The organism is Aeromonas sp. 602658 (assembly GCF_049173005.1).
Classification (GTDB): domain Bacteria; phylum Pseudomonadota; class Gammaproteobacteria; order Enterobacterales; family Aeromonadaceae; genus Aeromonas; species Aeromonas veronii_A.
The window spans coordinates 1-50,173 of the sequence record NZ_JAAKRF010000025.1 but is presented as its reverse complement, the minus strand read 5'-3'; the positions used below and the strand labels follow the sequence as shown (position 1 = coordinate 50,173).

The following is a 50,173-nucleotide window of genomic DNA, read 5'->3' as shown; positions in this document are numbered from 1 at the left end:
CCGATGCGGTACATAGGGGGTTCTGAGTAGAGAAATGCTAGTTGAAAATGTGTAAACCTATTTCAGGACTAGACAAATAGGTCCGTCATCACTCTTATCGGATCAGGCTCCCTGCTCCGGGCGGGCGTCCGGGATCAGCGGATCGGCTTTGCGGCGGCGCAGCAGGCGTACCAGCGGGGGCAGGGTGATTACTACGATAGCCAGCACCAGCAGGGTCTGGCTGATGCCGCTGCTCCACAGGATGGCGGTGTCGCCATTGCTGATGGAGAGGGCGCGGCGCAGGTTCTGCTCCAGCATTTCACCCAGCACGAAGCCCAGAATGAGCGGTGACATGGGGAAGTGCATCTTGCGCAGCAGGTAGCCAAAGACCCCGAGGGCCACCATCTGCAGCAGATCGAAGGTGGTGCTGTGCACCGCATAGACCCCCACCGCCGAGACGCTGGCGATGGCGGGCACCAGAAACCAGAGCGGGATGGAGAGCATGCGGGTGAAAATGCCCACCATGGGGATGTTCATCACCAGCAGCATGACGTTGGCCAGCAAGAGGGCGGCGATCAGTCCCCACACCACATCGGGCTGTTCGGTGAACATGGTGGGGCCCGGGGTGATGTTATAGAGGGTCAGCGCCCCCATCATCACTGCTGTGGTACCCGACCCCGGCACTCCCAGTGTCAGCATGGGGATAAAGGAGCCGCAGGCTGAGGCGTTGTTGGCCGCCTCCGGCGCGGCCACGCCGCGAATGTCCCCCTCGCCGAATTTGGCATTGGGCCCCGCCAGTCGCTTCTCGGTCATGTAGGTGATGGCACTGGCGATGGTGGCACCGGCGCCGGGTAGAATGCCGACGAAGAAGCCGATGGTGGATGAGCGCAACATGGTGCCGGTGCAATGGACCAGCTCCTTGAAGTTGAACAGCATCCGCCCGGTGGTGCGCACCAGCTTGCCGCCACCGCTGGTGTGCTCCAGCATCAGCAGGATCTCGCTCACCGAGAAGAGGCCGATCACCACCACGATAAACTGCACCCCGTCAGAGAGGTGAACGCTGTCGAAGGTGAAGCGATAGACGCCGGTGTTGGCATCCACCCCGACGGTGGCGAACCCCAGCCCAATCAGCGCCGCCATAAAGGATTTGAGCGGGTTCTGGCTCATCATGCTGCCAAGGCAGGCGATGGCGAACACCATCAGGGCGAAATATTCCGCCGGGCCGAAGGCGAGGGACCAGCGCGCCAGCGCCGGGGCGAACAGAATGATCCCGCCGATGGCGAGCATGGAGCCAACAAAGGAGCTGACCGCCGAGATAGAGAGGGCCACTCCCGCCTTGCCCTGCTGGGCCATGGGGTAGCCATCCAGCGCGGTCATGATGGCGGCGGCATCCCCCGGCACGTTGAGCAGGATCGAGGAGATCCGCCCGCCATACTCGCAACCGATATAGACGGTGGCGAGCAGAATGAGCGCCGATTCGGGGGGCAGTTTCAGGGCAAAAGCCAGCGGCAACAGGATGGCGACCCCGTTGATGGGGCCAAGGCCTGGCAGCAGGCCGACCACGGTGCCGACAAAGCAGCCGATCAGGGCAATCACCAGATTCTCCGGGGTGAGTGCCACCGCAAAGCCCTGGGATAGGTACATCCAGGTATCCATATTGACTCCTTAAGAGAACCAGACGCCGAGGGGCAGGGTGACATCCAGCAGCCGGTCGAAGGCGAGATAGAGCACCAGACCGCCGACGACGCCGGAGAGCAGGGCGGCTTTGGTCGAGGCGCCAAACAGGCGCCCCAGTACAAAGGTGAGCAGGGTGGTGGCCAGCGGAAAGCCCAGCCACTCGAAGCTGGCACTGTACCCGGCCAGCGCCACCACCATAATGGCGAGGTGGCGCAGGGTACGTAGCGGCGGCCAGCTGACGGTGTCCGGCTGGCGGCGCAGCAGCAACAGGGCGCAGAGCGCCATCAGACCGATGATGCCGAGCGGGAAGGGGCGCGGCCCCAGCGGCTCATAGCTGTATTCGCTCTGGATCTGCCAGGCGATGGCGGCGCCTGCCAGACAGAGCAGCAGCCAGATGGCGGCAAAGATGCGATCGCTCATGGCTGCGGCTCCTATTTGGCCAGACCGAAGGCTTTGGCCTGTTCGCGATATTGCGCCACCTGCTCCTTGACGTAGCTGTCGAGGGCCTCGCCGGTGAGGTCAAACTCGAACAGGCCGCGCAGATCCCGCTGCGCCTTGAAGGTGTCGGTCTTCACCAACTGATCGAAGGTCTGCTTCCACCACTGGTATTCGCTGTCGCTCACCTTGGGGCCGACATAGAAGCCGCGGATCACCGGCCACACCAGGTCATAACCCTGCTCCTTGGCGGTGGGGATGGTGGCCAGCTTGCCGGGTAGCCGCTCGGCAGAGAACACCGCCAGCACCCGCAGTTTGTCGCCGCCGATATAGGGCACCATCTCGCTCAGATCGCCGGAGACCGCCTGCACATGGTTGCCAAGCAGCGCGGTGACCGGCTCGCCACCCCCCTCAAAGGCGACGTAGCGCATCTTGTGGGGGTCAACCCCGGCCTGTTTGGCCAGCAGCGCCGTCTTCATCCAGTCCTGACTGCCGATGGAGGCACCCGCGCCGATCACCACGCTGTTGGGATCGCGTTCCATGGCGCTCACCAGCTCCTTGAGGTTCTGATAGGGGGCATCGTGGCGCACCGCGATCATGCCGTAATCGGTGCCCACCGCCGCCAGCCAGCGCACATCATCCACCCCGTAACGGCCAAATTTGCCCTGGGAAAGGTTGAGCAAGGAGCCGCCGGAGAAGGCGACCACAGTCCCCGCTTCGGCAGGGCGCTGGGCCACGATGGCGTTGTAGGCCACGGCGCCGACCCCGCCCGGCATGTAGGTGACCCGCATCGGCTTGTCGATGGTGCCGGTCTCCTGCAGGCTCACCTGCAGCAACTTGCAGGTGAGATCGAAGCCACCGCCCGGTTTGGCTGGTGCGATGCATTCGGTACGGCTCGGGGTCGTGGCACTTTCGGCCGCCTGCAGTGGCAGGGCGCCGAGCAGGGTCAGCAGGGCGAGGGCATGACGTGTGCGTTGCTTCATGGTTGTGTGCTCCATCTTGTCGTTGTTTTTCCTGGGTGTGACTCCGTCGATAGACGAAGTGATGCGAAATTGTTAAAACAACAACCTTTCATTCACCTTTCAATCGCTGACCAAGAGCCGGGAGTGTGACCTTGATCTCACCTTCTCCTGTACTGGCAGTGACGAAGGGATGCAGTTGAAGCAGTGCGGCTGAATGCCGTGGTTAGGAACAAGGGGAGAGGGATGCGCTTGCTGTTGGCGGAAGATAATCACGAACTGGCCCACTGGCTGTCGCGGGCACTCACCAGTGCCGGTTTCGCGGTGGATTGGGTGGCTGACGGGGCTCAGGCTGACCACCTGCTGCGCCACGAACAGTACTCGCTGGCGGTGCTCGATATCGAGATGCCCAAGCTCGACGGGCTGGCGGTACTCGGCCGGTTGCGCAGTAGGGGGCAGGGGGTGCCGGTGCTGCTGCTCACCGCCCGCGGCGCGGTGGAGGAGCGGATCTGCGGCCTCAATGCCGGAGCCGATGACTATCTGGCCAAGCCGTTCGATCTGGGGGAGCTGGATGCCCGGCTGCGAGCCCTGCTGCGGCGCAGCGAAAGTGGCGGTACCGAGTTGCGGCTGGGTCGGCTGACCCTGCATCCCGATGGCTATTTTCTGCTGGCCGATGCCCGCCTTGCCCTGACTCCGCGCGAACTGGCGCTGCTGACCGCGCTGATGTACCGCCACGGGCGGCCCGTCGCCAAGGGGCAGCTGTTCGAGCAGGTGTTCAACCTCGATGACGAGGTAGGGCTCGACAGCATCGATCTCTATATCCACCGGCTGCGCAAAAAGCTGGTAGGCAGCGGGGTGGTGATCACCACTTTGCGCGGGCTGGGCTATCTGCTGGAAGCTGCGCCGGAGGCCTCTCATTAGTCGCTCCCTGCTCCATCAACTGCTGCTGTTTCTGGGGGGCCCCCTGCTGATCCTTTGGGCTGCCTCGGCCTGGTACAGCTACTACGGCGCGCTGGCGGCGGCCACCTCGGCCTATGATCGCACCCTGCTCGCCTCGGCCCGCACCGTTGCCGAGCGGCTGACGGCAGCCGAAGGCAGCCTCAGGGTGGATGTGCCCTACGTGGTGCTCGACAGCTTCGAGCGCAACATGCGCGATCGCCTCTTCTATCAGGTGCGCGGCATCGACGATAGGGTCATCTCCGGCTTTGACGACTTGCCCCCCATGCCGGACGGTACGCCACTGACCGACCGCTATCCGGCGCTCGCCTACTTCTATGACGGGCTCTATCAGGAGGCGCCGATCCGCGCCGTGATGCTGCTGCAACCGGTGGGTGAGGGGGGCGTCAACGGCATGGCCCGCATCACGGTGGCGGAAACCCTGCTCGGCCGCCAGCAACTGGCGGAGCAATTGCTCTGGTCGGCCCTGCTGACCCAAGGGGCACTGGTGGTGCTCACCCTGCTGCTCGCTTATCTGTTGCTCAAGCGGCTGCTCACCCCGATGCGCCGCCTGTCGCGGGAGATCCTGCGCCGCGATGCCGCCAATCTTGCCGCCTTACCCGACCTGCTCCCCTGGCAGGAGACCCGGCCGCTGGTGCAGGCGTTCAACCGCCAGCTGGCCCGATTGCGTCAGCTGGTGGCCCGGCAGGAGCGTTTCAGTGCCGATGCCGCCCACCAGCTGCGCACGCCGCTCACCATTTTGAAAACCCAGGTTGAGGTGGCGCGCGGTAGCGGCGATCCGGCCCTGATGAGCGAAAGTCTCGATGCCATGGCCGTGCGGCTCGATCACACCATCGCCCTGACCGAACGGTTACTGCTGCTGGCCAGACTCAAATCAGACGAGTGCTCCGGGCTGCGCCAGCGGGAGCCCATCGAGTTGACGGCGCTGGTACAGCAGGCCTGTCTGTCACGGTTGGCGCAGGCCCGCAGCAAGGGGATCGATCTCGGGTACGAGGGGGAGGAGTCCGCCATCATGGTGGCGGGGGAGCCGCTGCTGCTGGGGGAGCTCTGTGCCAACCTGCTCGACAACGCCATCAAATACACCCCACCCCACGGCACCGTGACGGCGCGGGTGGTGCGAAGCAACGGGCAGATCTGGCTGGAGGTGGAGGATAGCGGCCCCGGCATAGCCCCCGAGCTGGCGGAGCGAGTCTGGCAGCCGTTCCAGCGCCTCGAGCAGGGGAGTGAACAGCCGGGAGCGGGGCTGGGTCTGGCGCTGGTACGCGATATCGCCCACTACCACCACGGCGAAGTGGTGTTGCTGCCAGCCACCCAGCTGGGGGGCTTGCTGGTGAGGCTGATCTTGCCGCTGGCAACATCGTGAGGGCGATAAAAAAGAGAGGGCACCTCGCGGTGCCCTGTTTATCTACACATAGATGGCGTTGGGGGTCAGCTGCGGATCTTGTTGAAGACAAACAGGACGATAAGGGCGCCCACGGTCGCCAGCGCGATGCTCGGGATATTGAAACCGGTCACCGAGCCCAGCCCCAGCAGGGTACCCACATAGCCGCCGACCATGGCGCCGACAATCCCCAACAGGGCGGTCATGAAGAAGCCACCGCCATCGCGGCCCGGCATGATCCACTTCGCCAGAATACCCACCAACAATCCCAATACGATCCAGCTGATAAAGCCCATGGATTAATCCTCTCTGTGTGTTTGAGCCCGCATTATAGGCAGGGATGCCGGGATGCGAAGGGCCGGATGGTGCTGGCTGGTCACAAGCTGTCGGACGGCGGCCAGTGCTGGTCGGGCTGCACAGTCCGCTTATGAGCGGCTGAATGGCGGTATGTGCGCCGCCAAACAGGCGGGGGATGGCTCACGTAAAGGCCAAGATGAGAAAAGCCCCGCGAGCGGGGCCGGGTTTGTGACGGGGTTGCACCCTCACTTCTTGAGGTATTTTCTGATCGCCTTGCCTGAGGTGCCTACTGCTTTGACCGCCCGTTTCAGCTGGACCTCGGTGCACTCGAACATTTTGATCCACTGCTTCATCTCATAGGGATCGTTGACATTGATCTTCTTGGCATCGAACGGGTGAGCGACCGCATTGCTGTCAGGCATACAAACCTCAACTTGTTGAAATACTGGCGAGAAAGACGCTTCTGCCTGAGCGCCATCATCCTCTCAATTGGCAAGGGGCAAGGTGACGAGGTTCACACAACCCGGGGACTGAGGGAGGAGTGCAGGTTTACTTTGCTGATCTGTGAGCGATCACCACTTATCCCACCCTCTTCACATCATCAACAACGGGGCCAGAGGCCGGATAAACAACAAGCGCCCTGCCGGGCGCTTGTTGTGGTTATCGTGATGACCGGATTCAGGGTGTTGGGCAGGCGCTTGGCGAGCCGCTGTTGCGGGGCCAGAGGGTGGATCCGTCGCTTTCGGAGAGCGGCAGGAATGTGACACCTTCGCTCATGTTGGCTGGGGGCAGGTCATCCTCCAGCACATACATCCCCATCGGCAGGCTGCCATAACGCTGGTTGGCCTGCACCTGAGCGACCGCGAGGCTGGAGTAACGCAGGCCAAGCAGATCGAAGTGATTGCGCCAGTCCCATCCGGTGAGCCGACTGAGTGCAACCAGCATAAAGTCATTGCCCGGTATGTCGCGCACCCGTTTGCCGCCATAGACCGCATGCCCCGAGTAGGGGAACAGGCTAAAGCCGAGCCTATCCTTGCTGGCATTCCACTGCGCTTCACTGTCGGCTGCCGCGCCGAAGATCCGTGAATGCTGATAGAGCAGGGTGAAGATAGTGAAGCCATCGTTCAGTCGGGTGCCATCAGTCAGGAGCATACGGTGGGCGCGTAATGCCATCTGGATATAAAACGCCATGCGATAGCCGTTGTGGACGGCGTAGGCATTGCTCTTCCAGGGGGCTTCGTAGCGACTCTCGCCGGTATCGAGCACCTTGCAGTTGGCCCCGAGCACGACGCGGTTGCCACTCCTGTCCCGTACCTGCGCCGCATCAGACATGAACACATAGAAGAGATCCTTGTGATTCATGTGCCCATCCTTGATGGGCGCCGTGTTGCCATCCCTCAGATAATGGGCGCGCCACTTCACCACATAAGGGAAGATGTTGTTGGAGTTTTCCCCCGCCCGGCTGCCATAGCCACTCCAGTTGTCGGCATCGCCTGCCGCAGCGTACTGCACGTTCAACCGGTTGGTCTGCAGGTTGTGGCCCAGTTCGTGATTGTCGAGCCAGCCGGTCGGGCTGATGCTGCCGGAAGAGTCCCACGGGTTGCCACTGCAACCGCTGCCGCAATGGGCATTCTGGTCATAGTTGGCATGCTGGATGATGGTGCGGGTATGAATCGACTCATCGAGACAACCCTCCCCCAGCAGTGCCACGCAGGCGTTTTTAACATCCGCAGGCAGCGACTCATCGAGCCCCTTGCCCTGAATTTTCAGGCCCGCTAGGGTGTAGACGCCATTGATGTGATCCCGGGCGATGCTGTCGAGCAGGGCATTGGTGTCGGGGATGACGCCACCCACCGCCTTGGTGAAGCGATCCCGGCGCAGATGCTGTTCGGCGCCATCGGCCCGCAGATCGATATGGGGCAGCTCGGTCTGTTCCAGCCGCTCGTTGAACTCGCGTATCTGCTGCTCATCACTGAAATCCATGATGGCCGGATGACGGGTGACGCCCGTGGCGCTCACCTGGACGGCCAGCGATGCTGCCCCCCCTTCCAGATAGAGGTAGATAGGGCCGCCATAAGGAGAAGTGAAGGTGACACTGCCCCCCTTGGCCAAGATCAGTCGTCCGGTGGTCAGCTCCAGCGGGGCTCGATAGATCTTCTGCTCATAGGCGCGATTGGTGTTGGGCCTGTGGTAGTTGAGTCGGACGGTAGCGGACACATCGGCGTTATCGGTGCGTCTCAGGGTGATGGTTTGTCCCGGCAGGGCATACCAACCGGTGGTAGTCCACTGCCCGCTGTAGGGAACCGAAATGCGCCGACTGTCGGTGAGCGTCGCGGGATAGGCGTAGTGAGCTGCTTGTCCCTTCACCACCTTGTTGCGATCGGTGACGTACTCCCCCAGATCGGGCTGGGCCGGGGTACGGGTGCGGGCATAGCTCACCAGCCAGTCGGCAAACATCGCCTGCTGCCAGGATTGATGTTCACCCCAGGCAATGGGGTAGTCGATGGCGGCACGGTATTTGTCGGCCAGCAGCAGGGTGGCGGGCAACAGTATCACGCCGTCACGGGCAAAGGGACTGCTCCCGGTCTTGTCGAGGGTGATGGCCGCGTTTCTCAGCCAGTCGGCCCCCAGCTTGAACTGCTGGTTGAAGCTCTCCGAGCCACCGCAATTGATAAAGTTGCCGCCGCAGCTATCGAGCCACTGGGTCGTGAAGTTGCGATCCAGAAGGTTGCCAAGCAGGGTATCGACCGCCATCAGCTGGGCGTCGGGTGCCATGATGGTGTTCACTGCAAGATCGCTGGCTCTGAGTTTTGACCAGTAGTTGCCCCAGGTAACCAGCCCCATATCGAGATAGAGGGGGCTTAGCTGCGGGCTGGCATCGCGCCGATAGTTGGAGAGCAGCAGCGGGATCCCGGCCGCTTTGGCCTTGGCGATCCCCTGTGCGATCCCCTGATACCCCAGCCCCTGGCGGTCGATATCGCTGATCACGATAAGCTCCGGCGCCATGGTGTCTATGCAGTCACTCAACGCCTGATAATCGCAGGCATTGGCCGGGTTGATGCTGTGCTTGTCGGGATAGATCGCCTTGAGCCAGTCACGCACGCCTTCGTTATGGGGAAAATACCAGCTATCGGTGCGGCTTGGCATCTGGGCGGTGAGGATGCGCAGGCCATCGCTATCCTTGCCCCGGGTCAGCCAGCCAATCAGCCCCTTGAGCAGCGCCTCGCTCTGCGCTGTGCGGTCAACGGAAAACAGGTTCGCCCCCATGGCGGCCTGACGGTAATCGGCTTGCTCGGAGACCATCACCAGCCCCCGGATCTCGCTCTCCCCCTTGCCATTAATGTTGGATGGGAGCAGGGTCACCGTGCTCTCCGGCTGGAAGCTGGAAAAGGTGATGGAGTCGTGGCTCGGGTTCCAGCTGATCTGTGCCATTCCCTGATAGAGGCTACGAACCAGCTCGGTGCGGTGCGCTTCACTGTCGGCAATCGTCGCACGGGCATGGGCGATCAGGGATTGCTCGCTGGCAAGGGTATGATCTTCCCGGGCAATCGCATTGGCGGCATCGCTGATAAAGCGGGCCGAGATCTGACAATCGGCGCGCATGGGGGCTGTGGTGTAGGTATTACCCGTCAGGGTGCCCTCACATCCTGCGATCTGTGTCAGTACGAAGCCACTCTCGGGCTGCACGGTGAAACGGCCCTGTTCACCGGCGTTCAGACGCAGGGCGTCGGGGCTGAGTGCGCCCCCCTGAGAAGCTTGGGTGGTGGCGTTGAAATAGACGGCGGCACTCTCCTGCGTGAAGCTGGCCGAGATCTGGCAATCGCTGCTCATGGGGCCAGTGGTATAGGTGAGGCCGTCCAGGGTGCCATCACATCCGCTTATCTCGGTCAGGAGGTAATCGCTGTCAGCCTGTACCGAGAAGCGCCCCTGTTCACCCGCCGCCAACCGCAGGCTGGTGGGGTTCAACTGTCCGCCCGCGCTGCTCTGGCTGGATGCCTCGAAATAGTTGGGGGTGACAGGGGGGCGGATAGGGGTCTCTTCCTGTTCGCCATCACCGCCGCCACAGCCTGTGATCAACAGCGCCAGTAAGGGGGTGAGAACCGTCTTTTTCATTGTTTGATACGTTCCTTGTGTTACGACGGGTGGGAGGAGTCGGTAGTCTAATGAGCGGTTTCGTTTATTTCAACGCTGATTGAATGGTTAATTATCTTTATTTTCAGCACCTTGCATGCTTTTTGGTCGATTGCTGCCCTTGCTGGCGCAGCAGAACCGGTACAGATGGGCCGAACAGCCCATAGGCATACCCGAACTCGCCGTTCTACGTCGGTTCACCGGGTTTACAGGGGGGGCGCCGGGCCGCAGGTTTTACCTGCAACCCGCGCAGGGGGGATGTCAGACGGATGGCTGAGCGGCGGGGTCGATCGTTGCCAGCGCCCGCATCTCCAGCCGCTGCTCGCCGGGGCGACAGACCAGCACCGAGCCTTGCTCGAACCAGTCCCCCAGCACGATGCGCCGCGCGGGCTGGCCATCGAGGATGAAGTCGTGGATGGCGGGTCTGTGGGTGTGGCCGTGGATCATCATCCGGCAGTCGTGGGCGCGCAGGGTGTCGTCCACCGCTGCGGGCGTCACATCCATGATGATCTGGCTCTTGTGGGCATTTTCCATCTGGCTTTGGCCACGCATCTTGCAGGCGATGGCCTGACGGCGGGCGAGCGGCAGCCGTAAAAAGAGCCAGCGCAGCCACTTGAGCTGGGTGATGCGGCGAAACTTCTGATACCCCTCATCCAGGGTGCAGAGCAGATCGCCGTGGCTTAGCACCACCCGCTCCCCATAGAGGTCGATAACGCAAGGGTCACCCAGCAGAGTCATCCCTGCGCGCTTGGCAAACTGTTGCCCCAGCAGAAAGTCACGGTTGCCGTGGATAAAGTAGATGGGCACGTTCTGCTGGCTCAGGGCCAAGAAGGCGTCGGCCATCTGTTGATGAAGCGGATTGGGGTCATCGTCGCCAATCCAGAATTCGAAGAGATCCCCCAGCACATAGAGGGCATCGGCGCCGGGGGCGTCGTGCTCGAGAAAGCGCACCAGTGCCGCGGTCATATCGGGCCGCTGGGCAGAGAGGTGAATGTCACTGATAAAAAGGGTGCTCATGATGTGGGGGTCGGGCTCTCGGTCGAAACAGGGCAAACGGGGGTGGCAGAGATAGTAGAAACAACTGGGGACGAATAGTGCGCTGCGGGCGCCATCTCGCCAGTTGAGGTATGGATATCGTCACGGGATGGCGGCTGCCATGACAGCTCGGCCAGATTGCATCCCTCCAGCGTCAGCAGCGCTTCATAAGGATCGCCCGCCAACCCCAGCAACCGGCACATGGCCGCTTCCCCTTTTAGTCCCTCTTCAAGGCGCAGACGCAGCACTTCGCGGTAAAAAGCATCGCCAAAGCGTTGTAGCAAAGCCGCCATCAGGGTGAGGTGGCGCCAGCCATTCTGCGTCTCGATGGGGGCGGCGGTGACATACAGCTCCAGCGGCCAGCTGGCGATGCAGTTATCGCAACCACTATCGGTACTGTGCTGGTCGAGGCAGGAAAAGGTGCGCTCCAGCAGCCAGACATTGTCGCCCTTGGGGCTCGCCTGCCAGCCTTGAGCTTCGAGCGTTGCGGCAAACGCCGCCGGATCAGGATGCTGGCAGAGAATATCGAGATCACTGCCGGGCCGATCCAGCCCGATGGCCAGCGTGCTCACCAGCGCCAGATCGGCGCACTGCGCAGCCAGCTCATCCCACAAACCGGCGGTGAGCAGGGCATGGGCCGAGCGCTGGCGTTCGTTGCCGTGGGCCAGATAGTCGAGGCGGCGCCAGTTTGGGCTGGCAGTGGGGGAGGCAGATGGAAAAACTGCGGCCGGGGCCGCAGTTTTGTCAGTGCCGAGTCGGCAGAGATCAGTCAGCAAGGGTCACCTTGGTGATCACTACGTCTTCTACCGGCACGTCCTGGTGGATGCGGCCGTAGTTACCGGTCTTGACGCCCTTGATCTTGTTGACCACGTCCATACCGGCAGTCACTTCACCGAATACGCAGTAGCCGAAGCCCTGGGTGGTGGCGGATTTGAAGTCGAGGAAGTCGTTGTTGTTCACGTTGATGAAGAACTGGGCGCTGGCAGAGTGCGGCTCCATGGTGCGGGCCATGGCGATGGTGCCGATCTTGTTGGAGAGACCATTGGCCGCTTCGTTCTTGATGGGAGCGCGGGTGTCTTTCTCTTCAAAGCCCGGGGCATAGCCGCCGCCCTGGATCATGAAGCCGTCGATGACGCGGTGGAAAATGGTGTTGTCGTAGTGACCGTCACGGCAGTATTGCAGGAAGTTGGCCACGGTTTCCGGGGCTTTTTCAGCGTTCAGGGTGAGGGTAATGTCGCCGTGATTGGTGTGCAGAGTGACCATGATATGTCCTTTCATTTGATGCGGACGACGAAGTGCCCGCAGGTGTATGGCATAAAGTGGTGGCAATTCTAGCCCATCAGGGGCTGGCGGCATAGTCTCTCAGGCGCCGTAACCGTGCTGGCAGGCGGGATTGGCCACGTTTTCTGCCTCGTTTTCTGCCCCTGAACGGGGTATTATGACCAACCATTTTACTCACAGGCAGTGGTTAGAAGATGCTGAAGATATACAACACACTCACTCGTCAAAAAGAAGAATTCAAACCTATCCACCCGGGCAAGGTGGGCATGTATGTGTGTGGTGTCACCATCTACGATCACTGTCATATCGGCCACGGCCGCACCTTCGTCGCCTTTGATGTGGTCGCTCGCTACCTGCGTTACGCCGGTTATGACCTCACCTACGTGCGCAACATCACCGACGTGGATGACAAGATCATCAAGCGCGCCGCTGAAACCCGCGTCACCTGCGACGAGCTGACCGAGCGTCTGATTGGCGACATGCACGCCGACTTCGACGCCCTCGGCATGGTGCGCCCGGATATCGAGCCGCGCGCCACCCAGCACATCGAAGAGATCATCGAGCTGGTGCAATCCCTGCTGGAAAAAGAGCACGCCTATGTGGCGGGCAACGGCGATGTGATGTTTATCGTCGAATCCTACGCCGACTACGGCAAGCTCTCCGGGCAGGATCTGGAGCAGCTGCAAGCCGGTGCCCGCGTTGACGTGGTCGATGCCAAGCGCAACCCGCTCGACTTCGTGCTGTGGAAGATGTCCAAACCGGGCGAACCGACCTGGGAAAGCCCCTGGGGCCCGGGCCGTCCTGGCTGGCACATCGAGTGCTCCGCCATGAACTCCAAGCACCTTGGCAACCACTTCGACATCCACGGCGGCGGCTCCGATCTGCAGTTCCCGCACCACGAGAACGAGATCGCCCAGTCCTGCTGCGCCCACGGTGGCGACTACGTCAACACCTGGATGCACAGCGGCATGGTGATGGTGGATAAAGAGAAGATGTCCAAATCCCTTGGCAACTTCTTCACCATCCGCGACGTGCTGGCCCACTACGACGCCGAAACCGTCCGTTACTTCCTGATGTCTGGCCACTACCGCAGCCAGCTCAACTACTCGGAAGATAACCTCAAGCAAGCCCGCGCCGCGCTGGAGCGGATGTACACCGCCCTGCGCGATCTGCCGGTAGCCGCGGCTGCCGGTGGCGACGAGCAGGTGGCTCGCTTCAAGGAGGCCATGGACGATGACTTCAACACCCCGGAAGCCTACTCCGCCCTGTTCGATCTGGTGCGCGAGATCAACCGCCAGAAGGGTGAAGACATGGCCGTTGCCGCCGCGCTGGGCGCCCGTCTGCGCGAGCTGGGCGCCGTGCTCGGCATCCTGCAGCAAGACCCCGAGGCTTTCTTGAAGGGTGATGAAGCGGACGAAGAAGTTGCCGAGATCGAGCGCCTGATCGCCGAGCGCAATCAGGCCCGCGCCGACAAGAACTGGGCTGCTGCCGATGCCGCCCGCAACCGTCTCACCGAGATGGGCATAGTGCTGGAAGATAGCGCTGGCAAGACCAGCTGGCGCCGGGCCTAAGGCCGGTTGGCCTTGTTGGCGTCTGGTGCCAACAGGTTGAGCCAATAAAAAAAACCGCAGCCCTTGGGCTGCGGTTTTTTTGTGGGCGTGAAGTAATGACACCAGTTCAGTATAAATTTATTATTGTTGATTCTCTATTTGAGAAAGTTTTTTATGTTGTGCCTCAAGGGCTTTGTCCACAACAGAGTATAAATTAACCATCATTGCCAGCGAGGATAAGTCACTCTCTGCGAGAACCTTGGAACACATGAATTTTGCATAATTTTCTTTCTTATTATCATCAACTTCGAACGGTTCGACTATACCTGCTGCATCTACGCTCCAAGATTTAAACCAGTTAGGATTCTCTTGGTTGCACTCTTTAATCCATTCATCTGGAAATATTCCCTCCATGGGGTAACCCATCCTAACTGACACGAAGTCTATGTTCGGTTGAAACTCTCCACGCCCACTGAAAAATCTTTGTAATTCCTTGCGTGCACGAACCCCAGCATCATCTCCATCAAATACTGTTACCGCAGCAACTTCTTTTCTAACATGATCATAAACGGCGCGTAAGAAGCCAACCAAACCACTTACCCCATCTTTTTCAATAAGAACGGCGTTAGAAAGATAGGGTAAGTTTATACCTGATAATGAGATAATGTGGTTTAAGGTTTCACGTATTACATATGCATCCCATTTACCCTCTAGCAATACATTGTTATCACCTAAGCTATAGTAATCACTGAATCTAAGGCCAAGAGATTTTTTGAGTGCATTGCAAGCCTCGTCGTACTTCACATGCCGTTTTATGCTTGTTGCTGAATCTTTTAATATGAAGCTATGTATGCCTGCTGGCTCGCGTGGTAAAAATTGCATTGAGTGCGTACTTATTACAGCCATGCTGTGATTTGCGAGCATTGCAAGCATGTATTTGCAATTTTTTTGCTAATTCTGGATGCATATAACTCTCAGGTTCTTCTATTAGCCAGAATGGTATTTTACCTTCATCTCTTATTCTCTCATCCACCCAGTTGAGACTAGCGTAAAATATTGCTGCCTGAAGACCTCTCCCTTTCTGTGTATAATTTGTCTTAACTGTATCTGTAACAGAAATGCTGAATTCACCTACGATATTTCTTAGATCGTCGCCAGGAACTTCAAGCTGCACAGTTGATTCAGATATGCCTGATTTTTTCAATGTTTGACTTATCGAGCTTCCAATATTCCTTAGTTCATCTTTTAGGTTTTCTATTGCTAAAGATAGTATGCTTGATGCTTTTTCACTAACTCTTGGAGCTAGCAGTTGACTGTACAAGTCAACGATGCTCTTTTCACTTGGTATATATATCACATTATGCTTATCGACTAACTCTGTGACTAGAGATCTTAGAACTCTAGAATAGTCATTCTTTCGATCATTTGGTCTTTTTATATTAGCAAAGAAGCTATAGACTGGAGTGTTCGTTGCTGTGAAATACAAGTAAAGTGTTACTATATTGCCATCTCGCTGTGTTCCATGCAGTTCATGTAAGCGATCAAATTTCTCCCAAAACCAGATTTCCTCTGGTTGGATCTCGAAAGTTCCAATAACAGATGTCTGCTTTGTTGGTCGATCTACCGGAAGGTCTCTTTCCCTGTCATATGAAAATTTGTTATCGTATCCGCTAAATAAAAGTGCAATTGCACGTAATGTATTTGTTTTTCCTGAATTATTTGGTCCAATTAAAGTGGTGGATGTGTCAAAAATAATATGTTGCTCATCCTTTATGCTTCGATAGTTAGATATGCGCACATCAAGTAATTTCATTAATTTCTTCTCTGTTTTTATTTTTAGTGGATTGGGTGACGTAGAGCCAAGAAAATTTCAGCTTCCTTTTATTCCAAGAGGAAGCTTTGGGCCGTAGGTTAGATTAGCGAAGCGTAATCTGACGTTCGGGGGGTTAAGGTGTTATCACAGTTTGATAGCTCACTATTGAGCATGCATTATAAGACGACTTACTGAAAGAACGGGGGCGTTAGCTGTCCTCGTGCCGTCGGACAAACGGGTGAGTCGAGGGAACTTGACGCAGGAGGGCGAACACGTGGCAGCGAAACACCATCAGCGATTTTCAACTGTCCAATACTCACCATTGTTATATGGTTCACCTTCTTTATCACATCGAGTAACTTTGTTTTTTCCATTGCCCATATCGAGCTCAAGCCAAGGTAATGTAAAGTTTTTAAACATAAAATAGGCTGGTTCTTCTATGTTTATCTTTTGTGGCTTTTTAGGACTGCAAATTATGAAGTGAGGCCTTACATTTGGCCATGTGTTTTCGTTACCAAAAATAGCCTTAAATCGTTTGTTTTTACTATCTAGCTGACCATTGCTAAAGTAGCTATCGCCTTTAGCTTCAATCATCACTATATGGGTTTTATTTTCGGGATCAATGAAGGCAAGGAGAAAGTCTACATCCTCTTGAGTGCCTGATATTTGCAAATCAACCTTTTTATTATTATCGATGAAGTTTCGTGGAAATATTTTTTCACCATGATCTTGGGTGAGAAACAAGCTGGCATAGATCCAGTCAAGGTGATAATCCATGGCCGCAAAGTATTCTCTGGGAATTTTGACTTCTATTAGCTTTGATATTTCATCAAGCTGTTTGTCATCCATGCGAAATTCTGGGTTTCCCAGCATTTGACCAATTAGGTAAAACCGCTCTTTTCGGTTAAAGGATTTCAAATTATCAATTAGGCTGTTGCTCATATCAATCTCGAAAATGTATCTTGTCTGATAGGAAATAATGCAATGGAAATCGGTGTATATCGTAGGGTGTAATGAACGAAGTGAATTACACTTCTATCTCAGATTGGCATGAATCCTGTGTCTGATATTTTCCTCGGGGCTACGGGTCGGGTGTTGCCCCCTGTTGTTCGCCGAGGTGAGGGCACAAGGTCAGGAGCGCCGTCATGGACGACGGCGCAGACGCAGGCGGTACAGGGATGTACCGTCTGCGTCGTTCCGCCAGACCTTTTGCCTGAACTGAGGGAACCCGATGCAGGAGGGCGAACAAGTGGGGGTGGCCTTTCTTTTGGTGACTTTTCTTTGGCCACGCAAAGAAAAGTCACTCGCCAAGCCGCGTAGCGGCGGCGAAATCCCATCGAGGACGGAGTCCTCGCGTTCTGCATGGCGAAGCCATGCCAAATACCTTGTTGCAGGGCAGAGACGTTACCTACCCCCTCACCCTAACCCTCTCCCACAAGGGGAGAGGGGACGGTTACCGAGATGGCGGACTGTTTTATGCACCTTTATTAAACTATTGAATTAATTCCTGAATGTATGCTTTATATACTTGTGCGGAATTATCAAAATCATCCATGTTGCTCTCATGCATATTAATAGTGCCGGAGTCACTACCGTAAGTTTTGTATCGTTTTACTGTGACAGTTAATTCGGATTCTATGTCTGGTTGTGTAAGGGTTATGGCTACACCATGATTTTCGATGTTTTTATATGACATGTAAACATCGATATAAAATTCACCTGATATCATTAACCCACCAGTTTTTACGCCATTCTTAAGCTGATTATTACTTAGATTGAATTCTTTGCATAAATCTTGGTATAGTTTGTCGAGTTTACTTTCTGCAAAAGATTCCTTGGCACCGAAAATTCTTTTTGCTGACTTTGGAAATCGAAGGCGAGTATTTTTCTCTATAGAGAAAATAAGAAGTGCTTTATCCTCTTCACTTATCTTGTTATTTGATATTGCGTTGTTGAATAAATTAATTAGTTCTTTCTCAGAGAAGACATTGTTTTCAATTTTTGTTATTAAGTTTGATATTTGCATGTTGTTATAAACCATAGTATTAAAAATATGAGAGTAATAGCTTTAAATGCACTCTACATTTTTATCTTTCATAAGTCCTCCCGGCTAGGGCATAACCTTCTCCTTCTGCATGACGAAGCCATGCCAATTAGACGGCGATATTTCGTCAAGCAATGACGTTACCGACCCCTCACCCTAGCCCTCTCCCGCAAGGGGAGAGGGGACGGTTACCGCGGACGATTACGCTTCGCTAATCGACCCTACGCTAAAGTGGCTACCGCCCCTGACTGTCGCTACCAGATTGCGCCGTTGACCATTGATCTCGGAAAAGGGGTCAACAGACGCCCGTCGCCATATTACGGAGCCAGAGTGGTCTTATCTATGGTTTTGATGAGCTAACTATCAGAAAAGAGTGATTTTTTGCGCTGGCACAAACTTTTATTAATTAGTGATTAGTTGATGATTGTCGGGGCTTGGCAGTGGCAGGGCTGTGGGGTGACGCCGCGAGAGGAGTGCAAACGGTAAAAAAAGAGTGAAGCGCAAACGGTAAAGAAGGAGAGCGAAAACGGTAAAAAGCGAAGGGGCCCGCGGTGGGCCCCTTGTTGTTGGCGCTCGACGCCGCTATTTGGTGGCGGGGGTAGGGAAGTATTTGCTGTGCAGCAGCGGGTATTCGCTGCTCGCCAGCACCTGGGTCAAGCCGGTCTGGAACTCCTTGACCAGCTCGTCGCTCACCGGATGGCTGAAGGCGAAGCAGAACTGCTCCGAGCTCAGCACCCACTGCTCCTTGAAGCGGGCGGGATCGAGTTTTTGTTCGACGATCAGCTGCTCCATGGTGGTCTTGTTGGTGGAGACCAGATCGACCCGGCCGGAGGTGAGCATCTTGAGCGCCTGTGCCAGCCGGTTGGCGGCCATCAGTTTGGTTTCGTCAAAGCCGTTGTTGAGCAGCAGTTGCTCCCCCACATCGGCTCGCACCGCCCCGATATTGAATGCCTTGGCATCGTCGAGCTTGGTGATGGTGATATTGCGATCGGCCAGCCCCACCAGCACGATCTCGGCATATCCGATGGGGCAGGCCCACTTGAACAGGGGATCCCGCGCCTGGGTGCGGGCGGTGGAGAAGAGCACCGCATTGGGTTTTTGGGTCAGCAGGTAGTAACCGCGCGCCCACGGCATGATGGTGATGGGCTGCGCCGGGGTATTGGTCTTTTTCCACACCAGTTGCAGCAGCTCGACTGCGAGGCCGGTGGGGGCACCGCTGGCATCGGCGTAGTTGTAGGGTTTGTACTCTTCGGTGATGTAGTGCAGTTTGCCGAGCTCAGGACTCGCCTGTGCGAGGGTGGCCAGCAGCGCCCCGGCCAATCCAATCCATGGTTTCATTTTTGCCATCCTGATCAAGGGAATATCTGCTCAAGTGTGACCAAGCTGGCCGATTTCGCCAAGGCGACGGAGCATGTTTGGCAAAAAAGCGCGAGGGGCGGCCGCCATCCCGCGCCCTATGTCGGCGGCGATCAGGGCGTTAGCGCAGCGGCAGGTACTTGGCTTGCAGGGCCGAGAAATCCGCCGAAGCGACGACCTGGGTCAGCGCCTGCTGAAAGAGGGCGACCTCGCTGTCGGGCACCTGACGGCTGAAGGCATAGCAGAGCGGTCTGGCATCCAGCACGAAGGCGACATGAAAGTCATCCGGCTTGAAGCCAAGCTGCTGCAGGGTTTGATAGCCCGCCAGCTTGTTGGTCGCAAAGAGATCGGCGCGACCTGAAGTGAGCATTTTGGCCGCTTGGGTGAGGCGGTTGGCCAGCATCAGCTGGCGTTCATTGATACCGCGTTCGAGCAGCAGCTGTTTGGAGACGGTGGAGCGCACCACGCCGACCTTGTAGCGGCTGATCTCGGCCTCCGAGCCTAGGGTAATGTTGTCCGCCTTGCGCCCCAGCAGCACAAACTCCGAGTGATCGATGGGGCAGGCCCACTTGAAGAGCGCTTCCCGCTGCGGGGTACGGGCGGTTGCAAACAGCACCACATTGGGTTTTTGTTGCAGCAGGTTGTAGCCTCGGGCCCAGGGCAGAATGCGGATTGGCTGGGGCGACACGCCGCGCGCTTTCCAGATAAGCTGCATCAGCTCTACCGACAATCCGGTTGGCATCCCTTGCTGGTCGCTGAAATTAAACGGGGGAGAGATTTCGCTCAGATACTCGAGCTTGCCCGGATCGGCCTGCGCGAAGGTGGCCCACAAGAGCAGTAGCAGATGAGGTAGGTGCCATGTCCGCACGGGAAAGATCCTTCACAATCAACTATGTAGCCCAGTTTGACTGCTTGCGGCGGGAATAGCTAGCCACCTCTATTGCATCTTTCATCAATAAAATGGGCAGCGAACTGCTGCCCAGCGGGTGAGTGAGTGCTCAGCGTACCGGCAGGTATTTGGCCTGCAATTTGCGAAACTCCTCCGAGGCGAGGGCGCGGGTCAGGCCCTGCTGAAAGAGGGTGATCTCGCTGTCGGGCACCTGACGGCTGAATGCGTAGCAGAGTTGCTCGGCGCTCAGCACCATGGCCACATTGAAGTCGTCGCTGCTCAGCTTCAGTTCGCGGATGGCGTCATATCCCGCCAGCTTGCTGGTGGCGAGCAGGTCTGCGCGGCCGGAGAGCAACATCTTCAACCCCTGCGACAGGCGATTGGCGGGGATGATGTTGTTGTCATCCATGCCGTTGTTGAGCAGCAGCTGTTCGGCGGCATCCGAGCGCACCGCGCTGATCTTGTACTGGCTCATCTGTTCGAAGGCGGTCAGGGTGATGTTCTGCGCTTTGCGGCCCAGCAGTATGTACTCCGAGTAGCCGATGGGGCAGACCCACTTGAAGAGATCCTCCCGCGCCTGGGTGCGGGCGGTAGAGAAGAGCACCACGTTGGGCTTCTGGGTTAGCAAGTAATAACCTCGCGCCCAGGGCAGGATGCGCACCGGCTGGGGTGTCACGCCGCTGTGTTGCCAGATCATCTGCAACAGATCGACCGCAAGGCCGGTGGGCTGGCCTTGCGGATCGCTGTAGTTGTAGGGGGGGTACTCTTCGGTGAGGTACTCGAGCTTGCCCAGATCAGCCCGGGCCGTCGAGGCCCAGCAGAGCAGCAACAGATGACAGATCAGCCATATCCTCATTGGGAACATCCTTAGCGATCAACCTTCCCTTGAGTGTGACCATGAACAGAGTAAATAGCCACTCACTGCCGTTACCAGCGGGCGCGGATCTGCCCTATGGGTTGGTAGGCCTCGTCCCGCAGTCCCACCAGCAGGGTCTTGCCATCGGCTTGCAACCGGAACTCGCCGTAGCGGGCCGTTTCGTACTGCTCCCCCGTGCCCTCTTCAAAGAAGTAGGCATCGGGGCCGATCTGCCACTGCCGCTCGTTCTGGTGCACCTGCAATAGCCGCTCATCGCTGGCGAGCCGATCCGGTTTGCCATCGGCCACCAGACTGGCCACCTGATGGGCATCGAGGCGGATCACCAGGGTATCGCTGCCCTTGTCTTGATTAGCACGGGTGTCGCGGCTGGTCAGCTCGCGGGTAATTTCATAGTTGAGCCGCATGTAATCCCCCTGCATCAGGGAACGGGGATCGACCGGAGCGAGCCGCAGCAGCACCACTTCGCCGCTGCTCATGGCGTGCTCATAGCGCCAGACGGTGGCATTGATGCCCGCCAGGATGGCGAGGCCGCTCAGCAACAGGGCGAGTTGTCGGGTGACAGGTTTCATGAGTCGCTCCTTGCCGCGAAGGTGGTGAGCAGCTGGCGGGCCCCCAGCAGCAGGATGCCGGAGCCCAGCAGCAGCCAGGATTTGGTCATCAGGGTGAGCCCCAGATCGTAGTAATAGAGCGAGCCATAACCGAGCAGCAGCAGGGCCGAGAGGGTCATCAGCCCCAGACTGCCGGCATAGAAGCCGAGGAGCAGCACCAGTGCGCCTGCCCCCATGCCGGGGATGATGGCGCTGATCAGCACCAGCGGCAGGCCAAACAGCAGGGGGAGCTTGAGTTTCACCATCACCGCCAGCAGCAGGGCGGCGCAGATCAGCGGATTGAGCCAGAGCGGCAGGCGGGACAGCCCCAGCTCGTCCAGCACGCTGCTGCCGCCATCCCAGAGCGGATGGTGCAGGCGGCCCAGCACCAGCAGGGAGAGGGCCAGCCCCAGCGTGATGGAGTGGTAGAGTTGGTGACGGGCGGGATCCCTATCTGCCCGCAGCCAGCAGAAGGTGATGGCCGCCATCACCAGCGGCAGCGCCAGCAGTTGCAGCCCGAGGCAAGCGAGGCCAAGGGTGAGCAGCAGGGCCGCCGCCACGCTGTGAAACAGCCGCACCAGCCAGTGATCGAACAGCACGGCGATGGCAAGGGAGAGCAGGCACAGACCGAACCAGAGCAGGGCGTGATGGAGATCCAGCTGATCGAGCAGGCCATAGAGCAGCCAGGCATCGGCCGCCAGGGTGAGGGCCAGCACGAACTGATCCCAGAGATCGCCGCTTTGGCTGCGATTGAGGGCGTAGGCCCCCGCCAGCAGCACGGCCCCCAGCAGCAGGGCGCTGTTGGCCTCGCGGGTCAGTTGCTCGAAGGTGAGAAACAGGAAAAAGAGCAGGAACAGGGCGGCAATCCAGCCCACCAGCCCGAGCAGAAAGCGGCTCGACCAGTGGGGTTGGGTATCACGGGGCTGATCCCCTTCCACCAGATTGGCCTGTTGCAGTGCTTGCCAAAGGGTCAGATCACTCATAAGACCTCCGTTGTTGTTGCAGCCAGCGGGCGGCTGTGACCGAAAGGCCGATGGCAATCAGGCTCAGCAGCAAGAAGCCGTTGATGTCGGGCTCCATCCACTTGCCCAGCGCCGCGAGGATGACGGCAATCAGGCTGAGGCACCCCATGGCGAGTCCGGCGATAAATCTGTGATGCCAGAGAGCATAGGCCGCAGCGAGCCAGCCAAGCCAGAGCGGCCACACCAGCGGGGAGGCGGCATCAAACAGCGCCAGCAGGGTGAGCAGGGTAGCCCCCAGACCTGCGGCCAGACCCGCCAGCCAGCTTGGCATCAGGCGCCAGCTGGCAGGTGCCAGCAGAAGCAGACCCCAGAGGGCGGCGTTGAGCAGGGTCAGGCACCAGCCCAATCCCTCTTCATCGAAGGTAAAGAAGAACGTGAACAGGCCGAGCCGCCAGTAGAGCACCAGCGCCAGCTGGCCGAGCAGCCAGCTCAAGGTCCAGAGCAGCGGGCTTTGGCCAAATGCCGCCAGTGGCACCAGCATCAGCGCCCAGGTGGCGAACAGCTGCCAGGGATCGGCACCGGTCTGGTAGGTCTGACCCACCAGCGCCAGCAGGGCGCCGATATTGAGGGCGATGGCGAGCAGCAGCGCCTGACGGGGGGGATCCCCCAGCGGTTTGCGCCACAGCAGAAGCAGCATGGCGAGCAGCGGCACCTCCAGCAGGGCGAGGCGGGAGACCCGGCCCAGCTCTTGCCAGTTGAAGGCGACGAAGAAAATAAGGCCAGCCCCGATGCAGAGGGCACCGAGCCAGAGCAACAGCCGGTCAAACAGCCACTGCCAGCGCGCCGGATGGGGGGGAAGATCGGCGAGGGTCAGGGCGTCCACCAGCTTCTCTGGCGCCAGCCGTCCCTGTTTGACCCATTCGAGAAGCGTCTCTCTTGATACGTTGTGCATGGGGGACTCCGCGAGGTTTGCCCCATTATGGCATGAGGCACCCGCAACCGTGCACTGTCCCTTGGCTCTGCGGATGGTGGTTGCGACAGCGGGTTACGCAATAGACACAGCAGTAAACAAAAAGCCCTCCACAGGGGAGGGCTTGAGCAGCGGAAAGGCGATCAGGCAAAGATCAGTGTGCTCACCCCAAGGCCGACGAAGAGGATGGCGCAGGCGATGCGGATCCCCTTGAGCGGCAACTTGTCCGCCCCCAGCTTGCCGATCAGCACCACAGGCACGTTGGCCAGCATCATGCCGAGGGTGGTTCCGGTAATAACCTGCACCAGCGAGTCATACTTGGCGGCCAGCAGCACGGTGGCGATCTGGGTCTTGTCACCGATCTCGGCAATAAAGAAGAGCACGAAGGTGGCCATAAAGGGGCCGTATTTATCCAGCGGGCTCTCCTCGTCATCCATCTTGTCCGGCACCAAAATCCAGATAGCCATGGCGATAAAGGCGATGGCGACCAGCCAGGTCATTATCTTGGGATCGAGCCAGCGGCTGATGAACTCACCAATCCAGGCGGCGCCCGCATGGTTGAGCAGGGTAGCCGCCAGCATGCCGGCGATGATGGGCCAGGGCTTGCGAAAACGGCAGATGAGCAGCAACGCCAACAGCTGGGTTTTATCGCCGATTTCGGCAATGGCGACGCTGAGGGTTGAGGTTAACAAGGCTTCCATAAAAATGACCGGGGGACGGAATTGTTATAAACCAAAGACAAGCCTGCGCCATCCGTCCCCGGTATTGGCACTGGCCCGTCAAAGGTCTTGTCAAATCCATGGCTGGCATGGATCACCCTGACCATGGTGATTTGGCACCAAGTATGTTGATCAGGGTCGCAAACCGGTATTCATGCAATGGATGGCACCGGCGTGCGAGACTACTCCCCCTCGATGGGAGCGGGCATTCTAGGGAAAAACCGCATGAGTGACAAGGGGATCAGCCACCCACCAGCTTGACGCTGAAACCGGCTTTCTCCAGCTCGGTTTTGATCAGGTCCCGTTTATCCCCCTGGATCTCGATCACTCCCTCCTTGATACCGCCTCCGGTGCCGCACTTTTTCTTGAGCAGGGTGGCCAGGGATTTTTGCTGATCGGCGGGTACGCCATGAATGGTGATCACCCCGGCGCCCTTGCGCCCTTTGGTCTCGCGGCGAATGCGCACGGTGCCGTCAGTGGGGAAGGGGGAGGCGGATTGGGGAGCGCTCTGCTCCTTGATCATGCCGCCATCTGTGCTGTAAACGAGGCGGCTGTTGTTGTCGTGATTCATGGCATTACTTTATGGGTTAGCTAAGCGGAGTTTGATTTTACTCAAATAAAAGTTGAAGACACAGCTTATAATGCCCAAGTAAAAGAGAATTATTATTGTTTAACTTCAGGAGTCAGTCATGGTACTCACGCAGTTGTCACCGGGACAGAGTGCTCGCATCAAGAATATGAATCAGCTCGCCCGGCCGCTGCGCCGCAAACTGATGGTGATGGGCCTGTTGCCCCAGACTGAAGTCATTTATCTGCGCTCCGCCCCCCTGGGGGACCCGCTCCAGATCCAGTGCCAGGGGATCTGTCTCTCCATGCAAAAGAGTCTGGCCCAGCAAATAGAAGTCGAGCCGGTATAACCCCCTGTTCGGCTACCGCTTCGGTCAAGAAAGTCACCGGGAGCGGTTCAGAGACAAGAAGTCGAACCTGCAAAGCAGCTTGCCACTCGCACGCGGTGGGTTCAGAAGAAAATAGAGGTAGAGCTGGTATGAATTATTCCCTGGTAACGGTAGGTAACCCCAATAGCGGTAAGACCTCCCTGTTCAACGCCCTGACCGGCGCCCGCCAGCAGGTAGGCAACTGGAGTGGCGTCACCGTAGACAAGAAGATGGGTGAGTTCAGCGCGGGTGAGCATCACTTCAAGCTGATGGATCTGCCCGGCATCTATAGCCTGGCGGGTCAGGATGGCAGTCTGGACGAGCAGATCGCCAGCCGCTTTGCCCAGGGCCAACAACCCGACCTGCTGCTCAACGTCATCGACGCCGCCAATCTGGAGCGCTCCCTCTACCTCACGCTGCAACTGCGCGAACTGGGCCTGCCCATGGTGGTGGTGCTCAACAAGCTGGATATCCTGCAAAAGCGCCGCATCGTCATCGACGATAGCAAGCTCGGCAAATCCCTCGGTTGCCCTGTAGTGGCCCTCTCTGCCCACAACAGCAAGCAGGTTGCCGCCTTCAAGCAGCAGATCCGGCAGTTTATCGGTCAGCCGCAAGCAGCCTTGCAACTCGATTACGGCCAAGAGCTTGAAACCGATCTGGCGGAGCTGGAGACCCTGCTCGCCCCGCATCACCTCACTACCCGTGGCCGCGCCCTGCGCCTGCTGGAAGAGGATGCGGTGATGCAGGAGACCCTGCTGCCCGGTCAGCAGGCGGCCGCCGCCAATGTGGTAGCTCGCGCTCATCAAGGGCAGGATATCGACCTGCAACTGGCAGATATCCGCTACGGCCATATCCACCAGTGGGTACAACAGGCTCGCCAGCAGAAGGGCAAGCTCACCGAGGCCCAGAGTGAGTGGCTGGATCGGGTGCTGCTCAATCGCTGGATTGGCATCCCCTTCTTCCTGTTTGTCATGTACCTGATGTTCATGTTCGCCATCAAGGTGGGCAGTGCCTTTATCGACTTCTTCGACATCATGGGCGGCGCCCTGTTTGTCGATGGGGTGCACCACCTGCTGGGGCTGATCAATGCCCCCGAATGGTTGGGCGCCATTCTGGCTGACGGCTTCGGGGTTGGTTTGCAGACCGTGGCCACCTTTATTCCGGTGATTGGTTGCCTCTATCTGTTCCTCGCGGTACTGGAGAGCTCCGGCTATCTGGCCCGCGCCGCCTTCGTGGTGGATGCCCTGATGCGCCGCCTCGGCCTGCCGGGCAAGGCGTTCGTGCCGATGCTGATGGGCTTTGGCTGTACCGTCCCCTCGGTGATGGCGACCCGTACCCTCAACTCCGAGCGGGAGCGGCTGATGACCTCCGCCATGGCCCCCTTCATGTCGTGCGGTGCCCGTCTGCCGGTTTACGCCCTGTTTGCGGTGGCCTTCTTCCCTGAATCAGGCCAGAACCTGGTGTTCGGTCTCTACCTCATCGGTATTCTGGTGGCGGTGCTCACTGGCCTGCTGCTGCGCAATACCCTGCTGCCGGGCAAGAGCGACTCCATGGTGATGGAGATGCCGGATTACGAGTGGCCGCGTCCTGTCAACGTTGCCATCAAGACCTGGCAGAAGCTCAAATCCTTCGTCTTTGGCGCCGGTAAAACCATCGTGCTGGTGGTTGCCGTGCTGAGCGTGCTTAACTCCCTGGGTACCGATGGCAGCTTTGGCCATCAGGAGCAGGAGAGCTCGGTCCTGAGCAAGATCAGCCAGGCGGTGACCCCGGTGCTGCACCCCATAGGTGTACGCGATGACAACTGGCAGGCTACGGTCGGTATCGTCACCGGTATCTTCGCCAAAGAGGCGGTGGTCGGTACCCTCAACAGCCTCTACGCCGGTGGTGGCGCAGATGAAGAGGAGGCGAGCGAGTTCTCGCTGGTGGCCAGCTTCCATGAGGCGATCGATGCCGTGGCAGCCAATCTGGCGGAGATCAACCCGAGCGACCCTATGGGGCTTGATGTTGGCAACCTCGACGACCAGAAAGCTGCCGCCGAGGCGCAGGAAGTGGATGTCTCCACCTACGGCAACATGCAGACCCACTTCGATGGGGCGGCTGGTGCCTTTGCCTACCTCTTGTTCGTGCTGCTCTACATGCCTTGCGCCGCCGCCATGGGTGCCCTGGTGCGGGAAACCGGTCGCCAGTGGGCCCTCTTTACCGCGGCCTGGTGCAACTATATGGCCTTTATGTGCGCGACCCTCTTCTATCAGGTCGCCACCTTCGCCGCTCATCCGGAGCAGAGCCTGTTCTGGATCGTCAGCTATGGCCTCTCTCTGGTACTGCTCTGGTGGGCCGGTCGCCGTCACGGTGACATCGTCGCCCGCAAGGTGGTGACCTTATGATCCTGCGCGAGCTGGGGGATTACCTCGCCGCGCAGCAGAAGGTGAGCCGGCGTGATCTGGCTCGCCACTTCCACACCTCGGAAGATGCGGTGGAGGCCATGCTCGGCGTCTGGATGCGCAAGGGGCGGGTCATCAAGCGCGAGAGTCGGGTCTGTGGTGGCAGTTGCTGCGGCAAGAGCGAGGAGGTGATGTTCGAGTGGTGTGACGCGGGCCAGATTGGCATCAAGATCCGCTAAACGACTACCAGACCTCATCACCAAACATCGAACAATAAAAAACGGCAGGCCCTGCTTTAAATGAGGGTCTGCCGTTTTTATTGCTGAAAACAGGCGAGATCAGGCGCTCTGGCGAGCCTCGCTCAGCAGTGCCAGCGCCGGTTGGGCGTTGTCCGGCATCAGCCGGTAGGCCTTGTGGTGTTTGACCAGGGTGGCTTTCTTGTTGCCCTGGCTCAGCAGCAGGCCGTGCTTGAAGGCCGCCTCGGCCAGCACCTTCTCGTCACCGCGAACATAGAGGGTGAGGGGTTTGACAAGCTCACCGTCCTCGATATGGCCTTCATATTCGCTATGGCTTACCACCAGACTCGCCTGACCGCCCGATTGCAGGCGCAGCTTGGCGTCCACCTCGCTCTCGGTCAGCACCAGCCAGCCTGCCGCTGAGAGCTCCTCCAGCAGGGCAGCCAGCTTGGCCCCCAGTTGTTGCGGGTTGGTCATGGCGCACTGGTATTGGAAGGCGATGCGCGCAAGCAATCCCTTGAGATCGGCACCCGCGCCCAGGGTGCGGCCAAGCTGCACCCAAGCTTTCAAATCTTCCATCACCAGACGGGAGAAGCGCTTCTCCTTGAGGGAGTCGGCCATCCAGGTGCAGAGAAAGTGGCTCTCTTGGGCTGGAGTGCGCTTGCCCGCCTTTTGTTCGGCGGTGCGGGCCAGTTCGGCCAGGCTCTGGGTGGCCATCTCGAGCAGGGCCTGATTGTAGGTCGGAGAGGTCATAAGCAATCCTTCAGTTGACCACCAGGGGTCAACACCGATGACAGAGATGGCAAAGGCGCCAGTGGCGCCTTTGCGGTTCAATAGAGCAACTGCCCGCCTTATTTCGGCTGACGGGGCTTCTTGGCGGCGGCCAGACGCTTGAGGCGCTGACCCTGCAGCTTGGCTTCGGCCATCACCTGGGCTACGGCGTTATCTTCACGCTGCGGCCGCTTGCCGAAGCGGCGACGCTCCTGCAAATGCTTGATCAACTCGTCACGGCTGCTCACCTCATAGCCCGGCACCATGATGCGGCGGATCTTCTGGCCGATCAGGGCCTCGATCTCCAGCAGGGTACGCTCCTCTTCACGGCTGACGAAGGAGATGGCCATGCCGCGCTTGCCGGCACGACCGGTACGGCCGATACGGTGCACGTAATCTTCCGCCAGGAACGGCAGATCATAGTTGACCACATATTCCAGGCTCGGAATGTCCAGACCACGGGCGGCCACTTCGGTGGCCACCAGTACCCGTACCTTGCCTTCCATGAATTCGCGCAGGGCGCGGCGACGGTTGCCCTGGGCCTTCTCGCCATGGACCACGGCGGACTTGATGCCGTCGAGGTTCAGCTCCTCGACCAGCACATCACAGCTTTCGCGGGTACTGGCGAACACCAGCACCTGCTGCCAGTTCTGTTTGCCAATCAGCTCTGAGAGCAGCTCGCGCTTGCGCTTCTGCTCGACCGGATAGACGGTGTGGCTGACGGTGTCGGCGGTGGAGTTCTGCTTGTTGACGCTGACGATCTGCGGGCGATCCAGCATCAGGTTGGCCAGCTTCTTCACCGCGTCGGAGAAGGTGGCGGAGAAGAGCAGGTTCTGACGGGTCTTGTTGACCGCTTGCAGGATCTTTTGCACATCGGCACTGAAGCCCATGTCGAGGATGCGATCCGCTTCATCCATCACCAGACACTCGACGCCGGAGAGGCTGAGGTTGCAGGCGGTGAGGTGCTCCAGCAGACGGCCCGGGGTGGCCACAATGATGTGTGCGCCCGCTTTGAGCTTCTTGGCCTGCACGTCCTGCTTGCCACCACCGACGATGGTGATGGTGGTGATATCGAGATACTTGGCGAAGTCATTGATGTTGCTCGCCACCTGAGCCGCCAGCTCGCGGGTCGGGGTCAGGATCAGCACACGGGCGTTGGAAGGCTGGACCGGAGCCGGATTGTCTACCAGACGTTGCAAGATGGGCAGGGCGAAGGCGGCGGTCTTGCCGGTACCGGTCTGGGCGCTGGCCAGCACATCGCGGCCACGGCGAATGGCCGGGATCGCCTGTTGCTGCACAGGGGTCATCTCCTGATAACCGCAATCTGAGACAGCACGCAAAATCTCGGGGGCAAAATCGAACGATTCAAATCTCATAATGGGTTCCTGTGTTCCAGCTGGGCTGTGTTTGGCTTGGTTAGCTCGGCATGAGCGAGACGGAGGTTGTAACCACCGACGGCTGCGCCTGACATCAAGTCAGAGAGTGAGCCGGAAAATGGCGGGCGCGAAGTGTAACAGATAGACGTCACAAATTCTGCCTCAAATGGTTGTCCTTTTCTCATCCTTTGTGGTGTGAGTGGCGGTTGAAAGCAATCATTTGACTCCCAAATGCCAAGCTTGGAGGTGTGGGCTAACGGTTTTGGGCAAGGACGAAAGGGATATCGATGGAACTGGAACAGTTAAAACGCCAGCTGGAGCAGCTTGGCGAGCGCAATGACAGCATGCAGCAGGCTCGACACCGCAAGCTGCTCAATATCACCCGCGACACGGGGGAGTTGCTGTCAGTATTGGTGCAGACCCGTGGGGCGCAGGCGGTGCTGGAGATTGGCACCTCCAATGGTTACTCCACACTCTGGCTGGCAGAAGCGGTGCGTCGGCTGGAGGGGCACGTGACCACCATTGAGCTGGATGAGGATAAGCGCGTGCTGGCCCATGACAACTTTCAGAGGGCAGGGCTGGCCCCCTGGGTAACCTTGCTGGCAGGGGATGCAGGCGAGCTGTTACCGACCTTGCCGCAAGGCGGCTATCAGCTCATCTTCCTCGATTCGGATCGTCAGCACTACCGGGCATGGTGGCCGCAGATCCGCCGCCTGCTGGCACCCCGTGGCCTGCTGGTGGTCGATAACGCCATCTCCCATCGCAGCGAGATGGTGGAGTGGATGAACGAGGTCGGGCAGGATCCGGCCTTTGCCACCTCGCTGGTGCCGGTCGGCAAGGGGGAGTGGCTGGTGGTGCGTTTGTAACAAGGTGATGGCCTGGATTTGGTATCGGGCTGGCAGTGTATGTTTATTCATCATGAATAAACAGTGTGTCCCGCAATCAGTAGCGAATGGCGGGACTGCTTTTTCGTTATTCATTATTTCACTTAACATCTTCATATTTCATGGTTTGGTAACGGGAACCTTCGCGTTATTTTTTGCTGGTGCCGCCAAGTGCAATCGTTTATTGACTGTCATCGTATATGTGGCGTGAGCCGATTAAATGGTGCTGGTAGCAGTAGGATTCAAAATAATAATTGCATGGTAATCCGGATTATCGTTGGCAAGCGTGCTGGATGTTTACAAATATAACGAGGTGAATAATGAAAAAACTGCACTCCCTGTTTTTGCTGGCAGCCCTTCCACTGGCTTTGATGACATCGGCGCAAGCCGAGTCCAGCCTCGCCGCTATCCAGAGTGCCGGTGCGATCAAAATCGGCACTGAAGGCGCCTATCCTCCGTTCACCTATCACGACAAGAGCGGCAAGCTGGTCGGCTTTGATGTGGAGATTGGCGAGCTGATTGCAAAAGGCCTTGGGGTGAAGCCGGAGTTTGTCGAAGGCAAGTGGGATGGTCTCATCGCCGGGGTGGATGCCAAGCGCTACGATCTGGTGCTCAACGAAGTGGCCATCACCCCGGAGCGGCTGAAAAAGTATGATTTTTCAGATCCCTACATCACCTCCAAAGCGGTGATCGTGGTGCACAGCGATAATCACAGCATCAACAGCTTTGCGGATCTGAAGGGTAAGAAATCATCCCAGTCCCTGACTAGCAACTTTGCTCAGCTGGCGAAATCCTCGGGCGCCGAGGTGGTCGCCACCGAGGGCTTCAACCAGTCACTACAGCTGGTACTGACCGGGCGAGTGGATGCCACCATCAATGACAGCCTCTCGTTCCTCGACTTCAAGAAACAGAAACCGGATGCCAAATTGAGGGTGGCGGCGAACGAGGCGAAGGGGGATCAATCGGCAGTGTTGCTCGCCAAGGGACAGCCGGAATTGCTGGCCGCTATCAATCAGGCACTGCGCACTGCCAAACAGGATGGTAGCTACCAGAAAATATCTCTTAAGTATTTTGGTACTGATGTCTCGCAATAATATTGCCGGAAAATAATAACTAGCGAGGTAATTAACGTGCCAGCCTGGTTGCAGTTAATGATCGACTCTTTTTGGCCCCTGCTTAGAGCGGGGCTTATTTTTACCGTGCCACTGACCCTGATCACCTTTGTCTTGGGAATATTGCTCAGCTTGCTGGTGGCGCTGGCCAGATTATATGGCCCGACACCATTGGTGGCACTGGTTCGTTTTTATGTCTGGCTTATTCGTGGTACGCCGCTGCTGGTGCAGCTCTTTCTGATTTTCTATGGCTTGCCGAGTGCTGGCATTGTGCTGGATGCCTTCACCGCCGCGGTGATCGGGTTCACCCTCAACATCGGCGCCTACAGCTCTGAGATCATCCGCGCTACTCTCGCGGCGATCCCGAAAGGGCAGTGGGATGCAGCCTATTCGATTGGCATGAACTGGCCCCAGGTGATGTGGCGGGTGATCCTGCCGCAGGCGGCGCGCATTGCGGTGCCACCGCTTTCCAACACCTTTATTTCGCTGGTGAAGGACACCTCGTTGGCGGCGGCAGTGACCGTGCCTGAGCTGTTTCAGGCGGCCCAGCGGCTCGCCTCTGTCACCTATGAGCCGCTGATCCTTTACATAGAGACGGCCATCATCTACCTGCTGTTTAGCTCGGTGCTCTCCACCTTGCAAGACCGGCTGGAGCGCAAGTTGACCCACAAAGAGACCCGGGAGGTCGCCCTATGATCCGGTTGCGTGGTATCGAGAAGCAGTTTGGCGGGCAGCGGGTGCTCAAGGGGATCGATCTTGCCATGGTGGCGGGCAGTGTGACCGCCCTGATTGGCCCCTCCGGCAGTGGCAAGAGCACCCTGTTGCGCTGTGTCAATGTGCTGGAGCGGCCGGATGCGGGGCACCTGGTGCTGGGGGGGAGCGAACTCGATTTTTCTCACCATCTGCCTCGCCAGAGCGTGCAGGCATTGCGCCAGCAGACCGGCATGGTGTTCCAGAATTTCCAGCTGTTCCCGCATATGACGGTGCTGGAAAACGTTATTGAGGGATTGGTGACCGTGTTGAAGTGGCCAAGAGCGAAAGCGGAGGTGCGAGGCTTGCAACTGCTCGACAAGGTGGGGCTCAGGCACAAGGCCGAGGCGGTGCCTGCCACCCTCTCCGGTGGCCAGCAGCAGCGGGTTGCCATTGCGAGGGCGCTGGCGCCATCGCCCAAGGTACTGCTCTGTGATGAACCCACCTCGGCGCTGGATCCCGAGCTTGCCCAGGAGGTGGTGACCGTGCTGCGCCAGCTGGCCCGCGAGGGAACCACCATGCTGATTGCTACCCACGATCTGCGGCTGGCAGCCCAGATAGCGCAGCAGGTGATCTTTCTGGAGGCGGGTGAGGTGGTGGAAGCAGGCAGCGCACGCCAGATGTTCACCACTCCCAAGCGGGCGCGTACCTTCGAGTACATCTCCACCCTCACCGAGCGGTTGCCGGAGAGCTGGAGCATCTAGCCGCTCCCCGGACGGGAGTGATAGGTGACAAGTCGCCAGCGAGAACTCCGAGCCTTAAATTCCGAGCCTTAAATTCCTAGCCTCAAAAGAAGAGCCCCGCACTGGCGGGGCTCTGTTTGGGTTGACTGCGGAAGTGCAGGTTAGACCGCCAGATAGTCCATGATCCCTTCGGCGGCTTTGCGCCCTTCGTAGATGGCGGTCACCACCAGATCGGAGCCACGCACGGCGTCGCCACCGGCGAACACCTTGGGATTGCTGGTCTGGAAGGCATACTCCGCCTGTTCGCGGGCCTTGATGCGATCCCGGTTGTCGAGCTCGATGCCAAACTCCGCCATCCAGGGTTGGGGGTTGGGTTGGAAGCCAAACGCCATCACCACCGCATCGGCAGCCAGCACTTGCTCGGAGCCCTCGATGACCACCGGGTTGCGGCGGCCATTGGCATCAGGTTCACCCAGCTCGGTGCTCACTACCTTGATGCCGACGGTGCGACCGCTGGCATCCAGCTCGACCGCCACCGGTTGCAGGTTGAACATGAACTCAACCCCCTCCTCGCGGGCGTTTTTCACCTCCCGCTTGGAGCCCGGCATGTTCTCCTCGTCGCGGCGATAGGCACAGATCACCTTGGCGGCGCCCTGACGGATAGCGGTACGCACGCAGTCCATGGCGGTATCACCACCGCCCAGTACCACCACCTGCTTGCCGGCGAAGTCGATGTAGTCGGCTTGTGCCTTCTCGAAGCCCAGCAAGCGGTTGGCGTTGGCGATGAGGTAGGGCAGGGCATCATAGACTCCCGGCGCCTCTTCGTTGGCAAAGCCACCCTTCATGTACTTGTAGGTGCCGACCCCGAGGAAGACCGCATCGAACTCGCCGAGCAGGTCGGCGAAGGTGATGTCCTTGCCCACTTCGGTCTCGAGACGAAACTCCACGCCCATCCCCTGGAATATCTCGCGGCGACGCTGCATCACCTCTTTTTCCAGCTTGAAGGAGGGGATGCCGAAGGTGAGCAGGCCGCCGATCTCCGGATATTTGTCAAACACCACCGGGGTGACGCCATTGCGTGCCAGCACGTCGGCACAGGCGAGACCCGCCGGGCCGGCGCCAATAACGGCGACCCGCTTGCCGGTCTTGACCACGTTCGAGAGATCGGGCTTCCAGCCCATCTCGAACGCCTTGTCGGTGATGTACTTTTCGATGTTGCCGATGGTCACCGCGCCGAAGCGATCGTTGAGGGTGCAGGAGCCCTCGCACAAGCGATCCTGCGGGCAGACCCGACCGCACACTTCCGGCAGGCTGTTGGTCTGGTGGGAGAGCTCCACCGCCTCAAGAATGCGCCCCTCTTTGGCCAGTTTCAGCCAGTTGGGGATGTAGTTGTGGACCGGACACTTCCACTCGCAATAGGGGTTGCCGCACTCGAGGCAGCGATCCGCCTGCATCTGTACCTGCGGCTGATTGAAGGACTCGTAGATCTCCACAAACTGGATTTTGCGGATCTTGAGCGGCTTCTTGGGCGGGTCGACCCGCTGCACATCGATAAACTGAAATACGTTCTGGCTCATAGGGTTCCCTCCTTATTGCGCCTGGATTCTGAGTTCTGCACTGGAACGGCTGGTGTGACCCAGCAGCGATTTCACGTCGCTGGACTTGGGTTTGATCAGCCTGAACTTGGGCACATAGGAGTCGAAGTTGGCCAGGATCTCCTCGGCGCGCGAGCTGCCGGTCTCATTGAGGTGCGCCGTGATGATGCCGCGCAGGTGCTCCTGATGGATGGCGAGATCCGCCACGTCCAGCAGTTCCACCAGCTCGGGGTTGGTGCGCTTGGCGAAGTTGCCGCACTCGTCGAGCACGTAGGCAAAGCCGCCGGTCATGCCCGCCGCGAAGTTGACACCGGTCTGACCGAGCACGGTGACGATGCCGCCGGTCATGTATTCACAACCGTTGTCGCCAATTCCCTCGACCACCGCCAGGGCGCCGGAGTTGCGCACCGCGAAACGCTCGCCGGCAGTGCCTGCGGCGTAGAGTTTGCCGCCGGTGGCGCCGTAGAGGCAGGTGTTGCCGATGATGGCCGCTTCATGGGATTTGAACGCCACGCCGACATGGGGCTTGATCACCAGCTTGCCGCCGGTCATCCCCTTGCCCACATAGTCGTTGGCGTCCCCGGTGAGGATCATCTCGAGGCCACCTGCGTTCCAGACGCCGAAGCTCTGGCCTGCGGTGCCGTTGAAGTGCACCTTGACCGGATCCGCCGCCATTCCCTGATTGCCGTGACGTTTGACGATCTCGCCCGAGAGACGCGCCCCCACCGAGCGGTCGGTGTTGCGAATGTCGTAGCGGAACTCGCCGCCGCTTGAGGTTTCCACCGCTTCCAGCAGATCTTCCACCATTTTCAGGTTGAGCGGCCCCTTGTCGAAGGTGGGATTGTGCTGCTGGCTGAACAGGCTGGAGCCTGCCGGCGCAACCGGACGGGCCAGAATGCCAGAGAGATTCAGCTTGGCCTGACGGGCGGTGAGGCCGGGCAGGGCTTCCAGCAGATCGGTACGGCCAATCAGGTCGGTCAACTGGGTGACGCCGAGCTGAGCCATCAGTTCGCGGGTCTCCTCGGCGATGAACTTGAAGTAGTTCATCACCATCTCCGGCAGGCCGGTGAAGTGCTCGCGACGCAGCTTCTCATCCTGAGTGGCAACGCCGGTGGCGCAGTTGTTCAGGTGGCAAATACGCAGGTATTTGCAACCGAGCGCCACCATGGGGCCGGTGCCAAAGCCGAAGCTCTCGGCGCCGAGGATGGCCGCCTTGATGATGTCGAGGCCGGTTTTGAGACCACCATCCACCTGCAGCCGCACCTTATGGCGCAGACCGTTGGCGACCAGCGCCTGTTGGGTCTCGGCCAGACCCAGCTCCCACGGGGAGCCGGCATATTTGACCGAGGTGAGGGGGCTCGCGCCAGTGCCACCGTCATAACCGGAGATGGTGATGAAGTCGGCATAGGCCTTGGCCACGCCGCAGGCAATGGTGCCAACGCCGGGTTCGGAGACCAGTTTCACCGACACCAGACAGCTCGGGTTGATCTGCTTGATATCGAAGATGAGCTGGGCCAGATCCTCGATGGAGTAAATGTCGTGATGCGGCGGCGGTGAAATCAGGGTCACGCCGGGCACGGAATAACGCAGCTGGGCGATCTGGGCGGTGACCTTGTCACCGGGCAGCTGGCCACCTTCGCCGGGCTTGGCACCCTGAGCCACCTTGATTTGCACCACATCGGCGTTCATCAGGTAGTGGGGGGTGACACCGAATCGGCCGGAAGCCACCTGCTTGATGCGGGAGTTCTTCTCGGTACCGAAACGCTTGGGATCTTCGCCACCTTCGCCGGAGTTGCTCTGACCGCCGAGGCGGTTCATGGCGACAGCCAGTGCCTCGTGGGCCTCAGGACCGAGGGCGCCGATGGACATGGCGGCGGAGTCGAAGCGGGGGAACAGCTTGTCGGCCGGCTCAACCTGATCCAGCGCGACCGGATTGTCGACTTTCTTCAGCGCCAGCAGATCGCGCAGGGTGGCAACCGGGCGCTCGTTCACCAGACGGGCGTACTCTTTGTAATCGGCATAGTTGCCGGAGCGCACCGCGGTTTGCAGGGTCTGCACCACATCCGGGTTGTAGGTGTGGTACTCGCCGCCGTGGACGAACTTGAGCAGGCCGCCGTGGGGGAGGGGCTTGCGCACCAGCCATGCTTGACGGGCCAGATTGTGCTGATCCTGCTGGATGTCGGCAAAATCGGCACCCTGAATACGGCTCGATACGCCGCGGAAGCAGGTATCGACCACCGACTTGGCCAGGCCCACCGCTTCGAACAGCTGGGAGCAGCGGTAGCTGGCGACCGTGCTGATGCCCATCTTGGACATCACCTTGTAGAGCCCCTTGTTGATGCCGTTGCGATAGTTGACCATCGCCTGGCGCAGGGACATGGTGAGCACGCCCTCTTCAACCTGTTTGGCCAGGGTTTCGTAGGCGAGATAGGGGTAGATGGCGGTCGCGCCAAAGCCCAGCAGCACCGAGAAGTGGTGCGGGTCACGGCAGCTTGCAGTTTCCACCAGAATGTTGGCGTCGCAGCGCAGGTTGTTGTCCACCAGGGTGCGCTGCACTGCACCCACCGCCATGGCGGCCGGGATCGGCAGGGTGTCGGCGCTGATATCGCGATCCGACAGCACCAGCAGCACGGTGCCACTCTTGGCTGCGGCTTTGGCCTCATCGCAGATGCGCACGATGGCTGCTTCCAGCCCCTCTTCTGGCTTGAAGTTGAGGCTGATCACCTGATGACGGTAGTACTCACCTTCCAGTGCCAGCAGCTGGTGGAAGTCGGAGTAGAGCAGGATCGGTGACTGGAACAGCACCCGGTGGGCGTGGCCGAAGGTCTCGTTGAAGACGTTCTGCTCGCGACCGATACAGGTGGCCAGCGACATGACGTGGTTCTCACGCAGCGGATCGATGGGCGGGTTGGTCACCTGGGCAAACATCTGGCGGAAGTAGTCATAAAGGGTGCGCGGACCGGAGGAGAGCACCGCCATCGGGGTGTCATCCCCCATGGAGCCGACCGCTTCCTGACCGTTCTCACCCAGTACCCGGATGATCTGATCCAGCTCCTCGAAGGAGTAGCCAAACAGCTTCTGATAGGTTTTCAGCTGGTCGTCGGAGAACTCGCGGCTACCGGTCTGGCTGTCGTCCATCTGCTCGAAGGGGACCAGTCGGCGGCAATGTTTATCCATCCATTGTTTGTAGGTGTGGCGGTTTTTGAGATCGTCATCGATCTCGAAGCTGGTCCACACCTTGCCGTTGCTGGTATCCACCACGAACAGCTCGCCCGGGCCGACCCGGCCCTTCTCCAGCACTTCGTCCGGGGTGTAGTCCCAGGTGCCGACCTCGGAGGCGAGGGTGATGAACTTGTCCTTGGTGATGACGTAGCGGGCCGGACGCAGACCGTTGCGATCAAGTGCGCAGGTGGCGTAGCGACCGTCGGTCATAACGATACCGGCCGGGCCGTCCCACGGCTCCATGTGCATGGAGTTGAAGTCGTAGAAGGCGCGCAGGTCGTCATCCATGTTCGGGTGCTTTTGCCATGCAGGCGGGATCAACAGGCGCATGGCGCGGAACAGGTCCATGCCACCGGCGAGGAAGAGATCCAGCATGTTGTCGAGACTGGAGGAATCCGACCCCGTGGTGTTGACGAAGGGGGCCGCTTCCTGCAAATCGGGAATGAGCGGCGTCGCAAACTTGTAACTGCGTGCCTTGGCCCACTGGCGGTTGCCGGCGATGGTGTTGATCTCGCCGTTGTGGGCCAGATAGCGGAACGGCTGGGCCAGCGGCCAGCGCGGGCTGGTATTGGTGGAGAAGCGCTGGTGGAAGACGCAAATGGCCGCCTGCATGCGGATGTCGGCGAGATCCTGATAGAAGCGCGGCAAGTCCACCGGCATGCACAGTCCTTTATAGACGGTGACCAGGTTGGACAGGCTGACCACATAGAAGTAGTCATCGTTGACACGCTTTTCGATGCGGCGACGCACGATATAGAGGCGGCGCTCGAGATCCTTGTCGACCCAGCCGGGCGGGGCGTTGACAAAGACCTGTTCAATGCTGGGCAGGGAGGCTTTGGCAATGGAACCGAGCACGTTGGTATCGACAGGCACCTTACGCCAGCCGACCAGACTCAGGGTCTCTTTTTCCAGCTCTTCGTCGATGATGTCGCGGGTCTGCTGGGCCAATACGGGGTCAGGGTTGAGAAACAGCATGCCGACCGCATAGTTGCGGCCAAGGTGCCATCCCTTCTCCTCGGCGACAGCTCTGAAGAAGCTGTCCGGTTTTTGCAGCAGCAGACCGCAACCATCGCCGGTCTTGCCATCGGCGGAGATCCCGCCGCGGTGCTGCATGCGAGCCAATGCTGACATCGCGAGACGGACAAGCTTGTGGCTGGCTTCCCCTTCCATGTGGGCCAACAGGCCGAAGCCACAGTTATCCCTCTCCAGCTTTGGATCATATAGTGACATTGCATTTCTCCCTTGCTCGGCCTTGTATCGCACAGTCATCACCTGACTGCATAAATTGCGATTGGCTCTTGTGGTTCCGTCTGCCTGACGTGGCGAATCTCCAAACTAATGGGATTTTCTGGCGAGGTCAATCGCAGGTCAGGTTTGTCTTCATGGTTACATTCGCATAACAAAATGTCGGGTTAGGGGGATTGGCTCGCAGTTATGGAGTGTTTATTCTGTGTAGTTTGATTTTGTTGGTTAAATATATCGCCATTGACGGGCTCAATGGTGCGCTCGGCGATGATGGGCGAATGTAGTAATTTTACCAACCCGATGTGGCCGACAGCGGAAGGGATCACATTTTCAATATCCCATGCTTGCAATTGTGTGCTGTCGGGTCTCTTTGAATTTTTCATTGTTCAACAGTGGGTTATCAGGTCTCATTTTCATATGGATGTTTACTGTTTGAATCATCAAAGAACTGTAAAAATCCTTTTTTTGCGCTTTTTCTCTATATTTATTCAAAATTGGTCGGGTATTTATATGTTTTACCCCCTCCGCTAGCTTGATCCAGCTCAGCCCCTGTTTTGCGCAAGCTCGTACAATGGCGCTCCTTTAGCGGAGGTGTCATGCAGTTACACGAACTCGTCAATACATTCGGTCAGGATCTCAAGCAGCGTCACGGTCAGAAGATCCACAAACTCTCCATCCACGGGGCCTTCACCTGCCCGAACCGTGACGGCACCCTGGGCCGTGGTGGCTGCACCTTCTGCAACGTTTCCTCTTTTGCCGACGAGTCGGCCCAACAACTCTCAGTGGTGCAACAACTGCTGGCTCGCCGGGACGAAGTCACCCGTGCCAAGCGCTATCTTGCCTATTTTCAGGCCTATACCAGCACCTATGCCGAGGTCGAATATCTGCAGCGGATGTATGAAGAGGCGCTGTCGGTGAGCGATATGGTGGGGCTCTGTGTGGGCACTCGCCCCGATTGCGTGCCGGATGCGGTGCTGGATCTGCTGGCGGGCTATCAGGCTCGGGGTTACGAGGTGTGGCTGGAGCTCGGGCTGCAAAGTGCCAATGACAAGACCCTGCAACGGATCAACCGCGGCCACGGTTATGCCGCCTATGAGGATGCGGTAAGACGTGCCCATCAGCGCGGCATCAAGGTATGTGCTCATCTGATCGTCGGCCTGCCGGGCGAAGTGCCGATGGACAGCCTCGATACCCTGCATCGTATCGTTGAGACCGGTGTTGAGGGGATCAAGTTGCATCCGCTTCATGTGGTAGAGGGCAGTACTCTTGGCAAAGCGTGGCAGGCGGGGCGCCTTGAGGTATTGACGCTGGAGCAGTATGTGGAAGCCGCTGTCGCCATGATCCAGCACACACCACCCGAGGTGGTGTATCACCGGATTTCGGCATCGGCGCGCCGCCCAACCCTGCTTGCTCCCGCCTGGTGCGAGAATCGCTGGACTGCGATGGCGGACATTGCACGAGCACTCTCCTTGAGTGGCCCTCAGGGTCATGCACTGGGAAGACCCTTCATACTTCCTGACCTATAATTGAGTTCGTAATTATTATTTTCACGTAAAACATAGGGTTATATAAAAAGTTCATACCATAAACTATAGTTTTGGTACCTGCAGGTTGATATAGTGATGCGCCACAATAAATGCCATTATCAATTAACACCTCCATTTACCTGAGGGAGGCGTCGGCATGATGCTCACAGGCTGGTTTTACCAATCATCATGCAAGGAAAATTGGTGGTGAGTGTCACGATGTATCCGGATAGGTTTATTCCCTGATCAGGCTCATCTGTGGGAGGGGGCTCGTTTTTAGAGTCGCTATAGCAGGAAAATATGAGTGATACCCCTCTCGTATCGACCTTATTAATGCAGTGACGGGATGCTATGCAAGCAGAAACAAGTCGTATCGATGAGTTATTGGAGTGTCTGGTCTTCTTGACCCGCTTTTATGGTGTGCCCAACAGCCAGGATGCCCTGACGACCGGGTTGCCACTGGTCTCCGGACGACTGACGACAGCACTCTTTTGTCGTGCTGCCGAGCGGGGCGGGCTATCTGCCCGTGAAGTGATCCAGCCGCTTGATCAGATCTCTCCCTTGCTGCTGCCCTGCGTATTGCAGATGCGTAACGGTGGCGCCTGTATTTTGCTGGAGTGGAACGAAGATCGCAGCCAGGGGAAAGTGATTTTCCCGCAGGCAGGTGATGCCGCCCAATGGCTGACTGCTGCCCAGCTGGGTGATGAGTATTTGGGGCGTCTCTTTTACGTTAAGAAGCAGTTCAAATTTGACGAGCGCTCTCCCAAGGTGCTGGAGACCCGTGATGGCCACTGGTTCTGGAGCACTTTGTTTGAATCTCGCGGAATCTATCGCGATGTGCTGATCGCCTCCATTCTGATCAACCTGTTTGCCATCGCCAGCCCCCTCTTTACCATGAACGTCTATGACAAGATTGTGCCCAATCTGGCATTTGATTCGCTCTGGGTGCTGGCGGTCGGGGCCATGGTGGTCTTTACCTTCGATTTTGTGATGCGGCAGTTGCGCAGTTACTTTATCGATATCGCTGGCAAAAAGTCTGATGTGCTGCTGTCCGCCAAGATTTTCGCCAAGGTGATGGGCATGCGGATGGAGTCTCGTCCCGCTTCCACCGGCGCTTTCGCCAAACATCTGCAGGAATTTGAATCGGTGCGGGAGTTTTTCACTTCCGCGACGGTTTCTACTCTTATCGATCTGCCTTTTGCCGTCTTCTTCCTTTTTATTATCTGGATGTTTGCCGGTGTGATGGTGGTGGTCCCCATCGTCGCCATGCTGATCCTGATCGCCTACAGCTTCTATATTCAAGAGCCGCTCAAAAAGTCCATCGAAGAGGGTTCCCGGCTGGCCTCTCAGAAAAATGCCAACCTGATCGAAAGTATTTCCGGGCTGGAAACGGTCAAAATTTTTGGCGCCGAGAGTCTGTTCCAGCACCGTTGGGAGCAGGCTGTTTCCCATATTTCCACCTGGGGTGTACAAACACGGCGAATTACCAACTCCATGTCGTCACTGGCCAGTTATATCCAGCAGGTGGTGACGGTCGGTCTGGTGATTGTCGGTGTTTACCAGATCTCCGAAGGCTTAGTCACCATGGGGGGGATGATTGCTGCCGTGATGCTCTCCAGCCGTGCCATTGCGCCCATGGTGCAACTCTCAGTGTTGTCGACCCGTTATAACCAGGCCAAGTCTGCACTGGATATTCTGGAAAAAATCATGCAAACCCCGGGTGAGCAGGAGGAGGGCAAGCAATATATCCATCATCCGGTGATTGCCGGTCGAATTGAATTCGAAAATGTTTCGTTCAAATATCCAGGAATGGAAACCAGCACCCTGCACCATATCAATTTGCGTATTCAGCCGGGTGAAAAGGTGGCAATTATCGGCCGGATTGGGGCGGGTAAAACGACCCTCGAGAAGTTGTTGATGGGGCTGTATCGGCCGACTGACGGTTCGGTCCGGATCGATGGTTTCGAAATAGACCAGTTGCCTCCCTCGGTGATTCGTCGCAATATCGGTTGTGTTCCCCAAGATGTCATTCTCTTTTTTGGTTCGGTGCGAGACAACATCATGCTGGGTAATCCGCTGGTGGATGACGTGAGAGTCTTGCGTGCTGCCAAGCGGGCGGGCGTCACCAATTTTACCAACCGTGATCCCAACGGATTGGATCGGCAGATAGGTGAGGGTGGCCGTCAGCTTTCCGGTGGCCAGCGTCAGTCGATCCTGCTGGCACGCGCCCTGCTCAATGATCCCCCCATTCTGGTGATGGATGAGCCTACCTCCAACATGGACAACCAGTCCGAGATGCAGGTCAAACAGGAGCTCGCCAGACTGGGCCCGGAAACCACCTTGATCCTCATCACCCACAAGACCTCAATGCTGGATGTGGCCTCGCGAGTTATCGTCATCGAGCAGGGACAGATTGTGGCAGATGGTCCCAAAGAGGTGGTGTTGCAGCAGTTGAAGGAAGGCAAGGTGCGCGTGCAGGAGGTGTCCCATGGTTAAGGGGCTCATGAACTGGTTAAAACGCAGCAAAAATGCGCCTTCCGGTGATGTATTGCCGGCACCCGAGCATCTGGAGTTTGTCGATGACGGCGCGGCAGCTGTGTTGCTTACTACCCCAACCGGTGCCCGCATCCTGTTATGGTGCTGTTTCCTCTTTTTCATGAGTGCCATCGTCTGGGCTGCCTGGGCCGAGCTGGATGAAGTCACCGTGGGTCAGGGCAAGGTGATCCCATCCCGCCAACTACAGGTGATCCAGAATCTGGAAGGGGGGATAGTCAAAGAGATCTTCGTCAAAGAGGGGGATATCGTCGAGAAGGGACAGCCGCTGCTGCGCATCGATGACACCCGTTTCCGCTCCGATTTTCGAGAGCGTGAGCAGGAGCTGGTCACTCTGAAAGGAGATATTGCACGGTTACGGGCCGAAATGGCCAGTGTTGAGGTTAAAAATGATCCCGCACTGGGGTGGCGTGAACAGGTAGTGGTGGGAGAAGCGCCAATTCAGTTCCCGGATGGCTATGAAACCGTCTTTCCCGAATATGCCAACCGTGAACGCTCGGTACAACGGGATCGCCTTAATAACCTGAAGAACCAGCTCTATATTCTTGGTCAACAGATCGAGCAGAAAGAGCAGGAACTGATTGAACTGAATGCCAAAATTCGCACAGTAAATCGCAGTGTGGATCTGGCCAGACAAGAGCTCAATATTAGCCGTCCACTGGCAAAAGAGGGTATAGTGCCTCAAGTGGAGCTAATTAAGCTGGAGCGGCAGGTCAACGAGATGCAGGGGGAGCTGGAGAGCAACCGTCTGCTGATACCAAAACTCAATTCGGTGTTGCGTGAGACTATTTCCAAGCGCAATGACATAGCGCTGAAATTCCGTGCTGACTCCCAGACGGAACTGAATGAGAAGCAGGGGCGACTTGGCCAGTTGTCAGAAGGGCAGGTTGGCTTGCGAGATAGGGTTGATCGGACCAGCGTGATTGCTCCGCTCAAGGGCACCATCAAGAAACTCAAGATCAACACTCTGGGCGGCGTGGTGCAGCCCGGCATGGATTTGATGGAGATAGTGCCGCTGGAGGACACCTTGTTGGTTGAAGCCAAGGTGTCGCCGAAAGATATCGCCTTCCTGCGACCGGGGCTGGATGCCATCGTCAAGATCACTGCCTACGACTTTACAATCTATGGAGGATTGCATGGCAAGGTTGAACAGATAAGTGCGGACTCGATCCAGGATGAGGAGGGGAACTCCTTTTATCTGGTTCGGGTGCGTACCGAGAAGAGTTACTTGGGCGATGAGCTTAACGCACTTCCCATCATCCCCGGTATGTTAGCCAGTGCTGATATCATTACTGGTAAAAAAAGTGTCCTAGACTATTTACTTAAGCCGATTTTACGGGCTAAGCAGTCGGCACTGAGAGAACGATAAGCCAACAATCTAAAAACAAAACATGACTGGAGATAACATGAAAAAAACGATTGTTGCCATGCTGGTCAGTGGCATCACCCTGATCCCTAGTTTGGGTCAGGCCCAGACTCTGGAAGAGTCGGTGGCACAGACACTCGCTACGCATCCCAAGATCAAGGAAGCGTTTGATCTCTACCAGGCACGCCTCTATCAGCATGATGGCGCCAAGGGTGGCTATTATCCAACGATCGATCTGCGTGGCGGCGTAGGCTATGAAAAGACTGACAGCCCTTCTACCCGGGCTGCTGGTTCAAACAGCAATATTGATGACTCCATGACTCGCAAAGAGGCTGGGCTCAGTTTGCGGCAGATGTTGTTTGATGGCTTTGATGTCAGCAACAACGTCTCCCGAACTGAAGCTGAAGCCAACGCCCAGCGTCTGGCGATGATCTCCGAAGCAGAGAATACCGCGCTGCGAGTGGCTGAGGTCTACCTCAATATGCTGCGCCAGCAGGAGATCCTGGAACTCTCCAAACAGAACCTGGAAACCCACGAACAGATCCGTAGCGACATTCAGAAACGGACTGATTCAGGGCTTGGTTCTACTGCTGATCAGACCCAGATTGATGGTCGTGTTGCCAGGGCCTACGCCAACCAAGCCGCCGCTGAAAACAACTACCGTGATGCGGAAAGCGAGTTTATTCGGGTGGTTAACGAGGTACCAAAAGATCTCGTTCAACCGGTACCTAATGCCGAGTTGGTCCCGGCTAGTCTCGATACTGCCCTGAAAACGGCGACAGAAGTTCACCCGACCCTGCTCTCATCCCTGCAAGATATTGAAGCGGCCAAGTATCAGCATGAAGGTGCCAAATCCGGTTTCTACCCTAACGTCACTTTTGAAGTGGACCAAAACTGGAATGAGGATATTGATGCCGTTAAAGGTCGCAATGACGATCTGACAGCTATGGTGCGGATGCGTTACAACCTGTTCCGAGGTGGTTCTGACGTAGCCGAGAGCAATGCAACTTCGGCACTGTACTCTCAGGCGAAAGACATTCATCTGAATGCATTTCGTCAGGTAGAAGAGGGAACCCGTTTGGCATGGAATGCGAAAGAGTCGCTGGCCAAACAGAAAACCTTCCTTAAAGAGCATGTGGATGCAAGCTACGATACCGTTCAGGCATACAAGAAGCAGTTTGGCTTGGGTCAGCGAACCTTGCTGGACGTATTGAACACCGAAAACGAATTGTTCGAAGCGCGTCGCAGTTATATCACTGCTGAGTATGATGCATTGCTGGCGGACTATCGCATCCTCAATGCGACTGGAAGTCTGCTCAACGCATTTAGCGTCAAGCAACCCGCTGAATGGCAGCCCAGGCAATAACCGTTTGCCAATGATCCCGCCGGGATGATGATGAACGCCAACATGGTGACTGCAGCTGGCAGTCACCATGTTTGGCTAAAGCAGGTGGTTGCGCGGTTTTTGAGGAGTGCAGAAGCAATCATGCAGCAGGCATATGACGTGACACTCCAGCGTGGTACCGGAGGCAGATGGTATGATCTCCTCAATAAATGGAGATACCGATCTCTACGTACTCTGCGCCACTCCTTATGGATCCTGCTGTTACCCTTCTCACTTTTGCTCTGTGCCAGCCAGCCTCTGCCACAGGAAGACCTCAACTTGATCAAGCGGGCGGAGCAGACCTATGGCGCCAGAGCTGGCAAGCGTGTAACCAGTTGGCGCATGCTGGTGATGGAAACGAAGGGAAAGGCACTGAGCGAGACGAAAAAGCTCGAAAGAGTGAACAACTTTTTTAATCAAATGCGCTTTGTTGATGACATCAAGTTGTGGCGCAAGAAAGATTACTGGGCAACCCCGCTCGAGTTTCTGGGAGCTGCCGGAGGAGATTGCGAAGATTTCAGTATTGCCAAATATTCCACACTACTGGAATTGGGGATCCCGGATGAAAAAATGCGGATGGTTTATGTCAAGGCCCTTGATTACAACCAGTTCCACATGGTGGTGGCATATTATGAGACACCCTCTTCGGTTCCGGTTATTTTGGATAATTTGATAGGCTCTATTCGACCCGCTACCCAACGGCGAGATTTGGTACCTATCTATAGTTTTAACGGTAGTCACTTGTGGTTGATGAAGGCGCGAGGCCAAGGGGAGCTGGCTGGCCAATCATCTCGCTTGGGATTATGGAATGATTTACGCAATCGCATGACATCGGGGCGATTGGCTAGGCCTGTGGTGAATTTGGATGATTAACCTATGACGCTTTATAGACAGTTATTGGCCACCATGTTGCTGTTGTTTGGACTATTGTTTGCAGCTACTTATTGGGTGCAATTCAATTCGACACGAACTTATCTGGCACAACAGCAGGAAACAACGGTAATCAACACCGCTACGTCACTGGGACTGGCATTAACCCCTTATCTTGAAAATGGCGACAAGGTGGGAGCTGAGTCGGTGATTAAGGCCATATTTGATGGTGGTTATTACCGTATGGTTCGTCTTGACCTGCTTGCGTCGAAAGATGTGATTGAAGAAGAAAACAGCAGCCGTATTCAAGGTGTACCTGACTGGTTTATTGAACTTGGCTTGTTTCCGGAAGTATCCAATGAGTCAATTCTGACGTCTGGCTGGCTGCAACTTGGCAAGCTCAAGGTGGTGGGCCACCCAGGACAAGCCTATCACGAACTGTGGGCAGGGATGAGCGAACTGGCGACCTGGTTTGTGATTGGATTTTTGGTAACCACGATCTTGCTTATGCGTGCACTTAATTTCCTGTTAAAACCGCTCAAGCAGATTTGTGAGCAGGCCGTCGAGATTGAATTGCATCATTTTGGGCATACCATTCCAGAGCCCAAGACCTATGAATTGAAGCAGGTTGTACAAGCGATCAACATCTTATCCGGAAAGTTGGCGGTGCAATTCAAAGAGCAGGCCGACGAGGCGGAGAAACTGCGTGAACGAGTTTATGTGGATGCCGTTTCTGGCTTGGGTAATCGAGCCTATTTTGTTGGTCAGGTTAATGCCTGGATTGCAGAATCTGGCCAAGGGGGCATCATGTTGGTTGCGGTAGATATGCTCGATGATATCTACCGTGATGAAGGTTTTGCTGCCCGTGATAATATGGTCAAATCTATAGCACAAATCTTACGCGAACAGCTTAAGGGATGGGATGGTGCAGCTGTGGCGCGGATATCAGCGACCGAATATGCTCTGCTCTGCCCGACAGATGATTTGGGTCAGCTTAAGGAGTTGGCAGAAATTATCAATTCTCGTATTGCTGATCTGGTCGTGAACCCAATGGCGGAGGGTAATCCTCTCTCCGTCATTGGTATTGCAGGCCGTGATGATAATGATGATCTCTCAGTCCTGTTGACTAAAGCGGATAATGCACTCGGCAAGGCGCGTAATGAACGCCGTGGTGCTGTTGTCATGGAAGGGGGAGCCGAGCAGGGGTTGATGGGGCGCTTGGCATGGCGTGATTTGGTTCAGGATGCTATTTCGCATCACCTCTGGCGATTCAAGGCTCAGCCAGCTTGCCGATTTGATAACGGGGCCAGGTTGCATGCCGAGTTGTTTGCATCTATCTCTCGCGATGGCACGGACTATTTTGCCGGTCAGTTTTTGCCTGCCATCGAACAGTTCAAATTGGGGGGCGAGTTTGATCAGGCAATACTTGATGCATGTGTTCCCTTACTGCACAAACAAGCGGATCTAGTGCTGGCAATTAATATAACGGCAGGTTCGCTTTGTTCGGATGAGTTTTTGACCTGGCTGACGCACTATCTGGTCGAACATGGCGAATTGAAAGAACGTCTGTTATTCGAGATACCCGAGGCAGCCATTATGAAGCACAAAGATCATGTGGCCGCTTTGGTAGGCGCATTGCAGGTCCATGGTTTCCAGTGGGGGGTTGACCACTACGGCCGTCACTTCCAGTCACTGGGCTATCTGGAGGAGTTAGCGCCTGCCTATGTCAAGGTGGATCACGGTTATACCAGTCAGGTCATGGAGCCGGGGGCTGACACCTCATTCCTGGCTGCAGTGTGCCGAGCCGCACACAATGCCGGTGTGACCACCATTGCAACCCGCGTCGAAGATCAACATCAAGTGGAACTGCTTTCCAAGTTGCATATCGATGGTTATCAGGGATTTGTGCATCCTGCTTTCCCCTTGTCTTGATTGATATGTGCAGTGTAGAAATGGCCCCGAATGGGGTCATTTTTTATATCAATACAATATATTTTTTGATTTTTTTATTATCAAATTAATATGGGTGTCATTTGGATTCATTTTTATCATTTTGATTTTAATGAAGAAAAACTAACCTTTCGATTTTATTCTCTGTATCGGTTTGAGGGCAGTCAAACCTATAGATTATTGCAACGGAAAAGCACGTTATCTCCCTCTACGGTGTAGACATCAAGATCTGTCACGTTGGAGCAATGGATATGCGTACCCAAATCATCGACAAGTCCGTGGTTGTCTCAGCTATCGAAGGGAATGTGGAGATTGTGCTGGCTGATGGCAGCAGTCGCCCCCTGCAAAAGGGGGAAATACTCCAGCCCGGTGCCAAAGTGACCATAGCGGATGATGCCAAGCTTGTTCTTTCCCCCTATGACGATACACCAGCGCAGAATGTACCCACCGGTTCCGAATTAGCAGAACCGGGACAACCGCAAGGTGGTGCCAGCACGGAGGGCACTCCTTCTGACATTGCTGCATTGCAAGAGTCAATTTTGCAAGGCGTTGACCCGACGCAAAACTTTGAGGCTTCAGCAGCAGGTGGTGCACCTGCTGCCGGTGGTGGCGGTGGTATTGGCGGGGTAGCAGGAGCAAGCGGCAATGGTGGCTTTGTCACCATTGATAGAACCGGTGATGCGACCATTGCCGAGGCCGGTTTTGATACCAATTATCAGGCTGAACCCATTATCAACACTGAGCAAGCGGCTGAACCACTGTTGGAACCGGAGCCACTAACTAATCTCTTGTTGGATGAGAGTGAAGTATTTTCGATGGATGAAGATAACCCTGTCAGTGGTGATCTTTTGGCCAACAGCTCCAACCCGGATGGTCCCTTGGCTCAATCCATCATCAGCTATAGCTGGGGTAGTAATATTGATGTTCCCGCAGGTGTTACATCGACCCTTACTGGCATTGGTACGCTGATCATCAACAGTGATGGCTCTTTCACCTTTACCCCCGCTCCTGACTATTCTGGTGCAGTTCCTACAGTGAGTTATCTGGTCACCGATAGTTCTGATGTTGTTACTTCGACCTTGACACTGATAGTGACGCCACAAGGTGACATCGACTTCAACGTCGAGGCGCTGAATGCGGGTGCGACCGAAACGGATGGCACGGTACAGGTGCTGCTGACCAACACGGTGAGTATCAGCGATGGTGACGGGTCAGAGACCTGGACCAGCCTGGTGTATACCTTCAACAATTTGCCTGCGAATACCACTGCAGTGGGTGGCACCCTGGTGGGTAATGTCCTGACAGTGAACGTGGTGGCGGGGGCATTGCCGCCGGCGTTCGGGCTGGTGTTCCCGGCGGACTATTCGACGGCCGGGGTGTCGGGCAGTGCGAACAACACCGGTGCGCCCATCAGTTACACCGTGGTGGCGACCAC

The 50,173-nt window shown here is 57.3% G+C and carries 42 protein-coding genes; 17 read left to right on the top strand and 25 right to left on the bottom strand.

Features of this window, described 5'->3' with window-relative positions; all coding sequences use genetic code 11:
- Nucleotides 1-102: 102 nt before the first annotated feature.
- Genes G5253_RS15600 through G5253_RS15590 form a run of 3 tightly spaced genes read right to left on the bottom strand, consistent with a single transcriptional unit; the run spans nucleotide 103 to nucleotide 3,074 of the window.
- Nucleotides 103-1,635 (bottom strand): tripartite tricarboxylate transporter permease, encoded by a 1,533-nt coding sequence (locus tag G5253_RS15600; RefSeq protein ID WP_266135566.1) that lies wholly within the window; start codon nucleotides 1,633-1,635, stop codon nucleotides 103-105.
- Between the two features lie 9 nt (nucleotides 1,636-1,644).
- Nucleotides 1,645-2,076 carry a tripartite tricarboxylate transporter TctB family protein gene (locus G5253_RS15595; protein WP_266135567.1) on the bottom strand — a complete coding sequence of 144 codons (432 nt, stop codon included), beginning with the start codon at nucleotides 2,074-2,076 and terminating at the stop codon, nucleotides 1,645-1,647.
- Nucleotides 2,077-2,087: 11 nt separating this feature from the next.
- A complete protein-coding gene (locus G5253_RS15590) occupies nucleotides 2,088-3,074 on the bottom strand; it encodes a Bug family tripartite tricarboxylate transporter substrate binding protein (RefSeq protein WP_005350924.1) in 987 nt (328 codons plus the stop codon).
- 222 nt (nucleotides 3,075-3,296) lie between these two features.
- Here G5253_RS15590 and tctD point away from each other — a divergent pair, with 222 nt between their 5' ends.
- Both tctD and G5253_RS15580 read left to right on the top strand, forming a co-directional pair.
- Nucleotides 3,297-3,971 carry a transcriptional regulator TctD gene (tctD, locus tag G5253_RS15585; RefSeq protein ID WP_158110669.1) on the top strand — a complete coding sequence of 225 codons (675 nt, stop codon included), beginning with the start codon at nucleotides 3,297-3,299 and terminating at the stop codon, nucleotides 3,969-3,971.
- The gene (locus G5253_RS15580; RefSeq protein WP_335828690.1) at nucleotides 3,967-5,370 is read left to right on the top strand and encodes a sensor histidine kinase; all 1,404 of its coding nucleotides are present in this window, start codon (nucleotides 3,967-3,969) and stop codon (nucleotides 5,368-5,370) included. The genes tctD and G5253_RS15580 overlap by 5 nt, the downstream gene beginning before the upstream one ends.
- Nucleotides 5,371-5,435: 65 nt before the next feature.
- Here G5253_RS15580 and G5253_RS15575 read toward each other — a convergent pair whose 3' ends face one another.
- From G5253_RS15575 to G5253_RS15550, 6 genes are all read right to left on the bottom strand, one after another.
- Nucleotides 5,436-5,684 (bottom strand): GlsB/YeaQ/YmgE family stress response membrane protein, encoded by a 249-nt coding sequence (locus tag G5253_RS15575; protein WP_005350930.1) that lies wholly within the window; start codon nucleotides 5,682-5,684, stop codon nucleotides 5,436-5,438.
- Nucleotides 5,685-5,930: 246 nt separating this feature from the next.
- Nucleotides 5,931-6,107, bottom strand: a complete 177-nt coding sequence (locus G5253_RS15570; RefSeq protein WP_005337420.1) for a DUF3606 domain-containing protein — start codon at nucleotides 6,105-6,107, stop codon at nucleotides 5,931-5,933.
- Between the two features lie 256 nt (nucleotides 6,108-6,363).
- Nucleotides 6,364-9,798 (bottom strand): ImpA family metalloprotease, encoded by a 3,435-nt coding sequence (locus tag G5253_RS15565; protein WP_266135568.1) that lies wholly within the window; start codon nucleotides 9,796-9,798, stop codon nucleotides 6,364-6,366.
- A gap of 279 nt (nucleotides 9,799-10,077) precedes the next feature.
- The gene (gene lpxH / locus G5253_RS15560) at nucleotides 10,078-10,833 is read right to left on the bottom strand and encodes a UDP-2,3-diacylglucosamine diphosphatase (RefSeq protein ID WP_266135569.1); all 756 of its coding nucleotides are present in this window, start codon (nucleotides 10,831-10,833) and stop codon (nucleotides 10,078-10,080) included.
- Nucleotides 10,830-11,627: a DUF4269 domain-containing protein gene (locus G5253_RS15555; protein WP_266135570.1), complete on the bottom strand. Its 798-nt coding sequence runs from the start codon at nucleotides 11,625-11,627 to the stop codon at nucleotides 10,830-10,832. Before G5253_RS15555 ends, lpxH begins: the two co-directional genes overlap by 4 nt.
- Nucleotides 11,617-12,114 carry a peptidylprolyl isomerase gene (locus G5253_RS15550; RefSeq protein ID WP_005337417.1) on the bottom strand — a complete coding sequence of 166 codons (498 nt, stop codon included), beginning with the start codon at nucleotides 12,112-12,114 and terminating at the stop codon, nucleotides 11,617-11,619. Before G5253_RS15550 ends, G5253_RS15555 begins: the two co-directional genes overlap by 11 nt.
- A gap of 212 nt (nucleotides 12,115-12,326) precedes the next feature.
- Here G5253_RS15550 and cysS point away from each other — a divergent pair, with 212 nt between their 5' ends.
- Complete coding sequence (gene cysS / locus G5253_RS15545; RefSeq protein WP_266135571.1) at nucleotides 12,327-13,703, top strand: cysteine--tRNA ligase; 1,377 nt, start codon at nucleotides 12,327-12,329, stop codon at nucleotides 13,701-13,703.
- 120 nt (nucleotides 13,704-13,823) lie between these two features.
- On the opposite strand, the gene G5253_RS15540 is transcribed toward cysS, so the two are convergent.
- The 12 genes from G5253_RS15540 to G5253_RS15485 form a co-directional block, all read right to left on the bottom strand.
- Nucleotides 13,824-14,486: a hypothetical protein gene (locus tag G5253_RS15540; RefSeq protein WP_266135572.1), complete on the bottom strand. Its 663-nt coding sequence runs from the start codon at nucleotides 14,484-14,486 to the stop codon at nucleotides 13,824-13,826.
- A 40-nt stretch (nucleotides 14,487-14,526) separates the two neighbouring features.
- On the bottom strand, nucleotides 14,527-15,495 hold the full coding sequence (locus G5253_RS15535; protein ID WP_266135573.1) for an ATP-dependent nuclease: 969 nt from the start codon (nucleotides 15,493-15,495) through the stop codon (nucleotides 14,527-14,529).
- Between the two features lie 291 nt (nucleotides 15,496-15,786).
- A complete protein-coding gene (locus G5253_RS15530) occupies nucleotides 15,787-16,437 on the bottom strand; it encodes a hypothetical protein (protein ID WP_266135574.1) in 651 nt (216 codons plus the stop codon).
- Between the two features lie 550 nt (nucleotides 16,438-16,987).
- Entirely contained in the window at nucleotides 16,988-17,521 is a 534-nt protein-coding gene (locus G5253_RS15525; RefSeq protein WP_266135575.1) for a hypothetical protein, read from the bottom strand.
- A gap of 600 nt (nucleotides 17,522-18,121) precedes the next feature.
- Nucleotides 18,122-18,877: a substrate-binding periplasmic protein gene (locus G5253_RS15520; protein WP_150389311.1), complete on the bottom strand. Its 756-nt coding sequence runs from the start codon at nucleotides 18,875-18,877 to the stop codon at nucleotides 18,122-18,124.
- Between the two features lie 139 nt (nucleotides 18,878-19,016).
- The gene (locus G5253_RS15515) at nucleotides 19,017-19,763 is read right to left on the bottom strand and encodes a substrate-binding periplasmic protein (protein WP_266135576.1); all 747 of its coding nucleotides are present in this window, start codon (nucleotides 19,761-19,763) and stop codon (nucleotides 19,017-19,019) included.
- Between the two features lie 130 nt (nucleotides 19,764-19,893).
- The gene (locus G5253_RS15510) at nucleotides 19,894-20,640 is read right to left on the bottom strand and encodes a substrate-binding periplasmic protein (protein ID WP_042083708.1); all 747 of its coding nucleotides are present in this window, start codon (nucleotides 20,638-20,640) and stop codon (nucleotides 19,894-19,896) included.
- Between the two features lie 71 nt (nucleotides 20,641-20,711).
- Complete coding sequence (locus G5253_RS15505) at nucleotides 20,712-21,230, bottom strand: GDYXXLXY domain-containing protein (RefSeq protein WP_266135577.1); 519 nt, start codon at nucleotides 21,228-21,230, stop codon at nucleotides 20,712-20,714.
- Entirely contained in the window at nucleotides 21,227-22,231 is a 1,005-nt protein-coding gene (locus G5253_RS15500) for a DUF4401 domain-containing protein (RefSeq protein ID WP_266135578.1), read from the bottom strand. The genes G5253_RS15505 and G5253_RS15500 overlap by 4 nt, the downstream gene beginning before the upstream one ends.
- Nucleotides 22,224-23,162, bottom strand: a complete 939-nt coding sequence (locus G5253_RS15495; RefSeq protein WP_266135579.1) for a DUF2157 domain-containing protein — start codon at nucleotides 23,160-23,162, stop codon at nucleotides 22,224-22,226. The genes G5253_RS15500 and G5253_RS15495 overlap by 8 nt, the downstream gene beginning before the upstream one ends.
- Nucleotides 23,163-23,323: 161 nt before the next feature.
- Entirely contained in the window at nucleotides 23,324-23,881 is a 558-nt protein-coding gene (locus tag G5253_RS15490; protein ID WP_005346773.1) for a TMEM165/GDT1 family protein, read from the bottom strand.
- Nucleotides 23,882-24,140: 259 nt separating this feature from the next.
- Nucleotides 24,141-24,470 (bottom strand): translation initiation factor, encoded by a 330-nt coding sequence (locus G5253_RS15485; protein WP_139428489.1) that lies wholly within the window; start codon nucleotides 24,468-24,470, stop codon nucleotides 24,141-24,143.
- 118 nt (nucleotides 24,471-24,588) lie between these two features.
- Here G5253_RS15485 and G5253_RS15480 point away from each other — a divergent pair, with 118 nt between their 5' ends.
- The 3 genes from G5253_RS15480 to G5253_RS15470 all read left to right on the top strand — a co-directional run bounded on the left by G5253_RS15480 (nucleotide 24,589) and on the right by G5253_RS15470 (nucleotide 27,454).
- Nucleotides 24,589-24,816: a FeoA family protein gene (locus G5253_RS15480; protein ID WP_005337384.1), complete on the top strand. Its 228-nt coding sequence runs from the start codon at nucleotides 24,589-24,591 to the stop codon at nucleotides 24,814-24,816.
- A gap of 128 nt (nucleotides 24,817-24,944) precedes the next feature.
- Complete coding sequence (gene feoB / locus G5253_RS15475) at nucleotides 24,945-27,218, top strand: Fe(2+) transporter permease subunit FeoB (protein WP_266135580.1); 2,274 nt, start codon at nucleotides 24,945-24,947, stop codon at nucleotides 27,216-27,218.
- On the top strand, nucleotides 27,215-27,454 hold the full coding sequence (locus G5253_RS15470; RefSeq protein WP_005350974.1) for a FeoC-like transcriptional regulator: 240 nt from the start codon (nucleotides 27,215-27,217) through the stop codon (nucleotides 27,452-27,454). Before feoB ends, G5253_RS15470 begins: the two co-directional genes overlap by 4 nt.
- A 99-nt stretch (nucleotides 27,455-27,553) precedes the next feature.
- On the opposite strand, the gene G5253_RS15465 is transcribed toward G5253_RS15470, so the two are convergent.
- Together G5253_RS15465 and G5253_RS15460 are read right to left on the bottom strand one after the other, a co-directional pair.
- Nucleotides 27,554-28,204: a DUF2913 family protein gene (locus tag G5253_RS15465; protein ID WP_202005516.1), complete on the bottom strand. Its 651-nt coding sequence runs from the start codon at nucleotides 28,202-28,204 to the stop codon at nucleotides 27,554-27,556.
- Between the two features lie 98 nt (nucleotides 28,205-28,302).
- Nucleotides 28,303-29,598 carry a DEAD/DEAH box helicase gene (locus tag G5253_RS15460; protein WP_266135581.1) on the bottom strand — a complete coding sequence of 432 codons (1,296 nt, stop codon included), beginning with the start codon at nucleotides 29,596-29,598 and terminating at the stop codon, nucleotides 28,303-28,305.
- A gap of 287 nt (nucleotides 29,599-29,885) precedes the next feature.
- Between G5253_RS15460 and G5253_RS15455 the strand changes: the two genes are divergently transcribed.
- From G5253_RS15455 to G5253_RS15440, 4 genes are all read left to right on the top strand, one after another.
- Nucleotides 29,886-30,464 (top strand): O-methyltransferase, encoded by a 579-nt coding sequence (locus tag G5253_RS15455; RefSeq protein WP_088869238.1) that lies wholly within the window; start codon nucleotides 29,886-29,888, stop codon nucleotides 30,462-30,464.
- Between the two features lie 338 nt (nucleotides 30,465-30,802).
- A complete protein-coding gene (locus G5253_RS15450) occupies nucleotides 30,803-31,576 on the top strand; it encodes an amino acid ABC transporter substrate-binding protein (RefSeq protein WP_266135582.1) in 774 nt (257 codons plus the stop codon).
- 57 nt (nucleotides 31,577-31,633) lie between these two features.
- Nucleotides 31,634-32,290 (top strand): amino acid ABC transporter permease, encoded by a 657-nt coding sequence (locus G5253_RS15445; RefSeq protein ID WP_266135583.1) that lies wholly within the window; start codon nucleotides 31,634-31,636, stop codon nucleotides 32,288-32,290.
- A complete protein-coding gene (locus G5253_RS15440; RefSeq protein WP_107682170.1) occupies nucleotides 32,287-33,048 on the top strand; it encodes an amino acid ABC transporter ATP-binding protein in 762 nt (253 codons plus the stop codon). The genes G5253_RS15445 and G5253_RS15440 overlap by 4 nt, the downstream gene beginning before the upstream one ends.
- A gap of 140 nt (nucleotides 33,049-33,188) precedes the next feature.
- Here G5253_RS15440 and G5253_RS15435 read toward each other — a convergent pair whose 3' ends face one another.
- Together G5253_RS15435 and gltB are read right to left on the bottom strand one after the other, a co-directional pair.
- The gene (locus G5253_RS15435) at nucleotides 33,189-34,604 is read right to left on the bottom strand and encodes an FAD-dependent oxidoreductase (protein WP_005346752.1); all 1,416 of its coding nucleotides are present in this window, start codon (nucleotides 34,602-34,604) and stop codon (nucleotides 33,189-33,191) included.
- A 12-nt stretch (nucleotides 34,605-34,616) separates the two neighbouring features.
- Entirely contained in the window at nucleotides 34,617-39,074 is a 4,458-nt protein-coding gene (gltB, locus tag G5253_RS15430) for a glutamate synthase large subunit (RefSeq protein ID WP_421203687.1), read from the bottom strand.
- A 611-nt stretch (nucleotides 39,075-39,685) separates the two neighbouring features.
- On the opposite strand from gltB, the gene G5253_RS15425 reads away from it, so the two are divergent.
- From G5253_RS15425 to G5253_RS15395, 7 genes are all read left to right on the top strand, one after another.
- A complete protein-coding gene (locus G5253_RS15425) occupies nucleotides 39,686-40,615 on the top strand; it encodes a TIGR01212 family radical SAM protein (RefSeq protein ID WP_266135585.1) in 930 nt (309 codons plus the stop codon).
- A 351-nt stretch (nucleotides 40,616-40,966) separates the two neighbouring features.
- The gene (locus tag G5253_RS15420; RefSeq protein WP_266135586.1) at nucleotides 40,967-43,111 is read left to right on the top strand and encodes a type I secretion system permease/ATPase; all 2,145 of its coding nucleotides are present in this window, start codon (nucleotides 40,967-40,969) and stop codon (nucleotides 43,109-43,111) included.
- Nucleotides 43,104-44,537, top strand: a complete 1,434-nt coding sequence (locus tag G5253_RS15415; RefSeq protein WP_266135587.1) for an HlyD family type I secretion periplasmic adaptor subunit — start codon at nucleotides 43,104-43,106, stop codon at nucleotides 44,535-44,537. Before G5253_RS15420 ends, G5253_RS15415 begins: the two co-directional genes overlap by 8 nt.
- A 37-nt stretch (nucleotides 44,538-44,574) precedes the next feature.
- The gene (locus G5253_RS15410; protein WP_216953335.1) at nucleotides 44,575-45,900 is read left to right on the top strand and encodes a TolC family outer membrane protein; all 1,326 of its coding nucleotides are present in this window, start codon (nucleotides 44,575-44,577) and stop codon (nucleotides 45,898-45,900) included.
- A gap of 138 nt (nucleotides 45,901-46,038) precedes the next feature.
- The gene (locus tag G5253_RS15405; RefSeq protein ID WP_254204305.1) at nucleotides 46,039-46,791 is read left to right on the top strand and encodes a transglutaminase-like cysteine peptidase; all 753 of its coding nucleotides are present in this window, start codon (nucleotides 46,039-46,041) and stop codon (nucleotides 46,789-46,791) included.
- A gap of 3 nt (nucleotides 46,792-46,794) precedes the next feature.
- Nucleotides 46,795-48,720, top strand: a complete 1,926-nt coding sequence (locus G5253_RS15400; protein ID WP_266135588.1) for an EAL domain-containing protein — start codon at nucleotides 46,795-46,797, stop codon at nucleotides 48,718-48,720.
- Nucleotides 48,721-48,989: 269 nt separating this feature from the next.
- Nucleotides 48,990-50,173, top strand: a 1,184-nt coding sequence (locus tag G5253_RS15395) for a retention module-containing protein (protein WP_421203684.1), incomplete at its 3' end; no start/stop codon positions are given.

Coding starts and splice junctions, on each gene's coding strand:
- G5253_RS15600 (WP_266135566.1), bottom strand. CDS start 1,635: ATGGATACCTGGATGTACCTATCCCAGGGCTTTGCGGTGGCACTCACC.
- G5253_RS15595 (WP_266135567.1), bottom strand. CDS start 2,076: ATGAGCGATCGCATCTTTGCCGCCATCTGGCTGCTGCTCTGTCTGGCA.
- G5253_RS15590 (WP_005350924.1), bottom strand. CDS start 3,074: ATGAAGCAACGCACACGTCATGCCCTCGCCCTGCTGACCCTGCTCGGC.
- tctD (WP_158110669.1), top strand. CDS start 3,297: ATGCGCTTGCTGTTGGCGGAAGATAATCACGAACTGGCCCACTGGCTG.
- G5253_RS15575 (WP_005350930.1), bottom strand. CDS start 5,684: ATGGGCTTTATCAGCTGGATCGTATTGGGATTGTTGGTGGGTATTCTG.
- G5253_RS15570 (WP_005337420.1), bottom strand. CDS start 6,107: ATGCCTGACAGCAATGCGGTCGCTCACCCGTTCGATGCCAAGAAGATC.
- G5253_RS15565 (WP_266135568.1), bottom strand. CDS start 9,798: ATGAAAAAGACGGTTCTCACCCCCTTACTGGCGCTGTTGATCACAGGC.
- lpxH (WP_266135569.1), bottom strand. CDS start 10,833: ATGAGCACCCTTTTTATCAGTGACATTCACCTCTCTGCCCAGCGGCCC.
- G5253_RS15550 (WP_005337417.1), bottom strand. CDS start 12,114: ATGGTCACTCTGCACACCAATCACGGCGACATTACCCTCACCCTGAAC.
- cysS (WP_266135571.1), top strand. CDS start 12,327: ATGCTGAAGATATACAACACACTCACTCGTCAAAAAGAAGAATTCAAA.
- G5253_RS15535 (WP_266135573.1), bottom strand. CDS start 15,495: ATGAAATTACTTGATGTGCGCATATCTAACTATCGAAGCATAAAGGAT.
- G5253_RS15530 (WP_266135574.1), bottom strand. CDS start 16,437: ATGAGCAACAGCCTAATTGATAATTTGAAATCCTTTAACCGAAAAGAG.
- G5253_RS15525 (WP_266135575.1), bottom strand. CDS start 17,521: ATGCAAATATCAAACTTAATAACAAAAATTGAAAACAATGTCTTCTCT.
- G5253_RS15520 (WP_150389311.1), bottom strand. CDS start 18,877: ATGAAACCATGGATTGGATTGGCCGGGGCGCTGCTGGCCACCCTCGCA.
- G5253_RS15510 (WP_042083708.1), bottom strand. CDS start 20,640: ATGAGGATATGGCTGATCTGTCATCTGTTGCTGCTCTGCTGGGCCTCG.
- G5253_RS15505 (WP_266135577.1), bottom strand. CDS start 21,230: ATGAAACCTGTCACCCGACAACTCGCCCTGTTGCTGAGCGGCCTCGCC.
- G5253_RS15500 (WP_266135578.1), bottom strand. CDS start 22,231: ATGAGTGATCTGACCCTTTGGCAAGCACTGCAACAGGCCAATCTGGTG.
- G5253_RS15495 (WP_266135579.1), bottom strand. CDS start 23,162: ATGCACAACGTATCAAGAGAGACGCTTCTCGAATGGGTCAAACAGGGA.
- G5253_RS15490 (WP_005346773.1), bottom strand. CDS start 23,881: ATGGAAGCCTTGTTAACCTCAACCCTCAGCGTCGCCATTGCCGAAATC.
- G5253_RS15485 (WP_139428489.1), bottom strand. CDS start 24,470: ATGAATCACGACAACAACAGCCGCCTCGTTTACAGCACAGATGGCGGC.
- G5253_RS15480 (WP_005337384.1), top strand. CDS start 24,589: ATGGTACTCACGCAGTTGTCACCGGGACAGAGTGCTCGCATCAAGAAT.
- feoB (WP_266135580.1), top strand. CDS start 24,945: ATGAATTATTCCCTGGTAACGGTAGGTAACCCCAATAGCGGTAAGACC.
- G5253_RS15470 (WP_005350974.1), top strand. CDS start 27,215: ATGATCCTGCGCGAGCTGGGGGATTACCTCGCCGCGCAGCAGAAGGTG.
- G5253_RS15465 (WP_202005516.1), bottom strand. CDS start 28,204: ATGACCTCTCCGACCTACAATCAGGCCCTGCTCGAGATGGCCACCCAG.
- G5253_RS15460 (WP_266135581.1), bottom strand. CDS start 29,598: ATGAGATTTGAATCGTTCGATTTTGCCCCCGAGATTTTGCGTGCTGTC.
- G5253_RS15455 (WP_088869238.1), top strand. CDS start 29,886: ATGGAACTGGAACAGTTAAAACGCCAGCTGGAGCAGCTTGGCGAGCGC.
- G5253_RS15450 (WP_266135582.1), top strand. CDS start 30,803: ATGAAAAAACTGCACTCCCTGTTTTTGCTGGCAGCCCTTCCACTGGCT.
- G5253_RS15445 (WP_266135583.1), top strand. CDS start 31,634: ATGATCGACTCTTTTTGGCCCCTGCTTAGAGCGGGGCTTATTTTTACC.
- G5253_RS15440 (WP_107682170.1), top strand. CDS start 32,287: ATGATCCGGTTGCGTGGTATCGAGAAGCAGTTTGGCGGGCAGCGGGTG.
- G5253_RS15435 (WP_005346752.1), bottom strand. CDS start 34,604: ATGAGCCAGAACGTATTTCAGTTTATCGATGTGCAGCGGGTCGACCCG.
- gltB (WP_421203687.1), bottom strand. CDS start 39,074: ATGTCACTATATGATCCAAAGCTGGAGAGGGATAACTGTGGCTTCGGC.
- G5253_RS15425 (WP_266135585.1), top strand. CDS start 39,686: ATGCAGTTACACGAACTCGTCAATACATTCGGTCAGGATCTCAAGCAG.
- G5253_RS15420 (WP_266135586.1), top strand. CDS start 40,967: ATGCAAGCAGAAACAAGTCGTATCGATGAGTTATTGGAGTGTCTGGTC.
- G5253_RS15415 (WP_266135587.1), top strand. CDS start 43,104: ATGGTTAAGGGGCTCATGAACTGGTTAAAACGCAGCAAAAATGCGCCT.
- G5253_RS15410 (WP_216953335.1), top strand. CDS start 44,575: ATGAAAAAAACGATTGTTGCCATGCTGGTCAGTGGCATCACCCTGATC.
- G5253_RS15400 (WP_266135588.1), top strand. CDS start 46,795: ATGACGCTTTATAGACAGTTATTGGCCACCATGTTGCTGTTGTTTGGA.